Origin of the sequence: Pseudomonas sp. ICMP 10191, assembly GCF_001467335.1 — a bacterium.
Lineage (GTDB): Bacteria > Pseudomonadota > Gammaproteobacteria > Pseudomonadales > Pseudomonadaceae > Aquipseudomonas > Aquipseudomonas cerasi.
The window spans coordinates 57,672-111,090 of record NZ_LKGW01000101.1 but is presented as its reverse complement, the minus strand read 5'-3'; the positions used below and the strand labels follow the sequence as shown (position 1 = coordinate 111,090).

The window sequence follows — 53,419 nt, the reverse complement described above, 5'->3', positions numbered from 1 at the left end:
TCTCCTCATCAGGCTAATCACGGTTTTTGACCCGGCTCTTTGCCGGGTCTTTTTTTGTCCGGCGCAAAACCAACGAACACTCAAAAACCATCGCCGCTGCCATGCGACTCAAGCAGGCCCAGTCTTGCCAGCAAGTCGTCCAGCAAGCTCGATCCTCCCAGCCGTAAACGCCCGGCGTTGATCCATTGCAGACCAAACCGGGCGCGGACCAGTGCCATGTAAACACGTGCCTCGTCGAACGTACGGATCCCGCCTGCAACCTTCAGCCCCACCTGCCCGCCTACGTCCGCAATCGACTCCAGCATGACCCGTGCAGCCTGCGGCGTGACATGCGTGGCGGCCTTGCCGGTGCTGGTCTTGATAAAGTCGGCGCCTGAGACGATTGCATCGCGGCACGCATTGAGGATCATTTGCGAGTCGCGCAAGTCACCGGTTTCAAGGGTCGCTGTAAGCCTGACCTTCCCGGCACACAAGGCCGAACACGCCGAGATCATCGCCAGGCCGGGTTGCCGGTCTCCGCCGAGCAGCGCGCGAAAGGGGTAGACGACGTCGATCTCGTCCGCGCCCGCCATCAGCGCAGCGCGTACCTGCGCGATGACCGACTGAACATTGCAGCTGCCGTGAGGAAAATTGACCACGGCGATGACCTTGATGTGACGAGCCTGCATGCGATCCAGCGTGGTGCGCGCCAGGCACACGAAACGTTGCTGGACGCTGACCGCTGCGACCGGTCCCACAGGCGTGCATGCACGCCGACAGATGCCGACTATGCGCTGCTCCGTGTCATCTGTATTGAGGGCGAACAGCTCAAGCAGCCCGATGACCTGACGCGCCAGTCGCTCATCATCTGCTGTCATCTCTTTCATAGTGTTTCCGCTCTGCAAAACATGAGCCGACGATATACGGCTGCAAGGCTTGCGGGCGCGGGCGGTGCGCTTAGAGACGAAAGCTACAAAAAGACAGGAAAGGACCGACGCAGCCTGTAATGACCTCAACGTAACGCAGCGCATCGATCCGAAGAAAATGCCAGACTTGTCCGATCAGGCATCAACCCAAAAACTGGCCCCCGAAGAACCGGCCTATGGAGGCTTCTTGATATTCCTCTGCACTTCAAGCCACCTGCCCGAAGCTCACAGCAAAGGCTTCGAGCTGGGCGAACATGCGTTGTTTGCCGTGCGCCGTCAGGGAGAGGTCTTCGTCTACAAAAACCGCTGCCCGCATCGCGGCGTTCCCTTGGAATGGCAACCTGATCAATTTCTGGACAGCAGCGCAAGCCTGATCCAGTGCGCTACGCATGGAGCATTGTTTCTGATCGAGAACGGCGAATGCGTGGCCGGGCCTTGTGAAGGCCAGTCCCTGACCGTCATCAAAAGCCGTGAAGACGCCGAGGGCATCTGGGTGTCGCTGCAGTTGGATGCATGAAGGGGACTGAACCGCCTGTACCCGGATGCCTCAATCCAGCCCGAGTACTTGCAGACGCCGGTCAATAAAGATCTCTTCAGACGTCAGTTGCGCACCGTAGGCAAGAATTTGCACACCGGCATCAACGGCTTCACGCAACGCCGCTGCGTAGGCAGGATCAATCTCCTGCGCAGGCCGCACAGCGTCCACACCGGTGAGATTGACGCAATACAACAGCACGGCGCGCACGCCTTCGCGCGCCAGCGTCGCCAGTTCGCGCAGGTGCCGCGCGCCACGCTGGGTCACCGCATCGGGGAATGCCGCCACGCTGGAACCATCGAACCCCAAAGTGACACTTTTTACTTCCAGGTACAGGTAGCCATCCGGGTACTCCAGACGAAAGTCCACACGGCTTTTTTCCTGGCCGTAGGCCACCTCGCGCTTGAGCGCCGTGAAACCCGTCAGTTCGCTGATGACCCCGGCGCGCAAGGCCTCTTCAACTAGCGTATTGGCCCGTCTGGTATTGATACAGGCCAGGCGACCCTGCGGGGTTTCGCTGATTTCCCAAGTGCCCGGCAGTTTGCGCTTGGGGTCATTCGAGCGACTGAACCACACGCGCCCGCCGGGCATCATGCAGTTGAGCATCGACCCGGTGTTAGGGCAGTGAATGGTCAGCAACTCACCGCTATCGGTTTCGATATCAGCCAGAAAGCGCTTGTAACGCACCAGCAGACGACCCTGTTCAAGCTGCGGAGAAAAACGCATCAGACGCCCCAGCTACGCAAACCGCGAGCAATTCGCTCGACCGCCTGTTCAAGGCGCGGCAGGCTTTGCGTATAGGCAAAGCGCACGTGGTGCCCGGCCTGAAAACGACCAAAGTCCAGGCCGGGCGTAAAGGCAACATGCTCGGTTTCCAGAAAGTGCCGGCAAAAGGCAAAGGCATCACCACCAAACGCGGAGATATCCGCATACAAATAGAAGGCCCCTTCCGGCTCGACTGCGATACCGAAACCCAACTCGCGCAGCGCTGGCAGCAGAAAGTCCCGGCGGCGGCCGAACTCGGCGCGCCGTTGCTCGAGTATGGTCAGTGTCTGCGGCTCAAAACAGGCAAGCGCCGCATGTTGCGCCATGCTCGGCGCGCTGATGTAGAGGTTCTGGGCCAGTTTTTCCAGATCGGCCACCGCATCCTGTGGTGCGACCAGCCACCCCAAACGCCACCCGGTCATGCCGAAATACTTTGAAAAACTATTGAGGACGAAAGCGTCGTTATCCACTTCCAGCACGCTACTGGCATCCACACCGTAGGTCAGGCCGTGATAGATCTCGTCCACCACCAAATGGCCATTGCGGGCTTTCAATGCCTGAGACAAGGCTGCCAGCTCGTCACGACTCAATAGAGTGCCGGTCGGATTGGCCGGCGATGCCACCAGAGCGCCGACACTGTTCGGGTTCCAGTGCGTGGCCACCAGCTCGGGGGTCAGTTGATAGCGCTCCTGCGGACCGACCGGCACCAACTGCGCCTCACCTTCTATCAGACGTAAAAAGTGTCGATTGCACGGGTAGCCAGGGTCGGCCAGCAACCAGTGTTTGCCCGGATCGACCAACAGACTGCTGGTCAGCAACAAGGCGCCTGAACCGCCCGGCGTGACCAGAATCCGCTGAGGATCGATGTCGACGCCGTAACGCTGAGCATAAAACCCGGAAATGGCCTCACGCAGTTGCGGCAGACCGCGCGCGGCGGTGTAGCGCGTCTTGCCGTCTGCCAGCGCCGCCTGGCCAGCCTTTATGATGGGCTGCGCAGTGGTGAAATCGGGCTCGCCGATTTCAAGGTGAATAACGTCATGACCCGCCGCCTGCAATTCATTGGCACGCGCCAGCAATGCCATGACATGAAAAGGTTCTATGGCGCGACTGCGCGCACTGTAAGGCTGGCTCATGGATATTCCTTTATAGGGCGGGTGTTAAAACATGATTGTCATCACGGCGCGCCATGATTCTACCCAACCACCCGCCCGACGGTGCGTTTGCGAACTGAAAAACCCGGTTTCCAAACGCTGAATAAAAGAAAGCTACGACGGTGCACAGCGGCTAGAGTTCATTTGGATGGAGGGCAGATGCGAAATGGCCATCTCCACAAGAAGACGGCGTCGTCATGCTCGACAACCGGGAGTAGCGCACTCCGATTTGATCTGGTAAGTTCGCCCGCTTGCAGCTGCAGGGCCGACGGGTGTCGGTGATGGAACAATCCTGCGCAATAGATTAGAAGAGTGAGAGGCGGTCCAGACATGCCCACCCCAGAAAAGCAACAGAACCATCTAATCAGCGGCTTTGAGCCCTACGTGGAAACGAAGGGTGAAGAGTACATGGGCGAGCCGATGCGCGCGCACTTCACCAAGATCCTGAACAAGTGGAAGAAGGACTTGATGCAAGAGGTCGACCGAACGGTAGACCATATGAAGGACGAAGCTGCCAACTTCCCGGACCCGGCCGACCGTGCCAGTCAGGAAGAAGAGTTCAGCCTTGAACTTCGTGCCCGCGATCGCGAACGCAAGCTGATCAAGAAGATCGACAAGACGCTGCAACTGATCAAGGACGAAGAATATGGCTGGTGCGAATCCTGCGGCGTAGAGATCGGCATCCGCCGTCTTGAGGCTCGCCCGACTGCAGACCAGTGCGTCGACTGCAAGACCCTTGCAGAAATCAAGGAAAAACAGGTCGGTAAATGACCTGGGGCCGCCTTTGACTGAAAAGACGCTTCGGCGTCTTTTTTTGTGCCTGTTGAAAGCACGATGACGGCGAATCTTGTTCCCACTCCGTGCTCATCGCTGTCCACAGTCCAACTGGCTCCCATGCGCTCTTTGATCGCGATGGCACTGACGACGCAGAGTGCGACGTTAGTGACGGCACTGCTGTGTGACGCAGAGCGTCACGAACTGCACGCCGACGCTGAGCATTGACACAAGACTCTGCATAACCCCCCACTGCGTTCCACTTGCCCGCCCAAGCCCGTCACCCGTAACATCCCGCCCATGAAAAAACCGGCCTATATCGGGCGCTTTGCGCCGACTCCCAGTGGTTACCTGCACTTTGGCTCGCTGGTCGCAGCCCTCGCTTCCTATCTCGATGCGCGTGCGGCAAACGGTCATTGGCTGCTGCGCATGGAGGATCTCGACCCGCCGCGTGAAGTGGCCGGCGCGCAGGCGGGGATTCTCGAGACGCTTGAGCGCTACGGTTTTGAATGGGACGGCCAGATGGTGCGGCAAAGCGAACGCCATGACGCCTACGCCGAGATCCTCCAGCGCTGGTTCAATCATGGTCTGGCCTACGCCTGCACCTGCTCGCGCAAACAGCTTGAAGACTTTCAGGGTGTCTATCCGGGTTTCTGCCGCAATGCAGGGCATTCTCCGGAAAACGCCGCCATCCGCATTCGCGTACCGGAGCTGGAATATCGCTTCGAAGACCGGGTTCAGGGCCTCTTCAAAATGCATCTGGGGCGCGAACGCGGTGACTTTGTGATCCGCAGGCGCGATGGTCTGTATGCCTATCAACTGGCCGTAGTCATTGACGACGCCTGGCAAGGCGTCACCGATATCGTCCGCGGTGCCGACCTGCTCGACTCGACACCCCGCCAACTGTACCTGCAGGAACTGCTGGGCCTGCCCCAACCGCGCTACCTGCATGTGCCGTTGATCACCCAGCCTGATGGTCACAAGCTGGGCAAGTCCTATCGTTCCCCGCCACTGCCGGCCGACCAGGCGACGCCGCTGCTGCTTCGGGCCTTGCGAGCACTGGGGCAGCCGCTCGATGCACACATGAGCGATGGCACCGCGCAGGAAGTGCTTGCCTGGGGCATCCGCCACTGGAACGCTGACCTGATACCCCGACTGCGCAATATTGAAGAAGCCCGGATAGACTGATCCAGAGCGGTCGCCGCAAACTGCGACGCAAGGATACTTGCAGGTTATCCGGCATCCGTTAACATGCCGCTCCTCATCTACCAGCGCAGGGAGACCAGATGTACATATACCGGTTGGTTTTGCTTCTGGTGGTCGGCATTTATCTGTTCTCTCCAGCCATCATGGACTGGTGGATCGATGCCACCGGTGCCTGGTATAGGCCCTACATGCTGTGGCTGATCCTGATTGTGGTGACGTTCATTCTGCAGAGCCAGCGAGATGCCGATGAGCTTTAGTCTGACGCAGATGCTGCTGGTCAGCGCCGCCTACCTGCTGGTGCTGTTCGGTGTGGCCTGGGTCAGCGAACACGGTCTGATTCCGCGCTGGATCATTCGTCACCCGCTGACCTACACCCTGTCACTGGGTGTCTACGCCAGCGCCTGGGCGTTTTATGGCACGGTTGGTCTGGCCTATCAGTATGGCTACGGCTTTCTGTCCAGTTATCTGGGGGTGTCCGGGGCCTTCCTCCTCGCGCCGGTGTTGCTTTACCCGATCCTCAGAATTACCCGTACCTACCAGCTGTCATCACTGGCCGATCTGTTCGCCTTTCGTTTTCGCAGCACCTGGGCCGGCGCGCTGACCACCGTATTCATGCTGATCGGCGTGCTGCCACTGCTGGCCTTGCAGATTCAGGCGGTCGCCGACTCCATCGGCATTCTGACCCGCGAGCCGGTGCAGGACCGGGTCGCAGTGGCGTTCTGCGCACTGATCACCCTGTTCACGATTTTCTTTGGCTCACGGCACATCGCCACGCGCGAGAAACACGAGGGCCTGGTGTTCGCCATCGCCTTTGAATCGCTGATCAAGCTGATCGCCTTGGGCGGCGTCGGTCTGTACGCCTTGTATGGCGTGTTCGACGGCCCGCAACAACTGGAACTGTGGCTGCTGCAGAACCAGACCGCCCTCGCCTCGCTGCACACGCCTTTGCAGGAAGGCCCGTGGCGCACGCTGCTGCTGGTGTTCTTCGCCTCGGCCATCGTCATGCCGCACATGTACCACATGACCTTCACGGAAAACCTCAACCCGCGCTCGCTGGTCAGCGCCAGTTGGGGTCTGCCGCTGTTTCTGCTGTTGATCAGCCTCGCAGTACCGCTGATCCTCTGGGCAGGCCTCAAGCTCGGCGCCACCACCAGCCCGGAATACTTCACGCTCGGCATCGGGATCGCCGCCAACAGCAAGTCTCTGGCCCTGCTCGCGTATATCGGCGGGCTGTCGGCGGCCAGCGGGCTGATCATCGTCACCACGCTGGCGTTGTCCGGCATGGCACTCAATCACCTGGTGCTGCCGCTGTATCAGCCACCCGCCGAGGGCAATATCTACCGCTGGCTGAAGTGGACGCGACGCGGACTGATCGTGGCGATCATCGCCTTGGGTTACGGCTTCTATCTGATGCTCGGCGCGCAGCAGGATCTGGCCAATCTGGGCATCGTCGCCTTCGTTGCGACCCTGCAATTCCTGCCGGGTGTGCTGTCGGTACTGTACTGGCCGACCGCCAACCGGCGCGGCTTCATCGCCGGGCTGCTGGCCGGCATTTCGGTCTGGGCGGTCAGCATGCTGTTGCCGCTGATCGGCAACCTGCAGGGCTTCTATATTCCCTGGCTGAACATGATCTATGTGCTGGACGACACCAGTTGGCACATGGCAGCCATCGCCTCGCTGGCCGCCAACGTCTTGCTGTTCACCCTGATCTCGCTGTTCACCAATGCCAGCCCTGAAGAAGCCGGGGCTGCCGAGGCCTGCGCGGTCGATAACGTACGCCGCCCGCAACGCCGTGAACTGCATGCCATCTCGCCGCAGGAGTTCGCCACCCAACTGGCCAAGCCGCTGGGCGCGAAAGCCGCGCAGAAGGAGGTCGAGCAAGCGCTGCGCGATCTCTACCTGCCTTTCGACGAGCGCCGCCCCTATGCCCTGCGCCGCCTGCGCGACCGCATCGAAGCCAACCTGTCCGGGCTGATGGGCCCCAGCGTAGCGCAGGACATGGTGGAAACCTTTCTGCCGTACAAATCGGGCAGCGAAAAATACGTCACCGAAGACATACATTTCATTGAGAGCCGGCTTGAGGACTACCACTCGCGCCTCACCGGCCTTGCCGCCGAACTCGATGCCTTGCGCCGCTACCACCGCCAGACCCTTCAGGAACTGCCGATGGGCGTCTGCTCGCTGGCCGAAGATCAGGAGATCCTGATGTGGAACAGGGCCATGGAAGAATTGACCGGAATCGTCGCCCAGCGCGTGGTCGGTTCGCGACTGGAAACCATTGCCGAGCCGTGGAAGGGCCTGCTGACCGGTTTTACCAGCCTGCCCGATGAGCATTTGCACAAGCAGAAGCTCGGTCTGGACGGCCAGACCCGTTGGCTCAATCTGCACAAGGCAGCCATCAACGAGCCCCTGGCGCCGGGCAACAGCGGCCTGGTGGTGCTGGTCGAAGACCTGACCGACACGCAAATGCTCGAAGACAAGCTGGTGCACTCGGAACGTCTGGCAAGTATTGGCCGACTGGCCGCCGGTGTGGCGCACGAAATCGGCAATCCGATCACCGGTATTGCCTGTCTCGCCCAGAATCTGCGCGAAGAACGCGAAGAGGACGGCGAGCTCAAGGAAATCAGCAGCCAGATCCTCGAGCAGACCAAGCGCGTATCGCGCATCGTCCAGTCATTGATGAGCTTTGCCCACGCGGGCGCCCATCAACATAGCGACGAAGCCGTTTGTCTGGCCGTGGTGGCTCAGGATGCTATTGGTCTGCTGGCGCTGAACCGGCGTAATTTCGAAGTACAGTTCTACAACCTGTGCAACCCTGAGCACTGGGCTGTCGGCGATCCGCAGCGGCTGGCGCAGGTGTTGATCAATCTGCTCTCCAATGCCCGCGATGCCTCCCCGGCAGGCAGTGCAGTCAGGGTCAGAAGCGAAGTATCCGAGCACACTGTGGACTTGATCGTCGAAGACGAAGGCAGTGGGATTTCAAAGGCAATCATGGACCGATTGTTCGAGCCGTTCTTCACCACCAAGGACCCTGGCGAGGGAACCGGACTTGGCCTGGCGCTGGTCTATTCCATCGTTGAAGAGCATTATGGACAAATCACTATCGACAGCCCGGCCGATCCCGAGCAGCAGCGTGGAACCCGAATCAGGGTGACCTTGCCACGCCATGTCGACGCGACGTCCACCGCGAACTGAGACCGTCGAGAGAACTGAATCAATGCCGCATATTTTGATCGTCGAAGACGAAACGATTATCCGCTCAGCCCTGCGTCGCCTGCTTGAACGCAACCAGTATGAAGTCAGTGAAGCCGGCTCCGTTCAAGAGGCTCAGGAACGCTTCAGCATCCCGTCGTTCGATCTGATCGTCAGCGACCTGCGCCTGCCTGGCGCGCCCGGCACCGAGCTGATCAAGCTCGGCGAAGGCAAACCGGTGCTGATCATGACCAGTTACGCGAGCCTGCGCTCGGCGGTCGACTCGATGAAGATGGGCGCGGTGGACTACATCGCCAAACCCTTCGATCACGATGAAATGCTCCAGGCAGTCTCGCGGATCCTGCGTGATCGACAGACGGTCAAGCACCTTCAGGACGAGCGCAACGCCACCGCCAAAACCAGCAGCGCTGAAAAAGGCCCGGCACAGAACCATAATGGCGAGATCGGCATCATCGGCTCATGCCCGCCCATGCTCGATCTCTACAGCAAGATCCGCAAAGTCGCCCCGACTGATTCCAATGTTCTGATTCAAGGGGAATCAGGCACTGGTAAGGAACTGGTCGCCCGCGCCCTGCACAATCTCTCACGCCGCGCCAAGGCGCCGATGATTTCCGTCAACTGTGCGGCCATTCCCGAATCGCTGATCGAATCCGAACTGTTCGGTCACGAGAAAGGCGCGTTCACCGGAGCCAGCGCAGGCCGTGCAGGTCTGGTTGAGGCCGCTGACGGTGGCACGCTGTTTCTCGATGAAATCGGCGAACTGCCGCTGGAAGCGCAGGCTCGCCTGTTGCGCGTATTGCAAGAGGGCGAAATCCGTCGCGTCGGCTCGGTGCAATCGCAAAAGGTCGACGTACGCCTGATTGCCGCGACCCACAGGGACCTGAAAACGCTGGCCAAAAATGGCGAGTTTCGTGAAGACCTGTTCTATCGCTTGCACGTCATCGCCCTGAAACTCCCGGCGCTGCGGGAACGTGGCAGCGACATCCTGGAAATCGCCCGTGCGTTCCTGGCTCGCCAGAGCAGCAAGGTCGGGCGCGACGACCTCAAATTTGCACATGACGCGGAACAGGCTATCCGCCATTACAGTTGGCCGGGCAACGTACGCGAGCTGGAAAACGCCGTGGAACGCTCGGTGATTCTGTGCGAGAACCCGGAAATCACCGCTGACCTGCTGGGTATCGACATTGAGCTCGACGGGCTGGATGACGACGAATACATGGGCATGGCGCCGTTGCCGGGTTCTTCTGGCTCGACGGGCAACGAGCCCGCCGAAGACCTGTCGCTCGAAGACTATTTTCAGCACTTCGTTCTGGAGCATCAGGACCATATGACTGAGACCGAGCTGGCGCGCAAACTGGGTGTCAGTCGCAAATGTCTGTGGGAGCGCCGTCAGCGTCTGGGTATCCCGCGTCGCAAGGGTGTCGCCAACGAGACATAAAATCAGCCCAAGGCTCTGGCACGCGGTGCGCAGGGCGGGGACAAACTGTTACCTCACGCGCTTCACGTAACAAAAGCCGGGTCTTACGGTAACGCAGGCCCGGCTTTTTTGTGCGCACTCGAACGGCCTTTCGCCCGCAAAGGCCCGGTTTACGGGGCCTGGTCAAAGTTGGCACAGCTTCTGCTATATGCTTGGTACAAGAAGAACAACAAGCCGTACGACACCCATAATAAAAACAATACGAATCGACTCACGCATAACAAGAACAACACGGCGGAGGCGCAGCTAACTGATTCTTTTGGAGAGGAGTTGTATTGGGGGCTTGCCCCGCAACCAGGCCGAGAACAACAAAAACTACCCTTAGGTAGCGCCTGAACTGGTTGGATCGAATGATCATTGCAACGCAGCGACCAAAGCAATCCGTTTGCTCTTGACTCCCGATTGGGAGGTTTCACAGACGCAAGTCTCGTGAATGGGCACTCAACAAAAACAAGAAGCCCAGGCAGAAAACAATAATAAAGAGCACACACTTTGGGGGAGCTTCGGCTCCCCCAGTAGCTTCCCCGCCTTGATCCGCGCCATCGCTTACCCTTCCGCGACAGCTTCCTACACCATCACTCGACTAAATGCTAGAATCCCCGCCCATCATGCGGTCATTCCACGTTTTTGGCCGAATATTCCTTCAAACAGTGCATCCCATGCTGAAGAAGTTGTTCCAGTCATTTCGTTCCCCACTGCGCAAACCGCAGCAACACACGCGCACCACGCCTGAAGTGCTCAACAGCAGCCAACATTCGCTGCAACGCAGTCAGTTCAGCCGCTATGCCGTGAATATCGTCGAGCGCCTGCAGAATGCCGGCTACCAGGCCTATCTGGTCGGTGGCTGCGTACGCGACATGATGCTCAACATCACGCCCAAGGATTTTGACGTCGCCACCAGCGCCACGCCCGAACAGGTGCGTGCCGAATTCCGCAACGCGCGGATCATCGGTCGTCGGTTCAAGCTGGTGCACATCCACTTCGGTCGCGAAATCATCGAAGTGGCGACATTCCGCGCCAATCATCCTCAGGATGACGAAGAAGAGGACAGCAACCAGTCCTCGCGCAATGAAAGCGGACGCATCCTGCGTGACAACGTATACGGCACACTTGAAGAAGACGCCCAGCGTCGCGACTTCACGATCAACGCGCTTTACTACGATCCGGTCAGCGAGCGCGTTCTGGATTACGCCAACGGCGTGCATGACATCCGCAATCGCCTGATCCGCCTGATCGGCGATCCGGAGCAGCGTTATAAAGAAGACCCGGTGCGCATGCTGCGTGCCGTGCGCTTCGCGGCCAAGCTGGACTTCGGCATCGAGAAGCACAGCGCTCAACCTATCCGCGCACTGGCGCCGATGCTGCGTGACATTCCGTCGGCCCGCCTGTTCGAAGAAGTGCTCAAACTGTTCCTCTCCGGGCACGCCGCCCCCACCTTTGAAATGCTGGTGGACCTGGAGCTGTTCGAACCGTTGTTCCCGGCCAGCTCCAAGGCCCTGGAATACAACCCGACCTACACCCATACGCTGATCAGCAATGCGCTGATCAATACCGACCTGCGCATCAAGCAGAACAAACCGGTCACGCCGGCGTTTCTGTTTGCTGCCCTGCTCTGGCCTGCGCTGCCAGCCAAGGTGCTGCGCGCTCAGGAACGTGGCATGCCGCCGATTGCAGCGATGCAGGAAGCCGCTCACGAACTGATCATCGAGCAATGCCAGCGCATCGCGATTCCCAAGCGCTTCACCCTGCCGATCCGCGAGATCTGGGACATGCAGGAGCGCCTGCCGCGCCGTTCGGGCAAACGCGCCGACCTGCTGCTCGACAACTCGCGGTTCCGCGCGGGCTACGACTTCCTGCTGTTGCGTGAAACAGCCGGCGAGCAGACCGATGGTCTGGGCCAGTGGTGGACCGATTATCAGGACTGCAACGACAGCGAACGCCGCGACATGATTCGCGACCTGAGCAACAAGCCTGAAGCGGCGGGCACAGCCCCGCGCAAGCGTCGTCGTAACAGCGGCGCCAAACGCAAGCGCACCACGGGCGAGGCGCAAAGCGGTGAGTGAACCGCTGTTGGCCACTGAACGCGTGTATATCGGTCTGGGCAGCAACCTGGCTGACCCGGCCGAACAATTGCGCAGCGCCCTCAAAGCCATTTCGCAGTTGCCCGGTTGTCACTTGAGCGGCGTGTCGTCCTTCTATATCAGCGACTCGCTACTGCCAGGCCAACCGCGCTTCACCAATGCCGTCGCGGCAATCGACACCGCTCTGCCCCCCCTGACGCTGCTTGATGCGCTGCAAGCCATTGAGCTGGATCAGGGCCGCGAACGCCATGAACGCTGGGGGCCGCGCACGCTGGACCTCGATATTCTGCTGTTCGGCGACCGTCTGATTGACGAACCACGCCTCAAAGTGCCGCATTACCACATGCAGGCCAGGGCATTCGTGCTGTACCCACTGGCAGAGCTGGCTCCAGAGCTGACACTGGCCGACGGGCGCCCACTGAATCGCCTGCTTGATGAATGCCCGTTCACAGGTCTTGAGCGTCTGCCTGCCGAGGCATGAAGCCTGTCTGTCACCGCACCGGTGTAACCGGTCGGACGCACAGGTAACACCTTCAATTGACTTCACGCCCCCTCCTCACGAAGATAGGCCTCCCGCCGCCACACCACAGGCGAACGGGCGCGAAACAGGCCTTTGCAAAACACCGCGATACGACGGTGTGCCTGCTTTTCCAGGATGACTCTCACGCGCTGAGCACCCGTCTTCACAGCGCCTGATGGAGGACTTTACATGCCGAACATAACCGTTACGTCGCTGCTGGCCATGAAGCAGAAGGGTGAGAAAATCACCATGCTGACCTGCTACGACGCAACTTTCGCCCACACGGCCTCCCAATCGGGTGTCGAAGTGCTGCTGATAGGCGACTCGCTGGGCATGGTCCTGCAGGGTCACGACAGCACCCTGCCTGTTACCACGGCTGAAACGGCGTACCACGTTGCCTGTGTGAAACGCGGCAACCAGGGCGCGATGATTCTCGCCGACCTGCCGTTCATGGCCAACGCAACGCTGGAACAGACCCTGATCAACAGCGCAACGCTGATGCAGGCGGGCGCACACATGATCAAGGTCGAAGGCGCTGCATGGCTGGCCGAGTCGATCCGTTTGCTGGCCGAGCGCGGCATTCCGGTGTGCGCGCACATGGGCCTGACCCCGCAGGCCGTCAACGTGCTGGGCGGCTACAAGGTTCAGGGTCGGCTGGAGGCGCAGGCCAGGCAGATGCGCGCCGATGCAATCGCGCTGGAACAGGCGGGCGCAGCGATGATCCTGCTGGAGTGCGTACCCAGCGAACTGGCTGAGGAAATCACCCAGGCAGTGAAGGTCCCGGTCATCGGCATTGGCGCAGGCAGCGCTACCGACGGTCAGGTCCTGGTGCTGCACGACATGCTCGGCCTGTCCATCACCGGGCGCGTGCCCAAGTTCGTGAAAAATTTCATGACCGGCCAGCCCGACATCCAGTCGGCTATCCGGACCTACGTGGCCGCAGTCAAAGACGTCAGCTTTCCGGCCACTGAACACGGATTCTCGGCATGAACACAGTAAAAACCGTACAGGACCTGCGCGCCGCTGTTGCGCGGGCACGCAGCGAAGGCAAGCGCATCGCGCTGACCCCGACGATGGGCAACCTGCACAGCGGCCACGCCGCGCTGGTCACCAAGGCGGCGCAGCGTGCCGATTTCGTGGTCGCTACCATTTTCGTCAATCCGCTGCAGTTCGGTCCCAACGAAGACCTGGCCACCTACCCTCGCACGCTGGCTGCCGATCAGGAAAAACTCCTGCAGGCCGGCTGCAACCTGCTGTTCACGCCAAGCGTGGAGGAAATGTACCCGCACGGCATGGCCGACCAGACGCTGGTCAGCGTGCCGCACCTGTCGCAAGGCCTGTGTGGCGCCAGCCGCTCCGGCCATTTCGAAGGTGTCGCGACCGTGGTCAGCAAGCTGTTCAACATGGTGCAGCCTGACCTGGCGATCTTTGGTGAAAAAGACTTCCAGCAACTGGCCGTGATTCGGGCCATGGTCCGTGATCTGAACATGCCGATCCAGATCATCGGCGAGCCGACGGTACGTGCCGACGATGGCCTGGCGCTGTCCTCGCGCAACGGTTATCTGAGCGACGATCAGCGCGCCGCGGCACCCGCGCTGTATCAGGCGATTCGCCAGACCGCCGACGCGATCAGGGCCGGCGAGCAGGATTTCGATGCGCTGCTGGCGAGCAAGAGGCAGCAACTGGAGGCCGCCGGTTTTCGTATCGACTATCTGGAGATACGCGATGCCACCAGCCTGCGTCCGACGACTGCCGAGAATCGCGACCTGGTCATCCTCGCAGCGGCATTCCTGGGCAAAACCCGCTTGATCGATAACCTGCACCTGACCAGAAGCTGACAGGATGTGCGCAGGCAATGAACTAAGACACACCGGTAATGCCATACCGGTACAGGTTGCCTGAACCACAGCCGACAGTATTCGAGACAAAACCCCGGTTGCCTGTGTGCGAAAAAGTACCGGGGTCATGTAAGGCGAGGCGCAGACAAACAGGTACGTGAAGGGTAGTCTGCGATGTGTAGCCCGTGAGAAAGCTTGCGACCTCGCTCCAAGAATATCCAAAGACAGAACCAGTTAAAGGAAACCCGCAGCGATGGCGTACTACCGCACTCCTTCCGATGTGACCGCTCTGCCCGCCTGGCAGGCGTTGAACAATCACCGCCAGGCCATGCAGAACTTCAGCATGCGCGAAGCGTTCAACACCGACCCGCAGCGCTTCAGCCAATTCACCCTCAGCAGCGCTGGCCTGTTTCTCGATTATTCCAAAAACCTGATCACCACCGAGACCCGCGACCTGTTGGTCAGCCTGGCTGGCGAAGTGGGCCTCAAGGAGGCGATCAAGGCTCAGTATGACGGCGAGCTGGTCAACTCATCCGAAGGCCGCCCTGCTCTGCACACCGCTCTGCGCCGTCCGGTCGGCGACAAGTTGAAAGTCAACGGCGTCGATGTGATGCCGGACGTACACCGCGTACTCAATCAGATGACCGAACTGGTCGGCCGCATCCATGACGGCCTGTGGCGCGGTTACACCGAAAAACCGATTACCGACGTGGTGAACATCGGCATCGGCGGCTCGTTCCTCGGCCCGGAGCTGGTCTCCGAAGCGCTGGTGGCCTACGCGCACAAGGGTGTCCGCTGCCATTACCTGGCCAACATCGACGGCAGCGAGTTTCACGAGTTGTCGATGAAGATTCGTGCCGAGACCACGCTGTTCATCGTCTCGTCGAAATCCTTCAACACGCTGGAAACCCTGAAAAACGCTCAGGCTGCACGTGCTTGGTACCTGGCGCAGGGCGGCTCGGAAGTCGAACTGCATCGCCACTTCATCGCGGTGTCCAGCAACAACGCGGCGGCAGTGGCCTTCGGCATTCGTGAAGAAAACATCTTCCCGATGTGGGACTGGGTCGGCGGTCGCTATTCGCTGTGGTCGGCCATCGGTCTGCCTATCGCGCTGGCCATCGGCATGTCCAACTTCAAGGAACTGCTGTCCGGTGCCTACACCATGGACCAGCATTTCCAGAGCGCGCCGTTCGAGCAGAACATGCCGGTGTTGCTGGGCTTGCTGGGCGTCTGGTACGGCAATTTCTGGGGCGCACAAAGCCACGCGATTCTGCCGTACGATCACTATCTGCGTAACATCACCAAGCACTTGCAACAACTGGACATGGAATCCAACGGCAAGAGCGTCCGTCAGGACGGTACGCCGACGTCGACCGATACCGGGCCGGTGATCTGGGGTGGCGTGGGCGCCAATGGTCAGCACGCTTACCACCAGTTGCTGCACCAGGGCACGCAGATGATTCCGGCCGACTTCATTGTGCCGATCGTCAGCTTCAACCCGGTTGCCGACCATCACCAGTGGCTGTACGCCAACTGCCTGTCGCAAAGCCAGGCACTGATGATGGGCAAGACCCGCGCAGAAGCCGAAACAGAACTGCGTGAGAAGGGTATGGATGAGCAAGAGGTGCAGAAGCTGGCACCGCACAAGGTCATCCCCGGCAACCGTCCGAGCAATACGCTGGTGGTCGAGCGCATCAGCCCGCGTCGTCTTGGCGCGCTGGTGGCCATGTATGAACACAAGGTGTTCGTGCAGAGCGTGATCTGGGGCACCAACGCCTTTGACCAATGGGGTGTGGAGCTGGGCAAGGAAATGGGCAAGGCGGTCTACCAGCGCCTGACCGGCGGCACCGAAGAGCCGGCTGACGATGCATCGACCCAAGGTCTGATCAACTACTTCCGCGGCCGTCACCGCGGCTGATTTGTCCCTCTCATGGTTATGACCATCGTTCCCACGCTCCGCGTGGGAATGCCGTTCGTGACGCTCTGCGTCACAAAAAGGACGCAAAGCGTCCAGAACTGCATGCCGACGCGGAGCGTCGGCACGATAGTCATTTGGATTTGTGTATAACGTCGACACGATAGTCAGTTGGACTTGTGCATCACAGTGAGCGCTGCGCGCTTGGCATGAGAGCTTCAGTCCGTTTTATCCACGCCCTCCCCGATGCCCTGAGCACGACATGGAATTCATCCGCACCCGCATCGAAACCCAGGTCATCAGCCTTACCGGCCTGGCGCTGGGTCAACTTGATCTGGAAAGCCCCAAGGGCGATCCGGGCCTGTTTGGCCCTCAGGCGGTGTGCTGGAAGGTGCATGGCGATTTCACCAGCATGCTGGTCGGCGGCATCAGCGCATTGATGCTGCAGGCTTTGCACCCGCTGGCACTGGCGGGCATCTGGGACCACTCCAACTTTCGTCAGGACATGCTCGGCCGCCTGCGCCGTACCGGGCAGTTTCTGTCCGGCACCACCTATGGCTCAACGCGAGATGCCAACTGGCTGATCGACAAGGTCCGCAACATTCACCTCAACATCGTCGGCACCGCGCCCGATGGTCGGCCGTATGCCGCCAGCGATCCGGATTTGCTGACCTGGGTGCATGTGGCTGAAGTCAGCAGCTTTCTCGCAGCCCATCTACGCTACCTCAACCCGGATATGTCGCTCGCCGATCAGGACGCGTATTACGCTGAAACAGCGCTGGTTGCCGAGCGACTCGGTGCACGCAACGTTCCACGCTCGCATCAGGCCATCGCTGACTATCTGGCAGACATTCGTGGTCAACTGATCTGTGACGCGCGCAGCCGTGAAGTGCTGCGCCTGCTGCTTGACGCGCCTGCCCCCAACTGGCTGGCCAAGCCGTTTGGCGTGTTGATGATGCGCGCCGGTATCGATCTGCTGCCGGACTGGGCCAGTGACATGCTCGACATCACGCAAAGCCCCTTCAAACGCCGGATGATCCGCCTGGGCGTCAACAGTACTGCGCCCATTCTGCGCTGGGCCGTACGCGACGGATCGGCGCAACGTGCCAGGCGCCGCATGGACGTTTGAACCATACGTGACGGTTTGCGGCAAACCGTGACCGAGCGGTTCACGGTTGGAACCTGCCTGCCTATCTGTGCCACCATGAGCGCTCAATAACAATGAGGATCAGCACCATGCTCGACGTCGTTATCGTCGCCGCCACCCGTACCGCCGTGGGCAGCTTTCAGGGCTCACTGGCCTCTGTCGCCGCAGTCGACCTCGGCGCAGCGGTCATTCGTCAACTGCTTGCCCGCACCGGCGTGGACGGCGCGCAGGTCGATGAAGTCATCATGGGTCAGGTGCTGACCGCAGGCGCTGGTCAGAACCCGGCGCGGCAGGCAGCCATCAAGGCCGGCCTGCCCTTCTCGGTACCGGCCATGACCCTGAACAAGGTCTGCGGCTCCGGCCTCAAGGCCCTGCACCTGGCGACCCAGGCGATCCGCTGCGGCGACGCCGAGATCATCATCGCCGGCGGCCAGGAAAACATGAGTCTGTCCAACTACGTGCTGCCGGGCGCGCGTACCGGTCTGCGCATGGGCCACGCCAGCATGGTCGATACAATGATCACTGACGGCCTGTGGGATGCATTCAATGATTACCACATGGGCATCACCGCCGAGAACCTCGCGCAGCAGTACGATATCAGTCGTGAAGCCCAGGACGAGTTCGCCGCCTTGTCTCAGCAAAAGGCGATGGCTGCGATTGAAGCCGGACGCTTCGCCGATGAGATCACGCCAATCCTGATCCCCCAGCGCAAGGGTGATCCGCTGTCCTTTGCAACAGACGAGCAGCCCCGCGCCGGCACCACCGCCGAGACCCTGGCCAAGCTCAAGCCCGCCTTCAAAAAGGACGGCACGGTCACCGCCGGCAATGCCTCGTCGCTGAACGACGGGGCTGCCGCCGTGATGCTGATGAGTGCCGCCAAGGCCGAGCAACTGGGCTTGCCGGTGCTGGCGCGCATCGCCGCGTATGCCAACGCCGGTGTCGACCCGGCCATCATGGGCATCGGGCCGGTCAGTGCCACGCGTCGCTGCCTGGACAAGGCTGGCTGGTCGCTGGCCGAACTGGACCTTATCGAAGCCAACGAAGCCTTTGCCGCACAGTCCCTGTCGGTGGGCAAGGAGCTGGGGCTGGATCCGCAAAAGCTCAACGTGAATGGTGGCGCTATCGCCCTTGGCCACCCCATTGGCGCGTCGGGCTGCCGCGTGCTGGTGACACTGCTGCACGAGATGATCAGGCGCGATGTGAAGAAGGGCCTGGCCACGCTGTGCATCGGTGGTGGTCAGGGGGTTGCCCTGGCGCTGGAGCGCTAGGGCAGGCAGAAGGCGCGGGACAGCCCGCGCCTTGCATCATCAGGCGGCTGCGGGCGCCACTTCCATGTCAGCAGGCTCCGGACGCTTGATCAGCGCGTAGATCACGCCGGTCAGCACACTGCCGGCGATGATCGCCACCAGATAAAGCAGCGCATGGTTGATCGCGTTGGGGATCAGCATCACGAACAGGCCACCATGCGGTGCCATCAGCTTGCAACCGAAGTACATCGACAACGCACCCGTCAGCGCGCCACCCACGACACTGGCCGGAATCACCCGCAACGGGTCCTTGGCAGCGAAGGGAATGGCACCTTCCGAGATGAAGCACAGCCCCAGCACGAACGCCGCCTTGCCTGCTTCACGCTCGCTCTGGGCGAACTTGCGGCGGGCCAGGATCGTGGCGATGCCCATGCCGATGGGCGGCACCATACCGGCAGCCATCGCTGTAGCCATCGGCGCGTAGCTCTGGGACGCCAGCAAACCGACCGAGAACGCATAGGACGCCTTGTTGATCGGCCCACCGAGGTCGACGCACATCATTGCGCCCAGCACCACGCCCAACAGGATCGCGTTGGTGGTGCCCATGCTGTCGAGGAAGTGCGTCAAGGCTTCGAGCATCCCGGCAACCGGCTTGCCGACCACGTAAATCATCACCAGACCGGTGAACAGGCTCGACAGCAACGGGATGATCAGAATCGGCTTGAGCGCTTCGACACTGGCCGGCAGACGTGCGTAGCGGTTGATCGCGGCAGCACTGTAACCGGCCAGAAAGCCTGCAACGATACCGCCAATGAACCCGGCACCCAGCGTACTCGCCAACAGACCACCGATCATGCCGGGTGCCAGCCCCGGACGGTCAGCAATCGAATAGGCGATGTAACCGGCCAGCAACGGCACCATCAGTTTGAACGCCGCTTCCCCACCGATCTGCATCAGTGCAGCAGCCAGCGTGCCCGGCTCTTTGAACGCGGTGATACCGAACACGAAGGAAAGAGCGATCAACAGCCCGCCCGCCACGACCATCGGCAGCATGAACGACACGCCGGTCAGCAGGTGCTTGTAGACGCCCGTCTTTTCTTGTCTGGCGGGTGACTTGGCGGTGGCCTCATCGGATTCCACCTGCCCTTCCGACAGGGCTTTTTTCAGGGTCGCCTCGGACTGCTTGAGGGCGATCCCGGTGCCGCAACGGTAGATCTTCTTGCCGGCAAAGCGGTCGGTATTGACCTCGATATCCGCCGCCAGCAGCACCACGTCGGCATCGGCGATGGCCTTGGCGCTGAGCGGGTTGCGCGCACCGACCGAACCCTGGGTTTCGACTTGCAGGTCGTAATTCAGACGCTTGGCAGCCTGCTGGATCGCTTCGGCCGCCATGAACGTGTGCGCGACGCCGGTCGGACAAGCCGTGATCGCAACGATGCGCGGTTGCGCGCCCGTATCACCGCTTGCCTGAGGCGCCGCTGCTTCGGACGCCACATGCACCTGCGCTTCTCGCTCGGCGCGCTGCAGAAAACTGTCGACATCCTGCAACGCATGCGCAGGCGAATCCTGAAACAGGCGTTTGCCGACAAAGCGGCTCAGGTCCACCGGACCGGTATTGACCACGAGGACAAGATCGGCGGCTTCGATGTCCTGAGCGGACAAGTGCTGATCGGCCTTATTGGGATCGATGATTTCGACGCTGGTTTCCCAGCCCTGGCGCAGGGCCGCCGCTTCGAGCAATCGTGCGCTGAGTACGCTGCTGACCTTGCCGTTCGGGCAGGCCGTAACTATGGCTAACTTCATGACGATCCTCTCTTATTGTTCTGAAAGGCTGCGTACAGTGACGCCGCCTTCAAGCCGTTTGAGTTGCGCGGCATCGGTGATACCGAAACCGATCTGGGTCACCGCCATGGCGGCAATCGCTGTGGCAGTGCGCAAGGTCTTCTGCGGCTCTTGACCGCTGATCAAGCCGTGCACCATGCCTGCCAGCAGCGAGTCACCCGCACCGACCGTACTGGCCACGGTGACCTTGGGCGGCAGTGAATGCAGTGCCACGCTCGGGCTGAACCAGTGCACGCCTTCGGAGCCTTGAGAGATCACCACATGCTCGATGCCCTGCGCCTGCAAACGCGCAGCCGCCTCGGCTTGTGCAGCGATGGAGATGATCGGTGCGTCGAGCGCATCAGCCAGCTCTTCGGTATTGGGTTTGATCAGCCAGGGCCCGGCCTTCAGACCGGCACGCAAGGCCAGACCACTGCTGTCCAGCGCCACTTTCAGACCGAGGTCCTTGAGCATCAGCAACAGTTTTTGCAGCCACTCCGGCGTGACACCGCGCGGCAGACTGCCCGCCACGACCACCACGTCGAAACCCTGAGCGATCTGTTCAACGCGAGTGAACAGCGCCTGCTGAGCCTCTTCACTGACCTGGGGGCCCGGGCCGTTCAAGTCGGTGATGCGGCCACTGCCTTCGGCCAGCTTGATGTTGCTGCGCGTTTCGCCCGGCACCCGGACAAACTCGTCGACGAACTGACGGCGCTCGAACAACGCCTCGAACGCTTGCTGATTATCAACACCGAGAAAACCGGCAACGGTCAGGTCATGGCCCAGATCAGCCAGCACCTGCGCCACATTCAGGCCTTTGCCCGCGGCGTGAGTGAGCATCGCCGTGCTGCGGTTGACCTGGCCCAGCTCCAACTGCCCCAACTGTACAGTCAGGTCCAGCGCCGGGTTCATGGTCAGGGTAAGAATCTTCGCCATTACACAGCCTCCACAAGCGCGCGGACTTCAGCGGCGCTGCCCGCCGTCAGCGCATTTTGCGCCAGTTGCTGAGCGCTGCTCAGGGTCAGTTCACGTACGCAGGCCTTGACCTCGCCAATGCTGCGCGCCGAAACACTCAACTCATCCACGCCCAGACCGACCAGAATCGGCACGGCCAGCGGGTCTGCAGCCAGCTCACCGCACACGCCCACCCATTTGCCGTTGGCATGCGCAGCGCGCACGGTCATGTCGATCAGTTGCAGCACCGACGGGTGCAGGCCGTCAGCCTGGGCCGACAGCGTCGGGTGGCCGCGGTCGATGGCCATGGTGTATTGCGTCAGGTCATTGGTGCCGATGCTGAAGAAGTCCACTTCCTTCGCCAGCACCGGAGCGATCAGCGCCGCCGATGGCACCTCGATCATGATCCCCAGTTGCAGGTCGCTGACCGGAATTTCCTCGCGCAGGCGCTGGGTCATGTCCCGCGCCTGACGCCACTCTTCAAGCGTGCCAATCATCGGGAACATGATGCGCAGCGGGCCGCTGTCTGCCGAACGCAACAGGGCGCGAAGCTGGCTTTCCATGACGTCAGGGCGCTGCAGGGTGAGACGGATACCGCGGACGCCGAGGAACGGGTTTTCCTCTTTGGCGATCGGCCAGTAAGGCAGCGGCTTGTCGCCACCGACGTCCAGCGTACGCACCACCAGCGGACGCCCGCCCAGATCGGTCAACACGCGGCGGTATTCAGCTTCCTGCGTAGCTTCATCGGGCGCCTGGGAATGCGCCATGAACAGCAGTTCGGTACGCAGCAGGCCGACGCCTTCCGCGCCCTGCTCCACGGCGGCCGGTGTGCCGGTGCTGTCGCCGATATTGGCGAAGACTTCGACAGCATGACCATCGCGCGTCACGGCGGGCTCCATGCGTGCTTCGGCTGCCGCCTTGAGACGCTGCTCACGCGCGTCACGGTCCTGAACTGCGCGCTGCAGAGTCGCCTCGTCAGGCGCGACGGTCAGCCGTCCGCGCTGGCTGTCGAGCAGCAGTACGGTGCCCGGCTTGAGCAGCAACACTTCATCACCAGCCCCTACCAGTGCAGGAATGCCCAGCGCACGCGCCACGATGGCGCTGTGCGCGGTGGCACCGCCACGTGCGGTGAGAATACCGGCGACCTGCGCCGGGTCGAGACGGGCAACGTCGGACGGGCCGACTTCGTCCATCACCAGAATGTAGGGTTCGTCCGGGGCCGCAACGGTTTCGACGCCACAGATCTGCGCCAGTACGCGGCGACCGACGTCACGCAGGTCTGCGGCGCGCTCGGCCAGCAACGCGTCCTTTAGCTGTTCCTGCTGAACGGCAGCGGTCTCGATGACCGTGGCCCACGCAGCCGCCGCGCTTTCGTCGTTATTGAGGCGCACCTCGACTTCGTTGGTCAGTTCCGGGTCTTCGAGCATCTCCTGGTGGGTGATGAAGATTTCCCGGATGGCCTTTGATTTGCTGCGCTGAATGAGATTTTCGATATCGCTGCGTACTTCGCCAATCGCCTTGTGCAAGCGCTCGCGCTCGGCAGCCACCGACTCACCCCGCTGCGGATAATCGAAGCTTTGCAGCACTTGAATATGCGCCGGCCCCATGGCAATGCCCGGTGAAGCAGAAACGGCCTGCAACACGCTGCCTGCTGGCGGAGCGCTGAGCGGTTTGGCAGCCGCCGGGGCCGGCGCTGGCGCAGCCTCGGTCTGCGAGACAGCAGGCAAGGGTTCGACTTCCTCGCCCAGACCTTGCTCAACGGCAGCGATCAGGGCTGGCAACGCGTCGTCGGCGATGGTCGGCTCGGCAATGAATTCCAGCGTCTGACCACGGCGCGCACCGAGGCTGAGCAGCTTGCTCAGGCTCTTGGCCGACACGGCGGCTTCGCCGGTTTCCAGCACACGCATGCGGATCTCGCCGTCAAACTCCTTGGCCAGCTGCGCCAGTATCTTCGCCGGGCGAGCGTGCAGGCCATGGGCGTTGGCCAGCTGAATCTGCCGGGTCGGCCACTCGGCGGGCAGTTCGCCGCCGAGCGCCTCCAGCACGGCGCGACTGTTGGTGGCGTGACCCAACTCGTGGCCACGGCCTTCGATCAGCAACAGACACAGACGCTCGAGCAGCGCCTGATGCGCCTCACCGAGGCTGGCCAGGCAGAACAGACCGGTCAGCGGCTGACCCAGGTAGCGCATGGGTTTGTCGGGGGTGACGAACGCCAGACCGGGACGCTTGACGGTTTGCTCGCTGTGCAGCCACCAGAGGCCATCACCCAGCGACAACGCTTCCACTTGCTGGAGCACAGCGGCAAAACCGTTACTCACGCAGTCGGCCTTGCGCAACAGGCGTGCGCCGCGCCAGACCAGTTCTTCGAAATCGTCGGCCGAAACGCCGAGGCTGATCATCTGGGCGTCGAGTGCCAGTTCCTGCGGAGCGCCCTGCAATAGCTTGAGCAGGTCTTCCGGGGTCTTCGCTTCGCGCAGCGCCTGGCCGAGGTCCTCTTCACCCAGTGCGCGCGTCAGCAGTTGCAGCAAACGCAAGTGCTCGTCGGATTTGGCAGCGATACCAATCGCCAGGTAAACCATTTGTCCGTCGCCCCAGTCCACCCCTTCGGGGAACTGCATCAGACGCACACCGGTGGTGAACACCAGGTCGCGGGTTTCGGGTGTACCGTGTGGGATGGCGATGCCCTGACCGAGAAAGGTCGAGCCTTGCTGCTCACGGTTCATCAGCCCGGTGAGGTAGCCCTCGGCAACCAGACCATCAGCGACCAGGTGGTCGGCAATCAGCTTAAGTGCGGCAGTTTTATCCACAGCCGACTGGGCCATGGATATTTGCTCCAGAGTGAGTTCGAGCATTGCCTTGACTCCTGTGCAGCGCCAAGGCGCCACCTGATTCTTGTTTTAATGACGATCACGTGATCGACAGCTTAGGGGGATGAGGGTGATATCTTTCCGAGCATCGTATCGGACATCACTTTCATCTCGATTGCAGCAGACAACAGGCGTGCTGAATCGTTTAATCTAGAATTGCCCGGCACGTTACTCGATTCTGCGGATTCATTGAAGCCCGGACGGCGCGATCACTGTGGGACAATTCCCAAAATACGTGAAGTACTTGGGAATTTCCTACGGTCTGGTGTAAAGATCAGCGCCATGAAAAAAATAACTCGATTGTCCTGAGCCGCGTACCTAATAAAAGGAAATTCCGGGGTGAAACTGAGCGATATCGCACGTCTGGCAGGTGTTTCTGTCACTACGGCCAGTTACGTGATCAATGGCAAGGCCGAAAAACAGCGCATCAGTCCGGCAACGGTCGAGCGTGTCAAAGCCGTGGTCGAGCAGCACGACTTCCGACCCAACCCGCAAGCGGCGGGCCTGCGCAGCCGTCATAGCAAGACACTGGGCTTCATCCTGCCCGACCTGGAAAACCCCAGCTATGCACGCATTGCCAAATTGCTCGAGCAAGGCGCGCGCAGCCTCGGTTATCAATTGCTGATCGCCAGCTCCGATGACGACCCCGCCAGCGAACTGCAACTGTTGCAGCTGTTCCGCGCCCGCCGTTGCGACGCGCTGCTGGTGGCCAGCTGCCTGCCGACCGGTGACGACAGTTACCGGGAATTGCAGCTCAAGGGCACGCCGATCATCGCCATCGACCGGGAAATGAATCCCGAGTTTTTCTGCTCGGTGGTCAGCGATGACCATGACGCCTGCCAGCAACTGACCCACAGCCTCCTGCAAACCCGACCGCGACATATCGCCCTGATCGGCGCACGCCCTGAACTGAGCATCAGTCGCGCGCGTGCAGCCGGCTTCGAACATGCACTCGACGGGTTTACCGGCGCCACCATCATCGAGCACGGCGAAGCGTTCAGCCGCCAGTGTGGTCAGCGTTTGATGACCGAACTGCTACAGCGCCAGGGACATTTTCCGGACGCGTTGATCACAACGTCTTATGTGCTGCTGCAAGGCGTGTTCGATGTGCTGCAAAGTCAGGTGCTGCAATCGCCTCCACTGCATCTGGGCACCTTCGGCGATACGCAGTTGCTCGATTTTCTGCCGTTGCCCGTCAACGCCATGGCTCAGCAACACCAGTTGATCGCCGACAAGGCCCTGCAACTGGCGCTGGCCGCTATCGAGAAGGACGATTACCAGCCCGGCGTGCATGCGATTGCCAGGGCTTTCAAGCAACGTATTCACGAGGCGTGACTGTGACGCTGATCGATACCCATACCCACCTGGATTTTCCGGATTTCGATGCCGACCGCGCTCAGGTTCTGGACAACTGTCTGACGCTTGGCGTTGAGCGCATGGTGGTGCTCGGGGTGTATCAGCGTAACTGGCAGCGGCTCTGGGAGCTGACCGAAGCCAACCCCGCCCTGCACGCAGCGTTCGGCATGCATCCGGTGTACATCGATGAGCACCGTACCGAACACCTGACCGAGCTGGGCGACTGGCTGACGCGCCTGAAAGGCCATCCGCAGTTATGTGCGGTGGGTGAGATCGGTCTGGATTATTACGTAGAGCGCCCGGACAAGGCGCGTCAGCAGACGCTCTTTGACGCGCAATTGCAGCTGGCAGCGGACTTCAACCTGCCCGCCTTGCTGCACGTGCGCCGCAGCCATGCCGATGTGATCTCGACGCTCAAGCGCCACAAACCAAAACGCAGCGGCATCATTCACGCCTTTGCCGGCAGCCGCGAAGAGGCACGCGAATACATCAAACTGGGGTTCAAACTGGGTCTGGGCGGAGCGGCGACCTGGCCGCAGGCACTGCGCATGCATCGGGTCATCGCCGAACTGCCGCTGGACAGCGTGGTGCTGGAAACCGACTCACCGGACATGGCGCCCGCCATGCATCCCTACCAGCGCAACAGCCCGCAGCACTTGCCCGACATTTGCGAGGCCATCGCGGAGCTGATGAAGATCAGCCCCCAGCGACTGGCCCAGGCGAGCACGGACAACGCCTGCGAACTGTTCGACTGGCCTCGCCTGTCACACACCTGATGTCACCTGCCTGACCTGTGCGGCCAGGATCGGATCAGAGCAGAAGGGTCCACAGGGCAAACCCTGCGTACCAGACCACCGCCGCACGTACCAGCAGCTCCCAGAGCATGTCGAGGCCGGTGACGCCCTGCGCGCCCATCATCGGCGGCGGAACCTCGCTGGCGGCGCAGCCAACGCGCGTAATCAATTGCGCAGCACTGATGTTCCAGTTCAGCAGTTCATGCAGCATCACCCGGGTGACCGCCACAAAATTGCCGACTAATGCGAAGCTGGCGGCGAGCAACCTGACCGGCACCCAGTCAAAGGCATGGCGCAACTGCCCTGCGCGCTCGACCAGTGCTGGAGTCTTGCCGTGCTCGGCAGCAAGTGCCAATAGCCTGTAGGCCAGCGCAGCCACCGGGCCGAGTACGAAGTACCAGAAAATCACGGCGAAGAAACTCTGAAACGCCTGCCAGAGCAGGTAGCCCTGCACACCCTGCAGCAATTGCTCGCTGTTGTCCGCCTGCACGCCCATGTCGCGCTCGGCCACGTGCACCGCAGCCTGCGCATCGCCACGTCGGCAGGCATCGCGAAACGGCCCGAGCACCGCAACCAGATCAACCCGGCCAAGGCTGTAGATCAACACCAGCAGGTGAATGGGCAGAACCAGCCAGCCATAGGCTACCGAGCCGATGATGGTCAGCGCCAGTTGCAGGATCAGCACGGGCACGAGCACCAGCAGCGCCAGCATCAACCAGGGACGTGTCGAGGTCCGCGGGCTGGCCTCGAGCTTTGCCAGTTCTTTCAGCCACGGCCCGTCACGCTGAGCGCGCTGACGCAGGGCAGAAAACTTTTCGATAAGAACGGCCAGCAGTAGCACCAGAAAACTCATTGTTCGTCCCTCACATCAATCCAGCAAAGCCGCTCGAAACCTGGCCCAGTCAAAACAGGGCCCAGGATCAGTCTTGCGTCCCGGCGCCACGTCACTGTGACCACAGATACGCTCGGGGGTGATCGCCTCGAATGCCTGGCGCAACTGTCGCGTCAGGTCGATCAGCGCGTGGTATTGCGCATCGGTGAAAGGCTGGTCATCCGTCCCCTCCAGTTCGATGCCGACAGAAAAGTCATTACACCCTTCCCGGCCCTGAAAACAGGAAACGCCGGCGTGCCATGCACGATCAAGACAAGAGACGAACTGAATGACCTCGCCATCACGTTCAATCAGAAAATGCGCTGAAACGCGCAGATCGGCAATCCCCACAAAGTAGGGATGCTCGTCGGTGTCGAGCCGGTTCTGAAAGAAAGCCTGCACCTTGCCGGTCTTGAATTGCGCTGGCGGCAGGCTGATGTTGTGGATCACCAGCAGCGAGATTTCGCCTTCGGGTCGCGCATTGAAGTTGGGCGAGGGGCAATGCTGCACGCCGTCGCACCAGCCGCTTGCGGAGTCCAGTTGCATGAATGCTCCTTGAACGGGGGTAAATAAGTAGCGCTGATTATGCCCGTGACAGCAGCTGACGTGGGGGTTGGGGTACGGATCCGCGATGTAGGAAACACGCCGTAGATGCAGGGATCTGTGACGGAGNCGACGCGAGGCGTCGGCACGCTGGTCAATCGGCTGCCTGACGATCAGCAGCGCAGACGAACGATAGTTTTAATCAGTCAATCAGGCACCCTTGAGGTTGCGCAGGTTGCTGATGACGGACTCCAGAGCCCGATCGAAGAGTAGCGCGTCGTCGAGAATACGCACCGCACCGCGACGAAATTCGACGGCAAGGCCGGTGCGGGTCTTTTCCAGAACCTTCATGCCGGTACGATTGACGAACACATAACGTCCGGTAGGCTCGACAATCGCGGTCAACTTGCAACGCAGCTTGTGCTCTTCATCTTCCTGAATCTCGACCCAGCAACCGACCCGCAACTTGTCGACCATCTGCAGGCCTGCATCGTCATCGGGTAGCTGAACCACCGGTTCATTGAGCATCTGCTCTTCAGGAGTAATCAGAACGATTTCCTCGACCACCGCCATCATCGGCGGGCCTTCGACGGCCAGGCCGTCTGCCTGAACGGTATCGCCCTCGCCTTCCTGCAGGCGCGAGAAGTGCTGGAAAGCCTGGACATGCAGCGACTCCAGCTGGCTGAAGAATTCGCTGGTGGCAAAGGGGTCAAACGCGGCGCTGGTCAAGCCATCACGCAGCGACTTGAGCAGTCCCGGAACCAGCTCCAGCAAGCGCTGCAGAGCCTGCGGGTCGTCGTGCAGCTCGACGCTCCAGATCAACTCGTCCATGGTCTCCAGCCCGGCCTGCCACTCGCTGGACTCTTCGCCATGCTTGAGACAGGTCAACAGCAGGACCTTGCTCCAGGCCTCCTGCAACAGCCGCACAACCACCTCGGGCAAGGTTTTGCCCAATAGGCGCTGATTCAGCTCATGCTGCACCTGCTGCCTGGCCAATTCGGCTCGGGCGCGCCCTTCTTCGGCATCGCGGGTGCGCTGCTCGAGCAACTCGCTGCGGCGACGCTCGTCACTGGTGAAGGCCAGAAAATCCGCCAGCAATTCGGAAAAAATTGCCGGGTCATCGACAAAATCATTGAGCAGGCGCTGCACGATCTGCTCGACACGCTGATACAGCGAGTCGCGCTGATAGTCGTCACGACCGCCCCAGCCCAATGCGGCAGTGGCAATTTCGTTAAGCAGGCGACGGGCAGGATGACTGCCGCGGCTGAAGAAGCTTTTGTCGATGACAGCCACTTTGAGCATCGGAATCTGCAGACGCCCGATCAAAGCACGCAGTGAAGGCGTCAGGTTGCGGTCATCGAGAATGAACTCGAACAGCATGGCGATCAGGTTGATGACGTCCTCGTCACCGACACCGACGATTCTGGATTTGCCGGTCTTGACGTTGACTCGCGTCAGCAGTTGTTCCAACTGATTGCGCAGGTCGAAATCGTCTGAAGTCTCCTGCGACGGCACATATTGCTGCAGGTGAGACAGCAGGCGCAGCAGGTCCCGGCTGGAAATCGGACGCACTTCGGCGTTGGGCTCATGACGCGGCGCGAGATTACCGCGCACGTGCAGCAGCAGTTCCTGCAACGCCGAGAAGACCTCCTGCACACCCTTGTCGAGCTTGTCGGCGGCTTCGTTCAAGGCAGGGTCGGACATCTCGGAGACACGACTTCTGGGCGCCGCCCTGTCGGATGAACGACGGGCCGGCAATGCTTTCATGTTCGGTAATACACCTGTGGCAATCAGCAACTGATTGGCTTCGCTGTACAGGTCGTCCGTATTGGTCAGGACGTACTTCTCGAACAGTTTGAGAATGATCAGCTTGACCTTGATCTCGACGCCAAGGCTGCGCCCGGCGTCCAGAAAGAACCTGCACAGCATCGCCGGCCCCAGGGGGTTGGAGTCTTCGGCGATGGCTTGCGGAATGAGCACGTTCAGGCGTGCAGTGAGCTGCCCCAGAGCGAGGGCGTCACGGCTCATGACCTTGCTGACCATAGCGTCCACGGCCACGGTCTTCTCGAGATCGTCGTTGTGCACCAGCGACAGCTTGTCGAAGGACACAGGGGCTGGAAGCACAGGCTCCTGAATCTGATACTGGCCCAGGACCAGAAAGGACTCGTAGAACTTGTCGAGGAAGCCACGTTCTATGCTTTTGCGCTTGAGACGCAGGTCACGCATGGCTTCAAAAAAGATGTTCTGCTCAGTGTTGCTGCGGGCGCGGTCAGCCATTTCGAACAGCGTATCGTCGGCGTTATCGAACAACGCCTGCAATGCATCCTTGAGCTGCTGGGCCGCCTTGTCGCGAACCTGCAACAACACAACGGGTAACCGGGCCAACGGAGTACCCGCCCCCTGCAAAGGGAACGATTTGCTCAACGGCACTACTTTTTCGTCGTTTGGCATTACACCCCCTGACAGGAAACAACCTGAACCCCATCACAAACGTGGCTTGTTACCCTCGCACTGTGAAGCGACCCCCTTGGCCTTGCACAACGTCAAACTCATGGCGTCAATTACAAGTCGGATTATCTTTCAAAACTTGTCATCAACGCCAGTGAGACTTTTCTTTCACTCTCGCGAATGAAGCGGCAAGGCATTCATGTGCAGCGATAGACCGCGATATTCGCTTTCCATCGCAAACGAATTTGCCAAACCGACCAACTGCACGTTTCCAGGGGTAACACCCTGGCATGGCGCAGGTGGGTAAGCGGGATGCGGTGCCTTATACTCGAACGACTTTGCTACTGGAGCCCGCTATGCCGAATTTACGAATTGCCGACCTGACCGCCGAGATCGAGGCCAATGTGCGTCGCGCATTGCTGGAGGATGTCGGCAGCGGCGATATCACCGCCCAATTGATTCCGGCAGAACGGCTGGCCAAGGCCACTATCATTTCCCGCGATGCAGCGGTGATCGCCGGTACTGCCTGGGTCGATGCGGTCTTCCGGCAACTGGACCCGCGCGTCGCCGTGCACTGGCAAGTGACCGATGGCGACCGTGTCAGTCCCAATCAGGCGCTGTTTCACCTTGAAGGCCCGGCCCGCTCGCTGTTGACCGGCGAACGCAGCGCGCTCAATTTTCTGCAGATGCTCTCGGGAGTGGCCACCCGGGCGCAGTACTTCGCGGACATGGTCGCGGGCACTCAGGTCAAACTGCTGGATACCCGCAAGACCCTGCCGGGCCTGCGCCTGGCGCAGAAATACGCGGTCACCTGCGGCGGCTGTCATAACCATCGCATCGGGCTGTACGACGCGTTTCTGATCAAGGAAAACCATATCGCAGCCTGTGGCGGCATCGCTCAGGCAATAGAAGCGGCGCACCGAATTGCCCCCGGCAAGCCTGTTGAAGTCGAGGTGGAAAGCCTGAGTGAGCTCAGGCAGGCGCTGGACGCAGGCGCCGACATCATCATGCTCGATGAATTGAGCCTTGATGACATGCGCGAGGCTGTGCGCCTTACCGCAGGCCGTGCCAGTCTTGAAGCCAGCGGCGGCATCAATGACGACACCCTGCGGGTGATTGCAGAAACGGGTGTCGATTACATTTCCATCGGTGCGATGACCAAGGACGTGAAAGCCGTGGACCTGTCCATGCGCCTGAGCCTCTGACGCATCGCGCACAGCCAACTGTCACTATTCGCTCGGGAGTAGACGCTTTGGAACAATGGTTTGTGATGAACGCGGGCAAGCAACTCGGCCCGATGGACGCGGATGCTGCGCGGCTGATTGCCCGTGAGTCGCCCGGCGCGTGGTGCTGGAAGCAGGGCATGCCGGACTGGCAGCCGATCTATCAGGTGCCGCAGGTGCGCGCCATGAAGAAGGACGGGGTGACGCCTTTTCCTGATCCGACGCCGGACATGATCCAGCCCAGGCCGTCCGCGCTGCCGGCGCAGGCAGCCCCGACACCCGCGCCGGCCTCTGTGCCCGCCAGACGCCCTTCGTTTACGCCCGACCCGAACGCCTCGGGCGGCTATGGCCTGGCGCAGACCACCGATGGCGTGGACTTCAAGCTGTACGGCACGGAAACCCAGTTCATCGAACTGGAGCTTGACCCTGGCGAAAGCGCCGTCGCCGAAGCCGGAGCGATGATGTACAAGACCTGCGACGTGCAGATGGAGACCATCTTCGGCGACGGCAGCAATCAATCGTCCGGGCTGCTGGGTTCGCTGTTCGGTGCAGGCAAGCGCATGCTGACCGGCGAAAGCCTGTTCACTACGGTGTTTTCGCAACAGGGTTCAGGCAAGGGCCGCGTGGCGTTTGCAGCGCCCTACCCCGGCACGATACTGCCGCTCAACCTGCGCGACTTCGGCGGCAGGCTGATCTGTCAGAAAGACAGTTTTCTGGCTGGCGCCAAGGGCGTCTCCATCGGTATCCAGTTCCAGAAGAAAATCCTCACCGGTCTGTTCGGGGGCGAAGGTTTCATCCTGCAAAAGCTGGAAGGTGACGGCTGGGTGTTCGTGCACATGGGCGGCACGGTGCGCAAGATCGAACTGGCGGCAGGCGAAGCGCTGGACGTCGACACCGGATGCCTGGCAGCCATGACCCAGACCGTCGATTACGATATCCGCACGGTCGGTGGCGGCATCAAGTCGATGCTGTTCGGCGGCGAAGGGGTTTTCTTCGCCAGACTGACCGGCCCCGGCACAGTATGGCTGCAAAGCCTGCCCTTCTCCCGACTGGCCGGGCGCATGCTGGCCGCAGGACCATCGGGTGTGGGCAGAAGCGAACGTTAACTTCAGCACTACGTTATTGGACCGAAGACTGTGCTGCGCACTTGCAACTATCGTGCGACGTTCTGCGTCGCATGCTGTTCTGGACGCTCCGCGTCCTCTTGACGACGCAGAGCGTCGTGAAGTGCATTCCCACGCTGGAGCGTGAGGAACGATAGCTATGATCAGCACCCAATAAAAAAACCCCGCCATCGCTGGCGGGGTTTTTATTGGGCGCTGCTCGGGTTTAGCCGATTGCCACGCCGTGAGCTTCTGCCAACGGCTTCAGACCGCCGGCAAAGCCCTGGCCAATGGCCTTGAACTTGAACTCTTCGCCATTGCGATACAACTCGCCGAAGATCATCGCGGTTTCGGTCGATGCATCTTCCGACAGGTCGTAACGAGCAACTTCCTTGCCGTCAGCCTTGTTCACAACGCGGATGTAAGCGTTGGAAACCTGGCCAAAGCTTTGCTTGCGCTCTTCAGCGGAATGGATGGTAACCGCGAAAACCAGCTTCTTCACTGCCGCTGCCAGGCCAGTGAGCTTGACCGTTACCGACTCGTCATCGCCCTCGCCAGCGCCTGAACGGTTATCGCCCAGGTGCTCGACTGAACCATCAGCCGACTTCTTGTTGTTGTAGAAAATGAAACTGCTGTCGTCCAGCACTTTGCCATTTTCGCCAACGATGAAGATCGAAGCATCCAGGTCGAACTCGGTGCCATCGGTCACACGCGGATCCCAGCCCAGGCCCACGGTGATTTCTGTCAGGCCAGGAGCCTCTTTGGACAGGGAAACGTTGCCACCTTTACTCAGACTTACTGCCATGTTCTTGATCCTTTCCAGAAAAGTGGTTGGGCGTGAATCAGAAATTCATGCCGAAAGAGTTGGCTACGGCTTTCAGTCCACCGGCAAAACCGCTACCCACGGCGCGGAACTTCCACTCGCCATTGTTGCGGTACAGTTCGGCGAAAATCATCGCGGTTTCAGTGGAAGCGTCTTCTGCCAGGTCATAGCGAACAACTTCAGAACCTGACTGCTCATTCAATACGCGAATGAACGAGCCACCCACCTGACCGAAGTTCTGCTTGCGGCTGTCTGCGTCGTGAATGGTCACGACGAAAACAACTTTCTCCACATCGGCAGGGACACGGGCCAGATCGACCTTGAGGACTTCGTCATCGCCGTCGCCAGCACCGGTACGGTTGTCACCGGTGTGCTCGACAGAACCGTCGGCGCTCTTGAGCTGGTTGTAGAAAATGAAGTCAGCTTCACTGCGGACCTTGCCATTGGCGGCCAACAGGAATGCGCTGGCGTCCAGGTCGAAATCCTGTCCGTCAGTGGCTCGCGGGTCCCAGCCCAGACCGATCAATACGTTGGTCAGGGTAGGGTCGGTTTTCGACAGCGAAAGGTTGCCACCTTTTTGCAGAGTCAAAGCCATGATTCGTTTATCTCCTTTATCCAGTGTTTACGCTTTTTCTTCCGCGGATTCGTCTTTGCCCGGGAAGAGCAGGCTTGCAACGATACCGATGATCAATACGACGACCACAACCAGCAGGCTGGTGTTGGCGCTGATCTCGTAACCGTGATGGAACAGGTGGTTGGTTGCATTCAGGCCCAGTTTGACGGCGATGAAGAACAGCAAGGCGATAACCGCTTTCTCCAGGTGCACCAGGTAGCGCTTGAGGGCTTCCAGAACGAAGTACAGGGTACGCAGACCGAGAATCGCGAACAGCATGGCCGAGAACACGATCAGCGGCTCGCGGCTCACGGCGATGATTGCAGGCACGGAGTCGAACGCGAACAGCACGTCGGAGATTTCGGCCACAACCAGACACAGGAACAGCGGGGTCGCGAACAGAGCGCCTTTGGCCGCCAGCGTGATACCGGCGTTTTCAGGCTTTTTGACTTCCTGCTCGAGAACCGAGCGACGAACGAAGAAGTTGCTGCCGTGCAGTTTTGGCCACACCGGGAACAGCTTCTTGGCGAAGCGATAAGCCATGTGTTGCGAGTAGTCGACTTCTTCGTCGTCGTCATCGCCCGCCCTGAGCATCATGATGGCTGTCCAGGCAACGATGACCGCAAACACCACTTCGACCCATGGACCCAGCGCCAGAAGGCCGGTACCGATGGCGACGAAGATGCCGCGGAAGACGATGGCGCCGATGATGCCCCAGTACAGAACGCGGTGGCGCAGGCCATCCGGAATCTTGAACCAGGAGAACAACGCCATGAACACGAACAGGTTGTCGACGCTCAACACTTTTTCCAGCGCGTAACCGGTCACGAACAGCGTGGCGACTTCAGAGCCGTGCTGGACATACAGGAAACCGGCGAAGGCCAGCGAAATGGCGACCCAGAAAATCGACCACGCCGAGGCTTGCGCGAGGGTGATTGGCTTGTTTCCACGGTGGGAGAACATGTCGATAGCCATGGCCGTAACGGCCAGACCGACGAAAACCGCCATCGTGAGTGGAGGGAAGCCTAGAGAGGTGCTTTCCATTTAACTGCGTTCCTTAGGGTAAAAAATTACAGGTCGAAATCGGACGGGTTGAGGCCAAGCTCTCGACAGATCGTGCGGCAGACTTCCCGCTCTTTCTCATCGAAGCTGCCATCGGCGCCGCCGATAGCACAGCAGACGCGCACCAGCAAACGGCCTGCATCTTCTTTCTTTTTGATCTTGCCGATGGTTTTCAAGGCCTCGGCACGACCAATTTCAAAATCGAACTCGAACTTTGAGCAGGCTTCCTGGAAGCCCTGGATGACGTCCTTCATGTCGAAAACTTTCAGTTCCTGAGAGTTCTGAATGAAGCCGGCCATTTTCTGCTTTTCACTGGAGCTGATATCACCGTCTGCGGCCGATACCAGAGCACAGCCGGAAACCACAGCCTCCATGAATTCGCGATTCTTGAACTTCGAGACTTCCGAAGCCAGCTTGTCGCGAGCAGCTGTTGCGTTTGTTTTCAACCAGTCCAGCATGTCTATCTCCCATGAGGCGGCACAGCCAGCCCAGAAATACCACGGTATGTTTACTTGGAACCTGCAGCCCAGCGCATGCCCCATCCGTAGGCTTTATCCATGTTGCTGTGGCCGTTATGGAAATCCACACGACGCGTCACCTTGACCGCACCGTTGTCATTTTCCAGCAGGGCAATGGCACACATGCCCTGGCGACCGCCCTCTTCATTGAGGCGAACCTCGATGGGCGGCTGGCCCGGCGCGTGAATGGTGACGACCCCGTCGGTTTCCTTCCAGTTCGGCGCACCTTCATAGATGAACGCGTAGACCAGAATGCGACGGATCTTGCTCCAGTGCGCGCCATTGATATGCAGCCACTCACCGTCGCTGATCGAGCCGGTACGGTCATCGCCCATCAACTTGATGAACGGCTCGGTGTTGAGCGAACCGAACGAGTTGCCCAGCGCCTGAACAGCGCCTTTGAGACCGTCCTGCATTTCGAAGAGGCAGCCTACATCAAGGTCGATGGCATTGCTCTTCTTCATAGAGAAGAAGCCACCGCCCTTGCTGTCGTTACGACGGTTCCAGTTCAGGTTGACCCGAATCTCACCGAAACCGGCACTGGATTTTTCCAGACTGATGGAAGCACGGGTCTTGTCGAGCGTAATCTTGCTCAGACTGACGGTCGACTTGGGCACAGGCGCTGGAACAGGTGCAGGTGCAGGTGCAGGTGCAGGTGCAGGTGCAGGTGCAGGTGCAGGTGCAGGTGCAGGCTGATCCTGCGGCGCGGCGACTTCAACGCCGAAGTTTTTTGCCAATGGCTCAAGGCCGCCAGCAAAACCCTGGGCCACGCAACGGAACTTCCATGCCCCCTGACGCAGGTAGAACTCGCCCAGAATCAACGCGGTTTCTTTCATGCCGCTTGTAGGGATATCGGCTTCGATACCACCGGTGATGTTCAAGGCCAGGCGCGACACGCTGCCAAAACTGGCCTTGTTCTCATAGATGGTCGCCGTCAGGGCCACCTTCTCGATGACCGAGTCCAGACGGCTCGGATCAAGACTGAACACTGCGCGTCCGGCTGACGCTTCCGTCTGCTGCAGCGCACCGCCGTTCACGCTTTTCTGGCCGTAGAAACACATGTCCTGATCGCCACGGACCTTGCCGGAAGCGGTCAGCAGAAACGCAGAAACATCGATATCCGCATCCGCGAGCGGAGAGTAAATAACTTCCACCGTCAGCGGGCCGGCAGCGACCGGCGCGTTGGCGCCCGGGACAAGTTGGGTCATGCGCGTACAGCCCCGATCGCCAGCTCGACCAGATCATCTGCAGTACGGCCATTGGTGACCTGCCCTACTGCGGTGAAATCCCAACCTGCAGGGGTGCGCGCCAGATAGGACATCACCACGCCGGTGTGCTGGCCTTTTTCGGACAGATCAAAGCGGCCCAGTTCGTTACGGCTGCCCAGGTCGACAATACGGCAGTAGGCGTTGGCGACTTTTTCGAAATTCTGACCGGTGAACGAATTGACGGTGAACACCAGGTATTTGACCGTGGCAGGCAGTTTTTCCAGATCGACGCTGATGGTTTCATCGTCGCCCGCGCCTTCGCCGGTACGGTTGTCACCCGAATGCTGAATGGCACCGTCACGCGATTGCAACTGGCGGAACCAGACAAGATCGAGGGGCTTTTTGTCGGCGTCGAGCATGATGCACGAGGCATCCAGGTCGATATCGCCGCCGCCACCACCGAGCAATTTACCGAAGAAACCACTGGCTTTTTCAGGGTCCCATCCAAGTCCCATGCTGACTTTCTTGAGGCCTGTACCAGCAGTTTTCTCGAGTGAGATCGTCTGGTTCTTTGCCAAAGTGAGTGCCATTTTTCGCTCCATGTGACGTTGGATTTCGGATAAAAGTGTTACAGCCTTACCGTGTTGGCCCGTCTTTGCCATCAGGATTGTGTAACTTGGCGTTAACGGGGCCTTTATAGCGGCCTCGACGCCACGTCGGATGGAACAAACGCCAGTGCGCATCCTGAGCAGCGGCGAGCAATTCGTGGTCACCTCGGGTGTCGCCCCAGGCGCGAACCCGGAACTGGGTCAATGGCCCGTAAACGCTCTCCAGGCGTGCAACTTTCGAGTCGCAACGGCAGTTGCTGCCTTCGATCAAGCCGGTCAGCTTGCCGTCGATCACTTCCAGATTGGTACCGATCAGCTCTACTTTCAGGCGATCAGCAAAAGGTTGCAGGACCATAGCAGGCGATGCTGAACAAAGCGTGACAATGGCACCCTTCTCGATTTCAGCGGCAATGGACTCCAGCGCGGCAGGACGCATCAGGCGTTTCCAGTGCGACTGGCAGAACGCTTCAGCCTTCTGCTGCAGCCACTGCACTTCGACGCCACTGAGGAAGGCCTTGATCAGGCGCCCTTTCAGTTCGTCGCGGGTCACGCGCTTGGCAAGAAAGCCGATGCTCGGCAATACCAGCCGGGCCATACGCACAGAGAAGGCTCGTTGCCCAAAGGCGAACTTGAGAAACGGCACGAAGCTGTCGTGTCGGGTGATGGTCCCGTCAAAATCGAAAACCGCCAACAGGCGTTGTTCAACTTCGATTTCAAGATCGGGGCCTGCAGGTTCAAGATCAGGTTCTACGGTTTCAAGGTCAGGTTCTATCATCTAGCTAACTGCCTCAGCGAGTCGAATGCTGGCATCCATGATCGAAGCGGGTGCGGATAACACTCCATGCCATTTGGCGCGCTCCATGATGTGGGTTGCCCATTTATAGTGGGTAGCCGGTTCACACATCGCGTCGTTGTACTTGAACACTGCGGGGGCCACAGAGTTCAAAATCATCCGGGCGGAGTTGATGTCCTCCAGGCTGACGCGTAGCGCATTCTGAATGATATTGACCTGCGAGGGGTGAATTGCCGTTTTACCGACCAATCCATTGGCAATATCCAGCGCCAGCTCATGCTCCAGAATGTCCGGAGTAGCCAGTTGCTCGAACACCGGAGCGGTAAGCGCAAAGCCCTGCGAACCCATGACACCCGCCAGCATGGGGATGACATACCCCATCGGCGTCGAGTACAGGGTCATGGCCGGATTGCGGCGCAGCCCCAGGCAGCCCATCAGGTCATTGCCCCCGATGCGCAGCGCAATGATCCGCTCGCACAGACTGGCCTTCAAGGCTTCCCCCAACTCGACCATCGCTGTCGGATTGAACACTTCAGGGGTTTCCAGTGTAGGCATCAACGCCAGCGCCGGGTTGGTGACGGCCTGCTCCCAGTTCGTCAGACTTTTCAGCGAGAGCTTGGGAACAACGAAACCGTCGACGTGCGCCATCAGCGGCCAGTCGTTGAGAATTCGCGCCATCGCAGCGTCTCTTGGACGCACGAAAAGCAGCGGACCGTCGGCCGGACGACCGCCACGATCGCGGATACGGGTGAGTACCTGACGAAGATTGAGTAACGCCGTGTCGACATCGGTCAGTGCTACGGCGTCTTCCAGACAGACGACCAGCGAACGCAGCTCGGGAATCTTTTCACCGAACACCACATCGACGATATCGTCCCGGGTCGCGGGCATGTACAGCGTTGCCCCCAGCGCATAAGGCGAGAATAAGGCCATATTAGCTCAGACTCCGAATGATGGTCACAGCCCGATAGGGCCCCAGGAGATCGCCAACTTCTTCGACGGGAATCCCCGCTTTTTCGGTCAGGTGCAACAGCAATTGCACGTCGCTGTCAGCCAGGTTGCGCACCAGTACATGATCCGGCACGCGGCGCATGACCGCTCTGGTGGCTTCGGCAATGCCCGGCTTGATGCGATTGAAGTTATTGATCCCGAAGCGCTCGGCCAGACGGTCAACCACCTGTAATGCGGCGGCCTTGAGTTCGGTTCGCTGAGGCAGCGTCCAGGGTGTCAGTGTGAGCGTAGAACTGTTTTGACGACGCTGGCTGTCGATCTGTTCAATAAAAGACTGCGTGACGTCGTGATCGCGCAACTGCTCGTACACCACGCAACCGTGCAGCCCGCCGTCCGTCGGCCAGATAGAGCGCGAAACCAGACCGGACACCGTGGCACCGAGAATGCCGGAAGGAATCACCCAGTCCTCTGCCGACGCTGCCAGCCAGGCACTGCCGCACGGATCGGCCAGCACCACCAGCCGTGGCTGATCCGGAAAGCGCGTATCGCCCGCCAGACTGCGACGGATCTCCCCCGAAATCGCGCCCTTGCCGGTCCAGCCGTCGACGAACACGATGTTCTGCGCGCCGTGGGCCTGAATAATGGCTTCAAGCGCCACCGTATCAATGCCGCGATCACGGACGATACTGATGCCGTAGTGGTGCGCTTCGCGACCCAGATCGATCAGCGCCCGTCGCAACAGCACACCCAGCGGCAGACCGGCGCGCACGAACGACACCAGAATGATTTCAGCGCCTGGGCACTCGCGGTCAAGCGCCTGGGCCAGGGCCTGTACATCTTCGGCCATGCGCGCGCCGTTCTGCTTGAGCGCCCGCTCATACAGCGCCTTGTGAGCGACGCTGGGCGCTGACTCCTCGCTGATCATTTCCGAATAGTGCTTCTGTCGCGTCTGAATCAGGCGCTCCTTCTCCTCGACGCTGGTGGTCTGCATCGCCACGCCGCGCAACAGGAAATGCACGTCGTCGTGCAGGTAACTGCCACTACCGACCGTATCGAGCCCGTGAACGGGATCACTCATGCGCGGCTCCGACAAACATTTTCGCCAACTGACTGCGGGCAGGCGTCGCCCACCAGTGGCACTCTTCCATGAAACCCAGATCGGTAATGCTGTCGCCAAAACCGAGCACCGGGCGTTCGCCATTGATCGCCTTGTCGCGTCGCAGCCACTCCTGGACCGCGTAACGCTTGGCCAGCCCTTCGGGCAGAAAGGCCAGATTGTTGCCGTTACCATGAATATGCATGCCGTCGAGCAAGCCACGCGCCTGCACTTCGGCCAGCACTTTGCCGAGGATGCTGTCATCGCTCTCGTTGTGCTTGGTCACCACGTAATGGAACAGTTGCGCCTCTTCGACCACCCAGCCGCGCAGTGAAAAACCCAGTTCCTGACCGATCGCCAGTGTCGTCGCCGACAGCTCATGCAGACGCGACTGGTAACTGGTCAGGGTCTGTTTCATCTGTTCGTTCCAGTCATGGTCCAGCCGTCCCATGACATCGAGCATCACGCCACCATGGGAGCAGATCGCACCTGCGGTGAACGGCAGTTTGACCCGGCTGTAGGCCTCGACACTGCGCGCCGTCACCGGCACCACATCGGAATGCGCCAGCAGCCAGTGCGCGAACGACTTCTGCACGTTGGTCATGTAGCCATTGGCATTACCCGTGATGTCCAGCGTTGCGACGTGCTTTTCAATGCCAGCCGGGGTTTTGCGCGCGGTCTGGAACAGGGTGTCGTCCAGATCGACGAAGATCAGCGGGCGGTCGTTACTCATCGCAGATGACCTCGGCGTTCAGTGCTTCGATCAACTCGGCAGGCACCGCCTGCCTTGGGGTTTCGGTACAGATCAGCACCCGGTCGAACTGACCCGGCCGCACGTTGTAGAGGAAGTTGGGAATGCCCAGGCCATAGTTGTCGGAGAACGACAGCGCATGGTCGATGGCGTGACCGAGTGCAATCGGTGAACGGCTGGTGGAGCTGAAGTGCACGTCGGCTCCGGCTTTCTCCAGACGCTCGGCGAGCAGGAACGGACGCCAGACGAATTCGCTGGTGCCAACCACCAGAATGCGCTCGCCCTTTTTGATGGTAATACCGGGTGCCAGCGTATCGGCCACCGAGAGCACACCCATGCGTCCCCAATCGTTGGCGGTGACCAGCGGCCAGTCACCCATGGCAACGGTGCCGACTTCCGGCATCTCAGGCAGCGGCGCGCTTAAGTCTTCATCGAAGAAGTAAGAGCCTTGCAGCAGCGAAACCTGTTCTGCCACTGCGCCCATCGAGGTACTGACCGCGCCCGCCGACCAGTCGGTGAGCACACAGGTCACCACCCGCTCGATTTTGCTCAAGCCGGCGTCAACCAACGCTTGATGCAGGTTGATGAAGGTCTTGCCTGTGGACGCCTCGTCATCGACCAGCACCAGCGAACGGGCACCGAGCATCATCTCGCGTAACGCCGGATCGACGGGCAGGTGGATCAGATGAGCGCTGGCGTGGCTGTGCTCTTCTTCAAAGCGGGCAAACAGTGCACTGCCGGTCGGATGGCGCGTGCTGACCATGTACAAGGCATCCGGGCGCGTTGCGCTATAGGCACGGTGTACGCCGGCACCAAGGCCGACAGCCGTTTCGGCCATGCCGATGACCAGCACCGGGCCGGGCAGGTCTGCGGGGATCTTGTGCGCCAGGTCCTGAAAACTTTTCAGCATCACGCCTGGACGCGCAGGGATATGGCGCCCCAAGACTCGGGACACGAAGAGAAACGCGCGCTTGGGGTTACGCCGCTCGGCGAAGCCGAACAGTGAATCCGGAGCGATGGTCGACGAATCGACGCTGACATCGAGGCGACCACGAAGCAGATCAGCACGAAGCTTTGTAGGGTTGGAAAAAGCTGCGCTGCTGTCCATCGATAAATTCCTGATTAGCGGGGCCGCAGCCCCTGACGCCTGCAGACCAGCCAGGCAACACCAACTTCATTGGCGAGAGGCTTCAACGAGCCATAACGACGACTGAGCGGTGCGTGAGATTTCTGTGGTGGTGTACGACCTTTCCGGGCGGGCATGCGCAGCGTCGATGCGGCACGCCTGCAGAAAGGCCAGTAACAGTGCGGACTTCACGGCGAAGTTCATGTTCTGCCCGTCCGGTACGGTTGAGGTCACCATGCCAATCACCGCGCCCCCGTTGTCGAATAACGGGCTGCCACTGGACCCCGGCTGTATCGGTGCCGTGAACTGAAACAGGCTGGCATCGTTGTGCAGACCGAACAGACCGGAGATCCCGCCCTGAGTCACCTGCAACCCGCCACCTGAAATGGACGCCAGTGGATAGCCCAAAACCGCTACGGTATCACCCGGCTCACAGCCCTGCCCGTCCCGGAATGTAACCGGAGACAACAGCGGTGCGCCCTGCACGCGCAGCAGCGCGATGTCGTTGCGACGGTCGATGACCACCGGCTCGGCCTTGTAACGGCCCTCCAGTGAAATGATGTAGAACACGCCCATGTCTTCGATGACATGCGCACAGGTCATGACGTGCGCCGGGCCGACCACGAACGCCGTGCCGGTCGCCGACTCATGCCGCGGTCCGCCCCCCGAACCCGCAGACGGGCGGCGTGGATGACGATCGTCCACGTCCAGACCGATCTTGCGCCCGAACGCCGACAGTCCATACGCCGAGCCTTCGCTCAGCGCGCGGAATTTCCATTGCTCATTGCGCTTGTAGAACTCGCCGATGATGATCGCCGCTTCGCCGTTATCGCGCAGGTCCAGGCGGTGCTCGATATCACCATCCACGTTGAGGTGCAGGCTGGCAATATCACGGATCGGCCCCATGGCGGCGTAGACGTAGACCATCAGCAGCACGCGATCACTGCCCGTCGGCAACCTGTCCAGCCTTAACGTGCAGCCAACGTCCTGAGGGCCGCCGCTCCACTCCATCCAGCCCTGCTCCTGATGCAGCAGCGCCGGATCACCCATTGGCTGGCGTTTGTCGTTGACCGCCAGCAAGGCGACCGCTGCGTACTCACCAAAAGCCGAAGACTTACCGCTCTCCAGGTTCCAGGAACAGTGGGCGTTAGCTAAAGCAGTGTTTGCACCTGGCGCAAGAAGCTTCATGCCCGATCCTCCCTGATAAGAGCGATTAGTGATAGCAAAAATCTATTATCACGATCAAACCGAGGCCCGTACAGCGACCGTGATGGCCTTGACGCGGATATCTTCGAGCCAATGTGTTTCCGGTTCTTTCAAGCCGAGACGCCGGGCCGCGAAAATACCCGGCAGGTTGATGCCGGTTTCACGGGTGTAACCAATGCCGCCTGAATAACGCGGGTTGATCTCCAGCAAGCGCGGCTTGCCATCCGCGTCGTCGCGGGTCTGCACATTGATCAGCCCGTCGCAGGCAAAATGCTCCGCCGCACGTACCGCCAGCTGTACCGCTTCGCTGTCACGCTCGAAAGTCTGATTGAGCCCCACCTTGCGCCGCCCGACAGAGGCGACCGCCTTGCCGTGCTCGCAAACCATGTCTACCGAACACTCACTGCCCGGCATGTACGGCATGAGCAGCATGGCGGGAACATCATCGGCCTGACGATAAGCATTAAGGTACGCCTGAAAGGTCGTCTCACGCGCATCGGGGTTGGCGAAACAACGAAAATCGTCAACGCCGGTCTTGAAGCGCCAGAAGCCGCGCCCGTAAATCCCGACCACCGGCTTGATACACACCTCGCCAGACACCGCCAACGCATCGTAAGCCGTCTGCAACTCCTCGGCATTGCTGACGGCAATCCCCGGAATACACGCCAGCCCCGCCGCCTCGGCCGCCGCCGTGAAACGACTCTTGTCATCGACATCCATGAAGGTCTGCAGGGACGTTCCGCCGGTAACGAGGTCCAACCCTTCAGCGACAAAACGCGCACGCTGCGCTTCGTAAAAGCTGCCTATACGCCCGGCGACAATAATCTTGACGCCCAGCGAGCGAGCAGTCTGCAGCACCCAGTCGATACGCTCGTCGTTATCGACCGGCTCTTGCAGCGCCATATCGGCCTGCCCGGTGATTTCGGAACGCTGCTGGCGATGCGAAGCGATGATCTGTACCGATGCAGGCAGCGCATCGCGCGCCCCCATGATCACTTCACGCTGGCTGGATTGCCCTTCAAGGAACCAAATCATGTCAATCTCCGGGAGACAACGCCGTCAGCAACGGCCTTGTCGAATTTTGTAATAACTGTTTTGCTTCGAAATGTTCGGATTAGGGCAAAGTCACGCAATTTTAAACAGAGGACGCTGGTATGAAGTGGCTGAGAAGGTCGATTTGGCTTGTGGTATTCGTTGCACTGGGGATCGGCGCATTAAGCCTCTACTACGTCCTGCCGCGCCATGATGTCGTGATGATCACCGGCGTGGAAGTCAAAAGAATGGACGCCGACGGCGTCATCAACGCCGAAAACCCGGCAGACGGCCCGACCCGCGACGTGTACTTCATCAACACCGAAGACCCGGACACCAAGAAAGTCGTGGTCTACCGCAACGAAGACACCGGCTGGAGCTTCCCGTGGTACTTCAAATTCGACTCCGCCGACATCCAGGCCAAAGCCCAGGGCTACTCGCGCGATTCCCAGCAACTGGCACTGATTCGTTATTACGGCTGGCGCATAACGATCCTGTCGATGTTCCCCAACGTGACAGAGGTTGAGGCGGTGACGAGCCGTGATCAGCCGTTTCCGATTTTTAATACGATCTTTTTTGTGGTGGTGGGGTTGTTGGTGGTGATGGTTGTGGTTGGGGTGAGGAGGAGGTTTAAGGGGCGGGCGCGGGTTGATGGGGTGGTGAGGTAAACCCGAAATAACGACGACATCTGAAACGCAAAAGCCCGAGCAGTTATGCTCGGACTTTTCCGTTCGGTGACAAGGAACAAGATTGAACTTACTATCCGTTTGCTCAAACCACCTGTTCGCGGCGGTTCAAGCAACCGGCACAACTCGCACTTGTAACATAATCATCAAGAAATTAAAGCGTACACAGAATCGGAGCAGGAGCCTGCGCAGCTAGACAGCCGCTATTAGCCTTGTTCCAAGTAATCCCGCCTGCACCCAGTACCGGAGCCAGGATCAAGGTTGAGGCTACGTTTGTAGTAGCTGTAGGAGTAACGGTAATTACTCCATCGGTAACCGCTACGGCCCCCACGTTAGCTGTGGCTTGAGTACCTGGAATACCGTTAGTATTCAGATTACAACCCGCCGCAACGCCCTGAGTTTGGATGCAAACTGCGACTGCCGTCTGATAGGTACTGGCTACAGAAACAACATCAGAGAAGCGCGCCCGCATCGTATAATCCCGATATTGCGGAATAGCCACCGCAGCCAAAATACCAACGATCGCGACCACGATCATCAATTCGATCAGCGTAAAGCCTTTTTGTACGTTCATGTCTACTTCTCCGAGGCGTCAATTAGGTAGTGCCTTGGGAGCGTGAAAGCATAGGTCGTGCCAAAGTCTCTTTTCAGCCTCCAACATTGTCGATGCCGCGTATCTGCCGGAATTGGCGCTCTGAAATCAACAGAAACTGACAATTTTCGTCACATTGCTCTCAGTCATTTGGCAGCACAGCCCGACTGCGCTATAACCCACCCATTGTCTGTGTCTGGTGGTTTTATGACTGATGCTGTCCTTACTGGCTTGGCCAAACAATTGGTCCTCGCCGAGCTACTTACTGAATCTGCTGCGCAGCAAGCGTATCAACAGGCGCGCCGCGACAAGATTTCGTTGGTGAGCTATCTGGTTCAGAACAAACTGGTCAAAAGTCTGACACTGGCAGAGATGGCTTCCGACCAGTTTGGCGTGCCATTCATGGACCTCGCCAGTCTGGACAAAGAGAGCCAGCCTAAAGGCCTGGTTAGTGAAAAGCTGGTTCGACAACATCACGCACTGCCGCTGTGGCGGCGCGGTAATAAACTGTTTATCGGGATTTCGGACCCGACCAATCATCAGGCGGTGACTGATATTCAGTTCAGCACTGGCCTGAACACCGAAGCGATTCTGGTCGAAGATGACAAGCTGACTATTGCTATAGATCGCTTTTTTGACAGTGATAGCGGTCTGGGCACTCTGGAAGATGTAGATCTGGGTCTGGACATCGAACCGGCCGACGGCAAGGAAACCTCCCTTGCTACGCAGAATGACGCTGACGACGCCCCGGTGGTACGTTTCGTCAACAAGATGCTGATGGATGCTATCCGATTAGGGTCATCCGACTTGCACTTCGAACCCTACGAAAAGATCTTTCGCGTGCGCCTGCGTACCGATGGTATTTTGCATGAGATTGCCAGGCCGCCTATTCATCTGGCAAACCGTATTGCCGCGCGCTTGAAAGTCATGGCCAGCCTCGATATTTCGGAAAGGCGCAAACCGCAGGACGGACGCGTCAAGTTAAGGGTGTCCAAAACCAAAGCCATCGATTTTCGTATGAATACTTTGCCCACGCTATGGGGCGAGAAGATCGTGATGCGGATCCTTGATCCGACCAGTGCGCAGATGGGCATTGATGCTCTGGGCTACGAGCCAGAACAAAAAGCACTTTATCTGGAAGCTCTGAAACAGCCACAAGGTATGATTCTTGTAACCGGCCCCACGGGCTCCGGCAAGACGGTTTCCCTGTATACAGGTCTGAATATCCTTAATACGGTGGACATAAACATTTCCACAGCCGAAGATCCGGTGGAGATCAATCTGGAAGGCATCAATCAGGTCAACGTCAACCCGCGTCAGGGGCTGGACTTTTCTCAGGCTTTGCGCGCATTCCTGCGTCAAGATCCCGACGTAATTATGGTCGGTGAGATACGAGATCTGGAAACCGCCGAAATCGCCATCAAGGCATCGCAGACCGGCCATATGGTGCTTTCCACACTGCACACCAACAGTGCTGCGGAAACGCTGACACGACTGCATCATATGGGCGTTGCGGCGTTCAACATTGCTACAGCAATCAACCTGATTATTGCGCAGCGACTGGCACGTAAGCTGTGTAGCCATTGCAAGAAAGAACTGGATATTCCTCGCGAGACACTGATCCAGGAAGGCTTTCCGGAAGCAAAGATTGGTACGTTCAAAATCTATGGGCCAGTGGGATGCGAGCAGTGCAACGGGGGCTACAGGGGCAGGGTCGGTATTTACGAAGTGGTTAAAAAAACACCTGAATTGGAGCGCATCATCATGGAAGAAGGCAACTCGCTGGAGATTTCCAGACAGATGCGCAAGGACGGATTTAATGACCTGCGAACCTCAGGGTTGTCCAAAGCCATGCAAGGCATCACCAGTCTTGAAGAAGTCAACCGCGTAACCAAGGATTAAACATGGCCAGCAAGGCAGTCAAAGTCATCGTTTACACGTGGGAAGGCGTTGACAAAAAAGGCACCAAAACCAGTGGTGAACTGAGCGGCCATAACCTCGCACTCGTAAAGGCCCAACTGCGCAAGCAAGGCATCAATCCGATCAAGGTGCGCAAGAAGGCTGTATCCATCTTCGGCAAGGGCAAGAAGATCAAGCCGTTGGATATCGCGTTCTTTTCTCGACAGATGGCCACGATGATGAAAGCCGGTGTGCCACTGCTGCAGTCGTTTGACATTATTAGTGAGGGCGCTGAAAACCCGAACATGCGTGCACTGGTTGGCTCACTCAAGCAGGAGGTGTCGGCAGGGAACAGCTTTGCGACGGCTCTGCGACAGAAACCGGAATACTTCGATGACCTGTTTTGTAATTTGGTCGATGCGGGCGAGCAAGCAGGTGCACTCGAGAGTCTCTTGGACCGCGTCGCTAGCTACAAGGAAAAGACTGAAAAGCTCAAAGCAAAAATCAAAAAAGCCATGACATACCCTATTGCTGTGTTGATCGTCGCAATTATCGTGTCAGGTATTTTGCTCATCAAAGTGGTGCCGCAGTTTCAGTCAGTTTTTGCAGGCTTTGGCGCAGAGCTACCCGCATTTACTCTCATGGTAATCGGCTTATCAGATATCGTACAGAAATGGTGGTTAGCAATAGTTGGTCTTTTTTTCGTAGGCGCTTTTTTGTTCAAACGAGCTTATAAGCAGTCTCAAAAATTTCGCGATAATATTGATCGGTTTCTGCTGAAAGTACCGATCATTGGACCGCTTATTTTCAAGTCTTCCGTAGCTCGCTACGCGCGGACACTTGCAACAACATTCGCAGCAGGCGTTCCTCTAGTGGAGGCACTTGACTCAGTTGCAGGTGCTACCGGCAATGTTGTTTTCAGAGACGCTGTAAACAAGGTCAAACAAGACGTTTCCACAGGCATGCAGTTGAATTTTTCGATGCGATCGACCGGTGTTTTTCCAAGCTTGGCAATCCAGATGACGGCCATAGGCGAGGAATCAGGCGCGTTGGACAATATGCTGGACAAGGTAGCGACCTACTACGAGGATGAGGTCGACAATATGGTCGACAACCTAACCAGCCTGATGGAACCCATGATCATGGCTGTGCTGGGTGTCATCGTCGGCGGCCTTGTCATTGCGATGTACCTCCCCATTTTCAAACTCGGAAACGTCGTCTGACATGCCCCTCCTCGATTTCCTGGCCAGCTCCCCTCTGGCCTTCGTCATCACCTGCTGCATCCTCGGCCTGATCATCGGAAGCTTCCTCAACGTAGTCGTCTACCGCCTGCCAATAATGATGGAGCGCGACTGGAAAGCCCAATCCCGAGAACTGCTCGGCCTGCCCGCCGAACCCGATCAACCCGTCTTCAATCTGAATCGTCCCCGTTCCAGCTGCCCGCATTGCGCACACAAAATCCGCCCATGGGAAAACCTGCCGGTGATCAGCTATCTGCTGCTGCGCGGTAAATGTTCGCAGTGCAAAGCGCCGATCAGCAAACGTTACCCGCTGGTCGAGCTGACCTGCGCGGTGCTATCAGCCTACGTGGCCTGGCATTTCGGCTTTGGTTGGCAGGCGGCGGCGATGCTTGTACTGAGCTGGGGGCTGCTGGCGATGAGTCTGATCGATGCCGATCACCAACTGTTGCCTGATTCTCTGGTGCTGCCACTGCTGTGGCTGGGCCTGATCGTCAACGCTTTCGGGCTGTTTACCTCGCTTAACGATGCGCTGTGGGGAGCGGTGGCCGGCTATCTGGCGCTGTGGTCGGTGTTCTGGCTGTTCAAGCTGGTGACCGGCAAGGAAGGCATGGGTTATGGCGACTTCAAGTTGCTGGCCATGCTGGGCGCGTGGGGCGGCTGGCAGATTTTGCCGTTGACCATCCTGTTATCGTCGCTGGTGGGCGCGGTGCTTGGGGTGATCATGATGCGTGTGCGCAGGGTCGAAAGCGGTACGCCTATCCCCTTTGGTCCTTATCTGGCCATTGCGGGGTGGATCGCTTTGCTCTGGGGTGGTCAAATAACCGACTCTTACATGCAGTTTGCCGGTTTCAGATGACTCACCCTGATGAAAAACCCTGGATTCTTGGCCTGACTGGCGGCATCGGTAGCGGTAAAAGTGCAGCGGCGAAGTGCTTTAGCGACCTTGGCGTCGACACTGTGGATGCCGATCATGCCGCCCGCTGGGTAGTCGAGCCCGGGCGCCCGGCGCTGGAGCAGATAGCGGCGCACTTCGGTAAAGGCGTGTTGCAGACCAGCGGCGAGCTGGATCGAGGCGCGCTGCGCAAGCTGATCTTCGAAAACCCCGAGCAGCGGCGCTGGCTGGAAGCGCTGCTGCATCCGCTGATCAATCAGGAAATCGTCAGCCATCTGGCCAAGGCCAAATCGCCGTATGCCATTCTGGTCTCGCCACTGCTGGTCGAGTCCGGGCAATACCGCATGGTTCAGCGGCTGCTGGTGATCGATGCTCCGGCGCACCTGCAGATAGAACGCACCATGCTGCGCGACAGCTCCAGCCAGGAGCAGGTCGAAGCCATTCTCAAGGTGCAGATCCAGCGTGAAGACCGCCTGCGTCATGCCAACGATGTGCTGGTCAACGACCGCGATCACGCTTGGCTGAACAGCGAAGTCGAGCGGCTGCACCACTTTTACCTTACTTTGCGTGGAGGCCAATCATGAGCCAACCAATGACCGTCCAATGCCCAACCTGCGATGCCCCGGTGGAATGGAGCGCCGCCAGTCCGAGCCGCCCGTTCTGCTCCGAGCGCTGCAAACTGATCGACCTGGGGGCCTGGGCTTCTGAAGAGCATGCAATTCCGGTGAGCCCGGATGCCGAGGATGAGTTGTTCTCGGGTGATCTGGAGGCTCCGCACAGGGGACATTGATAATAAGTCGATGTGAAGCAACTCGCTTTACGCAACTACGAGGGCTATCTTTCAGCCGCATCTCAGGACGCCTGTGATGGCCCTTTCGCGAGCAAGCTCGCTCCCACGACGCTCATGTCCCGCGATCATTTATGCTCCAACGCAGCCCTCAACGCATCAGCACTGCCAAACTGCTGCTGACTGACCAACTGCCCGTCGCGCAACTGTAACCACAGCACTTTATCGTCGTCGCCTGCGTACTGCGGCACGATGCGCGCGTCTCGATCGAGCATTACGCGGTAGCTGTAATCGCGCATTTTGGGGATGGCGAACATCTTGGCGATGATGGTTGGCATTTTCTGGATGTCAGCGACAAACACCGTGTGGCGTGATTCCAGAAAGCCTTTTGGCTTGTCCTGAAGGGCAGCGTTGACTAGTTTCGCGGCGTCCATGCTGCGTGCGACCAGCAGGGTTTGTGTCTGGTTGTTCAGGGTGTAGGGCTGGTCGTATTGATCGAGCAGTGTCCAGGAAGACAGACGCTCGCCGACTTGCAGGGCGTTGGCGGTGAGGGGCAGCAAGGCCAGCAGCAGAATGGGCAGAAGCTTCACAGGTCGATCCTCGATAAAAACGGCGCCTGCGGGCATTTTTTCGCAAGCGATCAAAAAATGAATTGCCAGTCTACACCCCTGCATTCACTCTTCCAGTCATGGTAACTTGAACGCTAAGCTTGGCCCTATGGATGACTCAGACTACCTGCGCCTGTTGACGATCCAGGCCGAACAAGCCAACGCCTTTCTTTCCAATGCGCGGAAGTGGGAGCGTGAGCGTTGGGTTTGTCAGCGCCTGTTGCAGGGGCTGAACATTGCGCATCGCAATGAGGACTTCACGCCTGCCAGTCAGGAGCCGCCGGATGTGCTGTTTCGTGACGGGCGCTTCGAGGTGTTTTTCGTGCTGGATGAGGGGCGGCGTCTCAATGACGAGTGGCGCGAGGAACTGGCGCGACGACGAAGCGCTTTTTCGTTGAGCCAACTGGTACGTCGGGAAGCCAAGCCCAAGCGGATTCCGGCCTCTGAACTGCTGCACCGACTTGCCCCTACCCTGCGCAAGAAATCCACCAATTATCGCGAACGCGGCATTGACCTGGGCGGGCTGGATATCATCGCCTTCGCCAGCCTCAAACGCGAGGTGCTGGACCTCAACAGTCACTTTCCACCACCGACCGAATACCTGCGTCAGGGCTGGCGCTCGTTGTCGCTGGTGGGGCCGACCTTCGCTCGGGTATTGTTCGCGCATCCCGGCGCTCCGGATTTTCTGCGTACCAATCTGGGGCGCAGTGTCGTTTTCGATGTTGGAATCAGTTTATGAGCCCCTTGCAGGAACTGCTGGCCGATGTGCCGCAACAAGGTCGTGTGCGCTGGATAGGCGTACGTCCGCAATCGCGGGTCGAGATGATCGAGCTGGACGCCGTGGAAGCGCGGCGCGAAGCGGGTCTGACCGGCGATCACTCGCGGCCCGGCCCGCGCAATGCGCGGCAGGTGACGTTGATCCAGTGGGAGCATCTGGCGGTGGTTGGCTCGTTGCTGAACCGCGCGGCGGATAATCCCATCGTGCCGCAGGATTTGCGGCGCAATCTGGTGATCAGTGGCATCAACCTGTTCAGCCTGAAGAATCGACGTTTCCGGATCGGTCAGGCGATTTTCGAAACCACCGGCTGGTGTCAACCTTGTGCGCGACTTGAGCAGCGCCTTGGTCACGGGACGTTCCAGGCGGTGCGCGGGCATGGTGGAATCACCGCGCGAGTGTTACAAAGCGGCATCATCCGCCTGGACGATACGCTGCAGGTCGAGCCGCTGGAAATCACCGATCCCTGGCCCCCTGCCCGTCAGCACGCTTGAGACAACGCATAAATTGAGCAGCCACCTGAACCCGGAACCGCAAAGGTGTGTCGAAGAGTACCTTCAGGCACACCGGCATCCAGTCGAGCGCAGGCCGCTCCTGAACCGGACAGTGTGGTGATGAACCCTTTATTGAGCCTTCTGACGCTATGAGCTGCCTTGCGCTCGCGAAGATCGAGCTCCCCCCGAATTCCTTAAACCTTCCGAGTAATCCTTATGACGCATCGTATTGTTATCGTTGGCGGAGGCGCTGGCGGTCTGGAGCTGGCTACCAGTCTGGGCAAGACCCTGGGCAAGAAAGGCACGGCCAGTGTCACGCTGGTTGATGCCAACCTGACGCATATCTGGAAACCGCTGTTGCACGAAGTGGCTGCCGGTTCGCTCAACTCGTATGAGGACGAGTTGAACTACGTGGCTCAGGCCAAGTGGAACAACTTTCAGTTTCAGCTCGGGCGCATGACCGGGCTGGATCGCGCCAGCCGCCAGATTCATCTGGCCGAGACGCTGGATGAAAACGGTGCAGAACTGGTTCCGGCACGCAGCCTGGGTTACGACTCGCTGGTCATCGCCGTGGGCAGCACCACCAACGACTTCGGCACCAAGGGCGCGGCAGAACACTGCCTGTTTCTCGACAGCCGCAAGCAGGCCGAGCGCTTTCACCAGCAACTGCTCAACCACTACCTGCGCGCCCACGCCGGCCAGGCCGACAGCGCACAGGAAATCACCGTGGCCATCGTGGGTGCCGGTGCAACCGGTGTCGAGCTGGCGGCAGAACTGCACAACGCGGCGCATGAGCTGGCGGCTTACGGGCTGGGCCAGATCAAGCCGGAAAACCTGCGCATCACGGTGATCGAAGCCGGTCCACGGGTGTTGCCCGCGCTGCCTGAGCGCATCGGCGCGCCGG

51 protein-coding genes (1 of these 51 running past the window's edge) are annotated in these 53,419 nt (G+C 59.6%); 27 read left to right on the top strand and 24 right to left on the bottom strand.

Annotation, left to right across the window (positions count from 1 at the left end):
* Positions 1-80: 80 nt before the first annotated feature.
* On the bottom strand, positions 81-866 hold the full coding sequence (deoC, locus tag AO388_RS08940; RefSeq protein WP_003430671.1) for a deoxyribose-phosphate aldolase: 786 nt from the start codon (positions 864-866) through the stop codon (positions 81-83).
* Positions 867-1,092: 226 nt separating this feature from the next.
* On the opposite strand from deoC, the gene AO388_RS08935 reads away from it, so the two are divergent.
* Positions 1,093-1,422: a Rieske (2Fe-2S) protein gene (locus AO388_RS08935; RefSeq protein WP_058416318.1), complete on the top strand. Its 330-nt coding sequence runs from the start codon at positions 1,093-1,095 to the stop codon at positions 1,420-1,422.
* 30 nt (positions 1,423-1,452) lie between these two features.
* Here the strand turns inward: AO388_RS08935 and sfsA are convergent, their stop codons facing one another.
* Together sfsA and AO388_RS08925 are read right to left on the bottom strand one after the other, a co-directional pair.
* Positions 1,453-2,166 carry a DNA/RNA nuclease SfsA gene (gene sfsA, locus AO388_RS08930; RefSeq protein WP_058416316.1) on the bottom strand — a complete coding sequence of 238 codons (714 nt, stop codon included), beginning with the start codon at positions 2,164-2,166 and terminating at the stop codon, positions 1,453-1,455.
* Positions 2,166-3,338 (bottom strand): pyridoxal phosphate-dependent aminotransferase, encoded by a 1,173-nt coding sequence (locus tag AO388_RS08925; protein WP_044310154.1) that lies wholly within the window; start codon positions 3,336-3,338, stop codon positions 2,166-2,168. The genes sfsA and AO388_RS08925 overlap by 1 nt, the downstream gene beginning before the upstream one ends.
* Positions 3,339-3,686: 348 nt before the next feature.
* On the opposite strand from AO388_RS08925, the gene dksA reads away from it, so the two are divergent.
* The 12 genes from dksA (at position 3,687) to AO388_RS08865 (ending at position 18,795) form a co-directional block, all read left to right on the top strand.
* The gene (gene dksA / locus AO388_RS08920) at positions 3,687-4,127 is read left to right on the top strand and encodes an RNA polymerase-binding protein DksA (protein WP_003430674.1); all 441 of its coding nucleotides are present in this window, start codon (positions 3,687-3,689) and stop codon (positions 4,125-4,127) included.
* A 303-nt stretch (positions 4,128-4,430) separates the two neighbouring features.
* The gene (gene gluQRS, locus AO388_RS08915; RefSeq protein ID WP_003430675.1) at positions 4,431-5,318 is read left to right on the top strand and encodes a tRNA glutamyl-Q(34) synthetase GluQRS; all 888 of its coding nucleotides are present in this window, start codon (positions 4,431-4,433) and stop codon (positions 5,316-5,318) included.
* 98 nt (positions 5,319-5,416) lie between these two features.
* Positions 5,417-5,593, top strand: a complete 177-nt coding sequence (locus AO388_RS08910) for a hypothetical protein (RefSeq protein WP_002552060.1) — start codon at positions 5,417-5,419, stop codon at positions 5,591-5,593.
* The gene (locus tag AO388_RS08905) at positions 5,577-8,531 is read left to right on the top strand and encodes a sensor histidine kinase (RefSeq protein ID WP_003430682.1); all 2,955 of its coding nucleotides are present in this window, start codon (positions 5,577-5,579) and stop codon (positions 8,529-8,531) included. The genes AO388_RS08910 and AO388_RS08905 overlap by 17 nt, the downstream gene beginning before the upstream one ends.
* Before the next feature lie 22 nt (positions 8,532-8,553).
* Positions 8,554-9,987, top strand: a complete 1,434-nt coding sequence (locus AO388_RS08900; RefSeq protein ID WP_003430684.1) for a sigma-54-dependent transcriptional regulator — start codon at positions 8,554-8,556, stop codon at positions 9,985-9,987.
* 698 nt (positions 9,988-10,685) lie between these two features.
* Complete coding sequence (locus AO388_RS08895; protein ID WP_003345072.1) at positions 10,686-12,089, top strand: polynucleotide adenylyltransferase PcnB; 1,404 nt, start codon at positions 10,686-10,688, stop codon at positions 12,087-12,089.
* Positions 12,082-12,588: a 2-amino-4-hydroxy-6-hydroxymethyldihydropteridine diphosphokinase gene (gene folK, locus AO388_RS08890; RefSeq protein ID WP_003371342.1), complete on the top strand. Its 507-nt coding sequence runs from the start codon at positions 12,082-12,084 to the stop codon at positions 12,586-12,588. Before AO388_RS08895 ends, folK begins: the two co-directional genes overlap by 8 nt.
* Before the next feature lie 228 nt (positions 12,589-12,816).
* Positions 12,817-13,617, top strand: a complete 801-nt coding sequence (gene panB, locus AO388_RS08885) for a 3-methyl-2-oxobutanoate hydroxymethyltransferase (RefSeq protein ID WP_058416315.1) — start codon at positions 12,817-12,819, stop codon at positions 13,615-13,617.
* Positions 13,614-14,465 carry a pantoate--beta-alanine ligase gene (panC, locus tag AO388_RS08880; protein ID WP_058416314.1) on the top strand — a complete coding sequence of 284 codons (852 nt, stop codon included), beginning with the start codon at positions 13,614-13,616 and terminating at the stop codon, positions 14,463-14,465. The genes panB and panC overlap by 4 nt, the downstream gene beginning before the upstream one ends.
* A 253-nt stretch (positions 14,466-14,718) precedes the next feature.
* Positions 14,719-16,383, top strand: a complete 1,665-nt coding sequence (gene pgi / locus AO388_RS08875; RefSeq protein WP_046719947.1) for a glucose-6-phosphate isomerase — start codon at positions 14,719-14,721, stop codon at positions 16,381-16,383.
* A gap of 259 nt (positions 16,384-16,642) precedes the next feature.
* The gene (locus tag AO388_RS08870) at positions 16,643-17,509 is read left to right on the top strand and encodes an oxygenase MpaB family protein (RefSeq protein ID WP_058397512.1); all 867 of its coding nucleotides are present in this window, start codon (positions 16,643-16,645) and stop codon (positions 17,507-17,509) included.
* Between the two features lie 107 nt (positions 17,510-17,616).
* Entirely contained in the window at positions 17,617-18,795 is a 1,179-nt protein-coding gene (locus AO388_RS08865) for an acetyl-CoA C-acetyltransferase (protein WP_044310162.1), read from the top strand.
* Between the two features lie 39 nt (positions 18,796-18,834).
* On the opposite strand, the gene AO388_RS08860 is transcribed toward AO388_RS08865, so the two are convergent.
* The 3 genes from AO388_RS08860 to ptsP are packed head-to-tail and all read right to left on the bottom strand — an operon-like array spanning position 18,835 to position 24,401.
* Positions 18,835-20,577 carry a PTS fructose-like transporter subunit IIB gene (locus tag AO388_RS08860; protein ID WP_058416313.1) on the bottom strand — a complete coding sequence of 581 codons (1,743 nt, stop codon included), beginning with the start codon at positions 20,575-20,577 and terminating at the stop codon, positions 18,835-18,837.
* 12 nt (positions 20,578-20,589) lie between these two features.
* The gene (gene pfkB, locus AO388_RS08855; RefSeq protein WP_003430696.1) at positions 20,590-21,531 is read right to left on the bottom strand and encodes a 1-phosphofructokinase; all 942 of its coding nucleotides are present in this window, start codon (positions 21,529-21,531) and stop codon (positions 20,590-20,592) included.
* On the bottom strand, positions 21,531-24,401 hold the full coding sequence (gene ptsP, locus AO388_RS08850) for a phosphoenolpyruvate--protein phosphotransferase (RefSeq protein ID WP_024661370.1): 2,871 nt from the start codon (positions 24,399-24,401) through the stop codon (positions 21,531-21,533). The genes pfkB and ptsP overlap by 1 nt, the downstream gene beginning before the upstream one ends.
* 354 nt (positions 24,402-24,755) lie before the next feature.
* Between ptsP and cra the strand changes: the two genes are divergently transcribed.
* Together cra and AO388_RS08840 are read left to right on the top strand one after the other, a co-directional pair.
* Complete coding sequence (gene cra, locus AO388_RS08845; RefSeq protein WP_003371318.1) at positions 24,756-25,751, top strand: catabolite repressor/activator; 996 nt, start codon at positions 24,756-24,758, stop codon at positions 25,749-25,751.
* Entirely contained in the window at positions 25,748-26,548 is an 801-nt protein-coding gene (locus AO388_RS08840) for a TatD family hydrolase (protein WP_003371316.1), read from the top strand. Before cra ends, AO388_RS08840 begins: the two co-directional genes overlap by 4 nt.
* Before the next feature lie 34 nt (positions 26,549-26,582).
* Here AO388_RS08840 and ampE read toward each other — a convergent pair whose 3' ends face one another.
* The 3 genes from ampE to AO388_RS08825 form a co-directional block, all read right to left on the bottom strand.
* Positions 26,583-27,419 carry a regulatory signaling modulator protein AmpE gene (gene ampE / locus AO388_RS08835; protein ID WP_058416312.1) on the bottom strand — a complete coding sequence of 279 codons (837 nt, stop codon included), beginning with the start codon at positions 27,417-27,419 and terminating at the stop codon, positions 26,583-26,585.
* Positions 27,420-27,434: 15 nt separating this feature from the next.
* Positions 27,435-27,983, bottom strand: coding sequence for a 1,6-anhydro-N-acetylmuramyl-L-alanine amidase AmpD (ampD, locus tag AO388_RS08830; RefSeq protein WP_003430703.1), 549 nt, complete (start codon positions 27,981-27,983; stop codon positions 27,435-27,437).
* Between the two features lie 207 nt (positions 27,984-28,190).
* The gene (locus tag AO388_RS08825; RefSeq protein WP_058416311.1) at positions 28,191-30,431 is read right to left on the bottom strand and encodes a DUF1631 domain-containing protein; all 2,241 of its coding nucleotides are present in this window, start codon (positions 30,429-30,431) and stop codon (positions 28,191-28,193) included.
* 353 nt (positions 30,432-30,784) lie between these two features.
* Between AO388_RS08825 and nadC the strand changes: the two genes are divergently transcribed.
* Positions 30,785-31,633, top strand: coding sequence for a carboxylating nicotinate-nucleotide diphosphorylase (gene nadC / locus AO388_RS08820; protein ID WP_044310142.1), 849 nt, complete (start codon positions 30,785-30,787; stop codon positions 31,631-31,633).
* Positions 31,634-31,680: 47 nt separating this feature from the next.
* Positions 31,681-32,757 carry a TIGR00266 family protein gene (locus AO388_RS08815; protein WP_003430709.1) on the top strand — a complete coding sequence of 359 codons (1,077 nt, stop codon included), beginning with the start codon at positions 31,681-31,683 and terminating at the stop codon, positions 32,755-32,757.
* Between the two features lie 223 nt (positions 32,758-32,980).
* Here the strand turns inward: AO388_RS08815 and AO388_RS08810 are convergent, their stop codons facing one another.
* The 13 genes from AO388_RS08810 to AO388_RS08750 all read right to left on the bottom strand — a co-directional run bounded on the left by AO388_RS08810 (position 32,981) and on the right by AO388_RS08750 (position 44,544).
* Positions 32,981-33,559, bottom strand: coding sequence for a TerD family protein (locus tag AO388_RS08810; RefSeq protein WP_003371304.1), 579 nt, complete (start codon positions 33,557-33,559; stop codon positions 32,981-32,983).
* Between the two features lie 37 nt (positions 33,560-33,596).
* Positions 33,597-34,172, bottom strand: coding sequence for a TerD family protein (locus tag AO388_RS08805; RefSeq protein ID WP_003371302.1), 576 nt, complete (start codon positions 34,170-34,172; stop codon positions 33,597-33,599).
* A gap of 27 nt (positions 34,173-34,199) precedes the next feature.
* Positions 34,200-35,234 (bottom strand): TerC/Alx family metal homeostasis membrane protein, encoded by a 1,035-nt coding sequence (locus tag AO388_RS08800; protein WP_003371301.1) that lies wholly within the window; start codon positions 35,232-35,234, stop codon positions 34,200-34,202.
* 26 nt (positions 35,235-35,260) lie between these two features.
* Complete coding sequence (locus AO388_RS08795; RefSeq protein ID WP_058416310.1) at positions 35,261-35,710, bottom strand: tellurite resistance TerB family protein; 450 nt, start codon at positions 35,708-35,710, stop codon at positions 35,261-35,263.
* 50 nt (positions 35,711-35,760) lie between these two features.
* Positions 35,761-36,978, bottom strand: coding sequence for a TerD family protein (locus AO388_RS08790; RefSeq protein WP_058416309.1), 1,218 nt, complete (start codon positions 36,976-36,978; stop codon positions 35,761-35,763).
* Complete coding sequence (locus AO388_RS08785; RefSeq protein WP_002552034.1) at positions 36,975-37,568, bottom strand: TerD family protein; 594 nt, start codon at positions 37,566-37,568, stop codon at positions 36,975-36,977. The genes AO388_RS08790 and AO388_RS08785 overlap by 4 nt, the downstream gene beginning before the upstream one ends.
* Before the next feature lie 46 nt (positions 37,569-37,614).
* Positions 37,615-38,361, bottom strand: coding sequence for an HAD-IB family hydrolase (locus AO388_RS08780; protein ID WP_003371292.1), 747 nt, complete (start codon positions 38,359-38,361; stop codon positions 37,615-37,617).
* Positions 38,362-39,312 carry an HpcH/HpaI aldolase/citrate lyase family protein gene (locus AO388_RS08775; protein ID WP_003371290.1) on the bottom strand — a complete coding sequence of 317 codons (951 nt, stop codon included), beginning with the start codon at positions 39,310-39,312 and terminating at the stop codon, positions 38,362-38,364.
* Between the two features lies 1 nt (position 39,313).
* Positions 39,314-40,408, bottom strand: coding sequence for a cysteine protease StiP family protein (locus AO388_RS08770; RefSeq protein WP_058416308.1), 1,095 nt, complete (start codon positions 40,406-40,408; stop codon positions 39,314-39,316).
* A complete protein-coding gene (locus AO388_RS08765; RefSeq protein WP_003371283.1) occupies positions 40,401-41,159 on the bottom strand; it encodes a hypothetical protein in 759 nt (252 codons plus the stop codon). The genes AO388_RS08770 and AO388_RS08765 overlap by 8 nt, the downstream gene beginning before the upstream one ends.
* Complete coding sequence (locus tag AO388_RS08760; RefSeq protein WP_054082226.1) at positions 41,152-42,285, bottom strand: phosphoribosyltransferase domain-containing protein; 1,134 nt, start codon at positions 42,283-42,285, stop codon at positions 41,152-41,154. The genes AO388_RS08765 and AO388_RS08760 overlap by 8 nt, the downstream gene beginning before the upstream one ends.
* Before the next feature lie 66 nt (positions 42,286-42,351).
* Complete coding sequence (locus AO388_RS08755; RefSeq protein ID WP_058416307.1) at positions 42,352-43,491, bottom strand: trypsin-like peptidase domain-containing protein; 1,140 nt, start codon at positions 43,489-43,491, stop codon at positions 42,352-42,354.
* A 54-nt stretch (positions 43,492-43,545) separates the two neighbouring features.
* Positions 43,546-44,544: an ATP-grasp domain-containing protein gene (locus tag AO388_RS08750; protein ID WP_003371275.1), complete on the bottom strand. Its 999-nt coding sequence runs from the start codon at positions 44,542-44,544 to the stop codon at positions 43,546-43,548.
* 119 nt (positions 44,545-44,663) lie between these two features.
* Here AO388_RS08750 and AO388_RS08745 point away from each other — a divergent pair, with 119 nt between their 5' ends.
* On the top strand, positions 44,664-45,209 hold the full coding sequence (locus AO388_RS08745; protein ID WP_003371273.1) for a DUF1523 family protein: 546 nt from the start codon (positions 44,664-44,666) through the stop codon (positions 45,207-45,209).
* Between the two features lie 172 nt (positions 45,210-45,381).
* On the opposite strand, the gene AO388_RS08740 is transcribed toward AO388_RS08745, so the two are convergent.
* A complete protein-coding gene (locus tag AO388_RS08740) occupies positions 45,382-45,801 on the bottom strand; it encodes a pilin (RefSeq protein ID WP_058416306.1) in 420 nt (139 codons plus the stop codon).
* 225 nt (positions 45,802-46,026) lie between these two features.
* On the opposite strand from AO388_RS08740, the gene pilB reads away from it, so the two are divergent.
* From pilB to yacG, 5 genes are read left to right on the top strand one after another with little or no spacing between them, the layout of a single operon-like run.
* The gene (gene pilB / locus AO388_RS08735; RefSeq protein WP_058416305.1) at positions 46,027-47,721 is read left to right on the top strand and encodes a type IV-A pilus assembly ATPase PilB; all 1,695 of its coding nucleotides are present in this window, start codon (positions 46,027-46,029) and stop codon (positions 47,719-47,721) included.
* Positions 47,722-47,723: 2 nt separating this feature from the next.
* Positions 47,724-48,941: a type II secretion system F family protein gene (locus AO388_RS08730; protein WP_058416304.1), complete on the top strand. Its 1,218-nt coding sequence runs from the start codon at positions 47,724-47,726 to the stop codon at positions 48,939-48,941.
* Position 48,942: 1 nt separating this feature from the next.
* Entirely contained in the window at positions 48,943-49,815 is an 873-nt protein-coding gene (locus AO388_RS08725; RefSeq protein ID WP_058416303.1) for a prepilin peptidase, read from the top strand.
* Positions 49,812-50,435: a dephospho-CoA kinase gene (gene coaE, locus AO388_RS08720; protein ID WP_003414821.1), complete on the top strand. Its 624-nt coding sequence runs from the start codon at positions 49,812-49,814 to the stop codon at positions 50,433-50,435. The genes AO388_RS08725 and coaE overlap by 4 nt, the downstream gene beginning before the upstream one ends.
* Entirely contained in the window at positions 50,432-50,641 is a 210-nt protein-coding gene (gene yacG / locus AO388_RS08715; protein ID WP_002552020.1) for a DNA gyrase inhibitor YacG, read from the top strand. The genes coaE and yacG overlap by 4 nt, the downstream gene beginning before the upstream one ends.
* A 125-nt stretch (positions 50,642-50,766) precedes the next feature.
* Here yacG and AO388_RS08710 read toward each other — a convergent pair whose 3' ends face one another.
* Complete coding sequence (locus tag AO388_RS08710; protein ID WP_003345128.1) at positions 50,767-51,228, bottom strand: hypothetical protein; 462 nt, start codon at positions 51,226-51,228, stop codon at positions 50,767-50,769.
* Between the two features lie 127 nt (positions 51,229-51,355).
* On the opposite strand from AO388_RS08710, the gene AO388_RS08705 reads away from it, so the two are divergent.
* From AO388_RS08705 to AO388_RS08695, 4 genes are all read left to right on the top strand, one after another.
* Positions 51,356-51,985 (top strand): DUF1780 domain-containing protein, encoded by a 630-nt coding sequence (locus AO388_RS08705; RefSeq protein WP_003345130.1) that lies wholly within the window; start codon positions 51,356-51,358, stop codon positions 51,983-51,985.
* Positions 51,982-52,515, top strand: coding sequence for an MOSC domain-containing protein (locus tag AO388_RS08700; RefSeq protein WP_003317783.1), 534 nt, complete (start codon positions 51,982-51,984; stop codon positions 52,513-52,515). Before AO388_RS08705 ends, AO388_RS08700 begins: the two co-directional genes overlap by 4 nt.
* Positions 52,400-52,636, top strand: coding sequence for a DUF3094 family protein (locus AO388_RS29610; RefSeq protein WP_223886507.1), 237 nt, complete (start codon positions 52,400-52,402; stop codon positions 52,634-52,636). The genes AO388_RS08700 and AO388_RS29610 overlap by 116 nt, the downstream gene beginning before the upstream one ends.
* Before the next feature lie 95 nt (positions 52,637-52,731).
* Positions 52,732-53,419, top strand: partial view of an NAD(P)/FAD-dependent oxidoreductase gene (locus AO388_RS08695; RefSeq protein WP_003430739.1) — the 5' portion only. 611 nt of this gene lie beyond the right edge of the window; the window shows 688 of its 1,299 coding nt (coding positions 1-688); its start codon is at positions 52,732-52,734; its stop codon lies beyond the right edge, outside the window.

Coding starts and splice junctions, on each gene's coding strand:
- deoC (WP_003430671.1), bottom strand. CDS start 866: ATGAAAGAGATGACAGCAGATGATGAGCGACTGGCGCGTCAGGTCATC.
- sfsA (WP_058416316.1), bottom strand. CDS start 2,166: ATGCGTTTTTCTCCGCAGCTTGAACAGGGTCGTCTGCTGGTGCGTTAC.
- AO388_RS08925 (WP_044310154.1), bottom strand. CDS start 3,338: ATGAGCCAGCCTTACAGTGCGCGCAGTCGCGCCATAGAACCTTTTCAT.
- dksA (WP_003430674.1), top strand. CDS start 3,687: ATGCCCACCCCAGAAAAGCAACAGAACCATCTAATCAGCGGCTTTGAG.
- gluQRS (WP_003430675.1), top strand. CDS start 4,431: ATGAAAAAACCGGCCTATATCGGGCGCTTTGCGCCGACTCCCAGTGGT.
- AO388_RS08910 (WP_002552060.1), top strand. CDS start 5,417: ATGTACATATACCGGTTGGTTTTGCTTCTGGTGGTCGGCATTTATCTG.
- AO388_RS08905 (WP_003430682.1), top strand. CDS start 5,577: ATGCCGATGAGCTTTAGTCTGACGCAGATGCTGCTGGTCAGCGCCGCC.
- AO388_RS08900 (WP_003430684.1), top strand. CDS start 8,554: ATGCCGCATATTTTGATCGTCGAAGACGAAACGATTATCCGCTCAGCC.
- AO388_RS08895 (WP_003345072.1), top strand. CDS start 10,686: ATGCTGAAGAAGTTGTTCCAGTCATTTCGTTCCCCACTGCGCAAACCG.
- panB (WP_058416315.1), top strand. CDS start 12,817: ATGCCGAACATAACCGTTACGTCGCTGCTGGCCATGAAGCAGAAGGGT.
- panC (WP_058416314.1), top strand. CDS start 13,614: ATGAACACAGTAAAAACCGTACAGGACCTGCGCGCCGCTGTTGCGCGG.
- pgi (WP_046719947.1), top strand. CDS start 14,719: ATGGCGTACTACCGCACTCCTTCCGATGTGACCGCTCTGCCCGCCTGG.
- AO388_RS08870 (WP_058397512.1), top strand. CDS start 16,643: ATGGAATTCATCCGCACCCGCATCGAAACCCAGGTCATCAGCCTTACC.
- AO388_RS08865 (WP_044310162.1), top strand. CDS start 17,617: ATGCTCGACGTCGTTATCGTCGCCGCCACCCGTACCGCCGTGGGCAGC.
- AO388_RS08860 (WP_058416313.1), bottom strand. CDS start 20,577: ATGAAGTTAGCCATAGTTACGGCCTGCCCGAACGGCAAGGTCAGCAGC.
- pfkB (WP_003430696.1), bottom strand. CDS start 21,531: ATGGCGAAGATTCTTACCCTGACCATGAACCCGGCGCTGGACCTGACT.
- ptsP (WP_024661370.1), bottom strand. CDS start 24,401: ATGCTCGAACTCACTCTGGAGCAAATATCCATGGCCCAGTCGGCTGTG.
- ampE (WP_058416312.1), bottom strand. CDS start 27,419: ATGAGTTTTCTGGTGCTACTGCTGGCCGTTCTTATCGAAAAGTTTTCT.
- ampD (WP_003430703.1), bottom strand. CDS start 27,983: ATGCAACTGGACTCCGCAAGCGGCTGGTGCGACGGCGTGCAGCATTGC.
- AO388_RS08825 (WP_058416311.1), bottom strand. CDS start 30,431: ATGCCAAACGACGAAAAAGTAGTGCCGTTGAGCAAATCGTTCCCTTTG.
- nadC (WP_044310142.1), top strand. CDS start 30,785: ATGCCGAATTTACGAATTGCCGACCTGACCGCCGAGATCGAGGCCAAT.
- AO388_RS08810 (WP_003371304.1), bottom strand. CDS start 33,559: ATGGCAGTAAGTCTGAGTAAAGGTGGCAACGTTTCCCTGTCCAAAGAG.
- AO388_RS08805 (WP_003371302.1), bottom strand. CDS start 34,172: ATGGCTTTGACTCTGCAAAAAGGTGGCAACCTTTCGCTGTCGAAAACC.
- AO388_RS08800 (WP_003371301.1), bottom strand. CDS start 35,234: ATGGAAAGCACCTCTCTAGGCTTCCCTCCACTCACGATGGCGGTTTTC.
- AO388_RS08795 (WP_058416310.1), bottom strand. CDS start 35,710: ATGCTGGACTGGTTGAAAACAAACGCAACAGCTGCTCGCGACAAGCTG.
- AO388_RS08790 (WP_058416309.1), bottom strand. CDS start 36,978: ATGACCCAACTTGTCCCGGGCGCCAACGCGCCGGTCGCTGCCGGCCCG.
- AO388_RS08785 (WP_002552034.1), bottom strand. CDS start 37,568: ATGGCACTCACTTTGGCAAAGAACCAGACGATCTCACTCGAGAAAACT.
- AO388_RS08780 (WP_003371292.1), bottom strand. CDS start 38,361: ATGATAGAACCTGACCTTGAAACCGTAGAACCTGATCTTGAACCTGCA.
- AO388_RS08775 (WP_003371290.1), bottom strand. CDS start 39,312: ATGGCCTTATTCTCGCCTTATGCGCTGGGGGCAACGCTGTACATGCCC.
- AO388_RS08770 (WP_058416308.1), bottom strand. CDS start 40,408: ATGAGTGATCCCGTTCACGGGCTCGATACGGTCGGTAGTGGCAGTTAC.
- AO388_RS08765 (WP_003371283.1), bottom strand. CDS start 41,159: ATGAGTAACGACCGCCCGCTGATCTTCGTCGATCTGGACGACACCCTG.
- AO388_RS08760 (WP_054082226.1), bottom strand. CDS start 42,285: ATGGACAGCAGCGCAGCTTTTTCCAACCCTACAAAGCTTCGTGCTGAT.
- AO388_RS08755 (WP_058416307.1), bottom strand. CDS start 43,491: ATGAAGCTTCTTGCGCCAGGTGCAAACACTGCTTTAGCTAACGCCCAC.
- AO388_RS08750 (WP_003371275.1), bottom strand. CDS start 44,544: ATGATTTGGTTCCTTGAAGGGCAATCCAGCCAGCGTGAAGTGATCATG.
- AO388_RS08745 (WP_003371273.1), top strand. CDS start 44,664: ATGAAGTGGCTGAGAAGGTCGATTTGGCTTGTGGTATTCGTTGCACTG.
- AO388_RS08740 (WP_058416306.1), bottom strand. CDS start 45,801: ATGAACGTACAAAAAGGCTTTACGCTGATCGAATTGATGATCGTGGTC.
- pilB (WP_058416305.1), top strand. CDS start 46,027: ATGACTGATGCTGTCCTTACTGGCTTGGCCAAACAATTGGTCCTCGCC.
- AO388_RS08730 (WP_058416304.1), top strand. CDS start 47,724: ATGGCCAGCAAGGCAGTCAAAGTCATCGTTTACACGTGGGAAGGCGTT.
- AO388_RS08725 (WP_058416303.1), top strand. CDS start 48,943: ATGCCCCTCCTCGATTTCCTGGCCAGCTCCCCTCTGGCCTTCGTCATC.
- coaE (WP_003414821.1), top strand. CDS start 49,812: ATGACTCACCCTGATGAAAAACCCTGGATTCTTGGCCTGACTGGCGGC.
- yacG (WP_002552020.1), top strand. CDS start 50,432: ATGAGCCAACCAATGACCGTCCAATGCCCAACCTGCGATGCCCCGGTG.
- AO388_RS08705 (WP_003345130.1), top strand. CDS start 51,356: ATGGATGACTCAGACTACCTGCGCCTGTTGACGATCCAGGCCGAACAA.
- AO388_RS08700 (WP_003317783.1), top strand. CDS start 51,982: ATGAGCCCCTTGCAGGAACTGCTGGCCGATGTGCCGCAACAAGGTCGT.
- AO388_RS29610 (WP_223886507.1), top strand. CDS start 52,400: ATGGTGGAATCACCGCGCGAGTGTTACAAAGCGGCATCATCCGCCTGG.